At 55.2% G+C, this 54,895-nt stretch carries 50 protein-coding genes and 3 pseudogenes; 29 read left to right on the top strand and 24 right to left on the bottom strand.

The features are described 5' to 3' along the window. Nucleotides 1-160: 160 nt before the first annotated feature. From ACR0EZ_RS21785 to ACR0EZ_RS21820, 8 genes are read right to left on the bottom strand one after another with little or no spacing between them, the layout of a single operon-like run. Entirely contained in the window at nt 161-1,525 is a 1,365-nt protein-coding gene (locus ACR0EZ_RS21785) for an aminotransferase (protein WP_480616875.1), read from the bottom strand. Next, nucleotides 1,512-3,080: a trimethylamine methyltransferase family protein gene (locus tag ACR0EZ_RS21790; protein WP_480616876.1), complete on the bottom strand. Its 1,569-nt coding sequence runs from the start codon at nt 3,078-3,080 to the stop codon at nt 1,512-1,514. The genes ACR0EZ_RS21785 and ACR0EZ_RS21790 overlap by 14 nt, the downstream gene beginning before the upstream one ends. Then, nucleotides 3,073-4,305, bottom strand: a complete 1,233-nt coding sequence (locus ACR0EZ_RS21795; protein WP_480616878.1) for an aromatic ring-hydroxylating oxygenase subunit alpha — start codon at nt 4,303-4,305, stop codon at nt 3,073-3,075. Before ACR0EZ_RS21795 ends, ACR0EZ_RS21790 begins: the two co-directional genes overlap by 8 nt. Next, the gene (locus tag ACR0EZ_RS21800; protein ID WP_480616879.1) at nt 4,302-6,365 is read right to left on the bottom strand and encodes an oxidoreductase; all 2,064 of its coding nucleotides are present in this window, start codon (nt 6,363-6,365) and stop codon (nt 4,302-4,304) included. The genes ACR0EZ_RS21795 and ACR0EZ_RS21800 overlap by 4 nt, the downstream gene beginning before the upstream one ends. Nucleotides 6,366-6,425: 60 nt before the next feature. After that, nucleotides 6,426-7,508 (bottom strand): ABC transporter substrate-binding protein, encoded by a 1,083-nt coding sequence (locus ACR0EZ_RS21805; RefSeq protein ID WP_480616881.1) that lies wholly within the window; start codon nt 7,506-7,508, stop codon nt 6,426-6,428. After that, complete coding sequence (locus tag ACR0EZ_RS21810; protein WP_480616883.1) at nt 7,505-8,602, bottom strand: ABC transporter ATP-binding protein; 1,098 nt, start codon at nt 8,600-8,602, stop codon at nt 7,505-7,507. Before ACR0EZ_RS21810 ends, ACR0EZ_RS21805 begins: the two co-directional genes overlap by 4 nt. Then, nucleotides 8,599-9,387, bottom strand: coding sequence for an ABC transporter permease (locus ACR0EZ_RS21815; RefSeq protein WP_480616884.1), 789 nt, complete (start codon nt 9,385-9,387; stop codon nt 8,599-8,601). The genes ACR0EZ_RS21810 and ACR0EZ_RS21815 overlap by 4 nt, the downstream gene beginning before the upstream one ends. Next, nucleotides 9,384-10,241: an ABC transporter permease gene (locus ACR0EZ_RS21820; RefSeq protein ID WP_480616886.1), complete on the bottom strand. Its 858-nt coding sequence runs from the start codon at nt 10,239-10,241 to the stop codon at nt 9,384-9,386. The genes ACR0EZ_RS21815 and ACR0EZ_RS21820 overlap by 4 nt, the downstream gene beginning before the upstream one ends. A gap of 139 nt (nt 10,242-10,380) precedes the next feature. Between ACR0EZ_RS21820 and ACR0EZ_RS21825 the strand changes: the two genes are divergently transcribed. Further along, the gene (locus ACR0EZ_RS21825) at nt 10,381-11,016 is read left to right on the top strand and encodes a TetR family transcriptional regulator C-terminal domain-containing protein (RefSeq protein WP_480616888.1); all 636 of its coding nucleotides are present in this window, start codon (nt 10,381-10,383) and stop codon (nt 11,014-11,016) included. A 342-nt stretch (nt 11,017-11,358) separates the two neighbouring features. On the opposite strand, the gene ACR0EZ_RS21830 is transcribed toward ACR0EZ_RS21825, so the two are convergent. From ACR0EZ_RS21830 to repA, 5 genes are all read right to left on the bottom strand, one after another. Next, entirely contained in the window at nt 11,359-11,640 is a 282-nt protein-coding gene (locus tag ACR0EZ_RS21830; RefSeq protein WP_480616890.1) for a type II toxin-antitoxin system RelE/ParE family toxin, read from the bottom strand. After that, on the bottom strand, nt 11,637-11,921 hold the full coding sequence (locus ACR0EZ_RS21835; RefSeq protein WP_480472954.1) for a CopG family ribbon-helix-helix protein: 285 nt from the start codon (nt 11,919-11,921) through the stop codon (nt 11,637-11,639). Before ACR0EZ_RS21835 ends, ACR0EZ_RS21830 begins: the two co-directional genes overlap by 4 nt. A gap of 141 nt (nt 11,922-12,062) precedes the next feature. Continuing rightward, a complete protein-coding gene (locus ACR0EZ_RS21840; protein WP_480616892.1) occupies nt 12,063-13,112 on the bottom strand; it encodes a helix-turn-helix domain-containing protein in 1,050 nt (349 codons plus the stop codon). Between the two features lie 206 nt (nt 13,113-13,318). Beyond that, entirely contained in the window at nt 13,319-14,293 is a 975-nt protein-coding gene (locus ACR0EZ_RS21845; protein WP_480616894.1) for a ParB/RepB/Spo0J family partition protein, read from the bottom strand. A gap of 1 nt (nt 14,294) precedes the next feature. After that, nucleotides 14,295-15,476: a plasmid partitioning protein RepA gene (repA, locus tag ACR0EZ_RS21850; protein ID WP_480616895.1), complete on the bottom strand. Its 1,182-nt coding sequence runs from the start codon at nt 15,474-15,476 to the stop codon at nt 14,295-14,297. A 959-nt stretch (nt 15,477-16,435) separates the two neighbouring features. Between repA and ACR0EZ_RS21855 the strand changes: the two genes are divergently transcribed. Next, nucleotides 16,436-16,693 (top strand): type II toxin-antitoxin system ParD family antitoxin, encoded by a 258-nt coding sequence (locus ACR0EZ_RS21855; protein WP_480616897.1) that lies wholly within the window; start codon nt 16,436-16,438, stop codon nt 16,691-16,693. Further along, entirely contained in the window at nt 16,690-17,034 is a 345-nt protein-coding gene (locus ACR0EZ_RS21860; RefSeq protein ID WP_480616899.1) for a type II toxin-antitoxin system RelE/ParE family toxin, read from the top strand. The genes ACR0EZ_RS21855 and ACR0EZ_RS21860 overlap by 4 nt, the downstream gene beginning before the upstream one ends. 56 nt (nt 17,035-17,090) lie before the next feature. Here the strand turns inward: ACR0EZ_RS21860 and ACR0EZ_RS21865 are convergent, their stop codons facing one another. Both ACR0EZ_RS21865 and ACR0EZ_RS21870 read right to left on the bottom strand, forming a co-directional pair. Further along, a complete protein-coding gene (locus ACR0EZ_RS21865) occupies nt 17,091-18,146 on the bottom strand; it encodes a tyrosine-type recombinase/integrase (RefSeq protein ID WP_480616901.1) in 1,056 nt (351 codons plus the stop codon). 318 nt (nt 18,147-18,464) lie between these two features. Next, nucleotides 18,465-19,721 (bottom strand): hypothetical protein, encoded by a 1,257-nt coding sequence (locus tag ACR0EZ_RS21870; RefSeq protein ID WP_480616903.1) that lies wholly within the window; start codon nt 19,719-19,721, stop codon nt 18,465-18,467. A 106-nt stretch (nt 19,722-19,827) separates the two neighbouring features. Between ACR0EZ_RS21870 and ACR0EZ_RS21875 the strand changes: the two are divergent. Then, a pseudogene (locus tag ACR0EZ_RS21875) lies at nt 19,828-19,986 on the top strand (DDE-type integrase/transposase/recombinase); the annotation flags it as partial. A gap of 190 nt (nt 19,987-20,176) precedes the next feature. Here the strand turns inward: ACR0EZ_RS21875 and ACR0EZ_RS21880 are convergent. Further along, the gene (locus ACR0EZ_RS21880) at nt 20,177-20,665 is read right to left on the bottom strand and encodes a MarR family winged helix-turn-helix transcriptional regulator (protein ID WP_480616905.1); all 489 of its coding nucleotides are present in this window, start codon (nt 20,663-20,665) and stop codon (nt 20,177-20,179) included. A gap of 117 nt (nt 20,666-20,782) precedes the next feature. On the opposite strand from ACR0EZ_RS21880, the gene panB reads away from it, so the two are divergent. Genes panB through ACR0EZ_RS21900 form a run of 4 tightly spaced genes read left to right on the top strand, consistent with a single transcriptional unit; the run spans nt 20,783 to nt 24,751 of the window. Beyond that, the gene (gene panB, locus ACR0EZ_RS21885) at nt 20,783-21,643 is read left to right on the top strand and encodes a 3-methyl-2-oxobutanoate hydroxymethyltransferase (RefSeq protein WP_480616907.1); all 861 of its coding nucleotides are present in this window, start codon (nt 20,783-20,785) and stop codon (nt 21,641-21,643) included. Nucleotide 21,644: 1 nt separating this feature from the next. Further along, nucleotides 21,645-22,730, top strand: a complete 1,086-nt coding sequence (locus tag ACR0EZ_RS21890) for a Rieske 2Fe-2S domain-containing protein (protein ID WP_480616909.1) — start codon at nt 21,645-21,647, stop codon at nt 22,728-22,730. Between the two features lie 33 nt (nt 22,731-22,763). Beyond that, complete coding sequence (locus ACR0EZ_RS21895; RefSeq protein ID WP_480616911.1) at nt 22,764-23,894, top strand: dimethylsulfoniopropionate demethylase; 1,131 nt, start codon at nt 22,764-22,766, stop codon at nt 23,892-23,894. Beyond that, nucleotides 23,894-24,751: an HpcH/HpaI aldolase/citrate lyase family protein gene (locus ACR0EZ_RS21900; RefSeq protein ID WP_480616913.1), complete on the top strand. Its 858-nt coding sequence runs from the start codon at nt 23,894-23,896 to the stop codon at nt 24,749-24,751. The genes ACR0EZ_RS21895 and ACR0EZ_RS21900 overlap by 1 nt, the downstream gene beginning before the upstream one ends. Nucleotides 24,752-24,891: 140 nt before the next feature. Here ACR0EZ_RS21900 and ACR0EZ_RS21905 read toward each other — a convergent pair whose 3' ends face one another. Next, nucleotides 24,892-25,833: a LysR substrate-binding domain-containing protein gene (locus ACR0EZ_RS21905; RefSeq protein WP_480616915.1), complete on the bottom strand. Its 942-nt coding sequence runs from the start codon at nt 25,831-25,833 to the stop codon at nt 24,892-24,894. A 197-nt stretch (nt 25,834-26,030) separates the two neighbouring features. Between ACR0EZ_RS21905 and ACR0EZ_RS21910 the strand changes: the two genes are divergently transcribed. The 6 genes from ACR0EZ_RS21910 (at nt 26,031) to proC (ending at nt 31,070) form a co-directional block, all read left to right on the top strand. Beyond that, a complete protein-coding gene (locus tag ACR0EZ_RS21910) occupies nt 26,031-27,086 on the top strand; it encodes a threonine aldolase family protein (protein WP_480616917.1) in 1,056 nt (351 codons plus the stop codon). Next, nucleotides 27,076-27,846, top strand: coding sequence for an amino acid ABC transporter ATP-binding protein (locus tag ACR0EZ_RS21915; RefSeq protein ID WP_480616919.1), 771 nt, complete (start codon nt 27,076-27,078; stop codon nt 27,844-27,846). Before ACR0EZ_RS21910 ends, ACR0EZ_RS21915 begins: the two co-directional genes overlap by 11 nt. A 30-nt stretch (nt 27,847-27,876) precedes the next feature. Beyond that, on the top strand, nt 27,877-28,677 hold the full coding sequence (locus ACR0EZ_RS21920) for an ABC transporter substrate-binding protein (protein WP_480616921.1): 801 nt from the start codon (nt 27,877-27,879) through the stop codon (nt 28,675-28,677). A 71-nt stretch (nt 28,678-28,748) separates the two neighbouring features. Further along, a complete protein-coding gene (locus tag ACR0EZ_RS21925) occupies nt 28,749-29,438 on the top strand; it encodes an amino acid ABC transporter permease (RefSeq protein WP_480616923.1) in 690 nt (229 codons plus the stop codon). A 9-nt stretch (nt 29,439-29,447) separates the two neighbouring features. Continuing rightward, nucleotides 29,448-30,137 (top strand): amino acid ABC transporter permease, encoded by a 690-nt coding sequence (locus ACR0EZ_RS21930; protein ID WP_480616925.1) that lies wholly within the window; start codon nt 29,448-29,450, stop codon nt 30,135-30,137. A 123-nt stretch (nt 30,138-30,260) separates the two neighbouring features. Then, a complete protein-coding gene (gene proC, locus ACR0EZ_RS21935) occupies nt 30,261-31,070 on the top strand; it encodes a pyrroline-5-carboxylate reductase (protein WP_480616953.1) in 810 nt (269 codons plus the stop codon). Nucleotides 31,071-31,699: 629 nt separating this feature from the next. On the opposite strand, the pseudogene ACR0EZ_RS21940 reads toward proC, so the two are convergent. Further along, nucleotides 31,700-31,942 (bottom strand): annotated as a pseudogene (locus ACR0EZ_RS21940) (IS91 family transposase); the annotation flags it as partial. Between the two features lie 358 nt (nt 31,943-32,300). After that, nucleotides 32,301-32,915: an Lrp/AsnC ligand binding domain-containing protein gene (locus tag ACR0EZ_RS21945; RefSeq protein WP_480616927.1), complete on the bottom strand. Its 615-nt coding sequence runs from the start codon at nt 32,913-32,915 to the stop codon at nt 32,301-32,303. On the opposite strand from ACR0EZ_RS21945, the gene ACR0EZ_RS21950 reads away from it, so the two are divergent. Together ACR0EZ_RS21950 and ctlX are read left to right on the top strand one after the other, a co-directional pair. Further along, nucleotides 32,876-33,925, top strand: coding sequence for an ornithine cyclodeaminase (locus tag ACR0EZ_RS21950; RefSeq protein WP_480616929.1), 1,050 nt, complete (start codon nt 32,876-32,878; stop codon nt 33,923-33,925). The genes ACR0EZ_RS21945 and ACR0EZ_RS21950 overlap by 40 nt on opposite strands. A 25-nt stretch (nt 33,926-33,950) precedes the next feature. Beyond that, complete coding sequence (gene ctlX, locus ACR0EZ_RS21955) at nt 33,951-34,868, top strand: citrulline utilization hydrolase CtlX (RefSeq protein ID WP_480616931.1); 918 nt, start codon at nt 33,951-33,953, stop codon at nt 34,866-34,868. Nucleotides 34,869-35,045: 177 nt separating this feature from the next. Here the strand turns inward: ctlX and ACR0EZ_RS21960 are convergent, their stop codons facing one another. Continuing rightward, nucleotides 35,046-35,279, bottom strand: a complete 234-nt coding sequence (locus ACR0EZ_RS21960; protein WP_480616933.1) for a Cif family virulence factor — start codon at nt 35,277-35,279, stop codon at nt 35,046-35,048. A 324-nt stretch (nt 35,280-35,603) separates the two neighbouring features. On the opposite strand from ACR0EZ_RS21960, the gene ACR0EZ_RS21965 reads away from it, so the two are divergent. The 3 genes from ACR0EZ_RS21965 (at nt 35,604) to ACR0EZ_RS21975 (ending at nt 38,913) form a co-directional block, all read left to right on the top strand. Next, on the top strand, nt 35,604-36,638 hold the full coding sequence (locus ACR0EZ_RS21965; protein ID WP_480616935.1) for an amino acid ABC transporter substrate-binding protein: 1,035 nt from the start codon (nt 35,604-35,606) through the stop codon (nt 36,636-36,638). Nucleotides 36,639-36,710: 72 nt separating this feature from the next. Beyond that, a complete protein-coding gene (locus tag ACR0EZ_RS21970; protein WP_480616937.1) occupies nt 36,711-37,844 on the top strand; it encodes an ABC transporter permease subunit in 1,134 nt (377 codons plus the stop codon). 1 nt (nt 37,845) lies between these two features. Then, entirely contained in the window at nt 37,846-38,913 is a 1,068-nt protein-coding gene (locus tag ACR0EZ_RS21975; protein ID WP_480616939.1) for an amino acid ABC transporter permease, read from the top strand. A gap of 90 nt (nt 38,914-39,003) precedes the next feature. Here the strand turns inward: ACR0EZ_RS21975 and ACR0EZ_RS21980 are convergent, their stop codons facing one another. The 3 genes from ACR0EZ_RS21980 to metC are packed head-to-tail and all read right to left on the bottom strand — an operon-like array spanning nt 39,004 to nt 41,724. Then, nucleotides 39,004-39,888 (bottom strand): MBL fold metallo-hydrolase, encoded by an 885-nt coding sequence (locus ACR0EZ_RS21980; RefSeq protein WP_480616940.1) that lies wholly within the window; start codon nt 39,886-39,888, stop codon nt 39,004-39,006. A gap of 14 nt (nt 39,889-39,902) precedes the next feature. Then, nucleotides 39,903-40,538 carry a VOC family protein gene (locus tag ACR0EZ_RS21985; RefSeq protein ID WP_480616942.1) on the bottom strand — a complete coding sequence of 212 codons (636 nt, stop codon included), beginning with the start codon at nt 40,536-40,538 and terminating at the stop codon, nt 39,903-39,905. Between the two features lie 10 nt (nt 40,539-40,548). Continuing rightward, entirely contained in the window at nt 40,549-41,724 is a 1,176-nt protein-coding gene (gene metC / locus ACR0EZ_RS21990) for a cystathionine beta-lyase (protein WP_480616943.1), read from the bottom strand. A 92-nt stretch (nt 41,725-41,816) separates the two neighbouring features. On the opposite strand from metC, the gene ACR0EZ_RS21995 reads away from it, so the two are divergent. Further along, nucleotides 41,817-44,150 (top strand): molybdopterin-dependent oxidoreductase, encoded by a 2,334-nt coding sequence (locus ACR0EZ_RS21995; RefSeq protein WP_480616944.1) that lies wholly within the window; start codon nt 41,817-41,819, stop codon nt 44,148-44,150. 23 nt (nt 44,151-44,173) lie between these two features. Beyond that, nucleotides 44,174-44,914: an IclR family transcriptional regulator gene (locus ACR0EZ_RS22000; protein WP_480616954.1), complete on the top strand. Its 741-nt coding sequence runs from the start codon at nt 44,174-44,176 to the stop codon at nt 44,912-44,914. Between the two features lie 20 nt (nt 44,915-44,934). On the opposite strand, the gene ACR0EZ_RS22005 is transcribed toward ACR0EZ_RS22000, so the two are convergent. Beyond that, nucleotides 44,935-45,330 carry a rhodanese-like domain-containing protein gene (locus ACR0EZ_RS22005; protein WP_480616945.1) on the bottom strand — a complete coding sequence of 132 codons (396 nt, stop codon included), beginning with the start codon at nt 45,328-45,330 and terminating at the stop codon, nt 44,935-44,937. A 129-nt stretch (nt 45,331-45,459) separates the two neighbouring features. Between ACR0EZ_RS22005 and ACR0EZ_RS22010 the strand changes: the two genes are divergently transcribed. From ACR0EZ_RS22010 to ACR0EZ_RS22045, 8 genes and pseudogenes are all read left to right on the top strand, one after another. Then, nucleotides 45,460-46,734 (top strand): NAD(P)/FAD-dependent oxidoreductase, encoded by a 1,275-nt coding sequence (locus ACR0EZ_RS22010; protein WP_480616946.1) that lies wholly within the window; start codon nt 45,460-45,462, stop codon nt 46,732-46,734. A 6-nt stretch (nt 46,735-46,740) separates the two neighbouring features. Next, entirely contained in the window at nt 46,741-48,807 is a 2,067-nt protein-coding gene (locus ACR0EZ_RS22015; protein WP_480616947.1) for a hydantoinase/oxoprolinase family protein, read from the top strand. Between the two features lie 3 nt (nt 48,808-48,810). Continuing rightward, nucleotides 48,811-50,457, top strand: coding sequence for a hydantoinase B/oxoprolinase family protein (locus ACR0EZ_RS22020; RefSeq protein ID WP_480616948.1), 1,647 nt, complete (start codon nt 48,811-48,813; stop codon nt 50,455-50,457). 6 nt (nt 50,458-50,463) lie between these two features. Further along, nucleotides 50,464-51,210: an SDR family NAD(P)-dependent oxidoreductase gene (locus ACR0EZ_RS22025; RefSeq protein WP_480616949.1), complete on the top strand. Its 747-nt coding sequence runs from the start codon at nt 50,464-50,466 to the stop codon at nt 51,208-51,210. Next, nucleotides 51,207-53,108: a propionyl-CoA synthetase gene (locus ACR0EZ_RS22030; RefSeq protein ID WP_480616950.1), complete on the top strand. Its 1,902-nt coding sequence runs from the start codon at nt 51,207-51,209 to the stop codon at nt 53,106-53,108. Before ACR0EZ_RS22025 ends, ACR0EZ_RS22030 begins: the two co-directional genes overlap by 4 nt. Next, complete coding sequence (locus ACR0EZ_RS22035; RefSeq protein WP_480616951.1) at nt 53,105-53,449, top strand: RidA family protein; 345 nt, start codon at nt 53,105-53,107, stop codon at nt 53,447-53,449. The genes ACR0EZ_RS22030 and ACR0EZ_RS22035 overlap by 4 nt, the downstream gene beginning before the upstream one ends. Nucleotides 53,450-53,463: 14 nt before the next feature. Continuing rightward, nucleotides 53,464-54,207 carry an amino acid ABC transporter ATP-binding protein gene (locus tag ACR0EZ_RS22040; protein ID WP_480616952.1) on the top strand — a complete coding sequence of 248 codons (744 nt, stop codon included), beginning with the start codon at nt 53,464-53,466 and terminating at the stop codon, nt 54,205-54,207. A 256-nt stretch (nt 54,208-54,463) separates the two neighbouring features. Further along, nucleotides 54,464-54,895, top strand: a pseudogene (locus ACR0EZ_RS22045) (IS6 family transposase); the annotation flags it as partial.

Genomic DNA, 54,895 nt, shown 5'->3' on the forward strand with positions numbered 1-54,895 from the left:
CGTGAACAGGCCAAACACACGACAGTACTGACGGACCGCCGCTATCAACGCAGAAAACACTTGCAATGCAGGCGCCACCCACACAGGACATTTAGGACGGAATACAAATGCTGCAGTGGCATCCCGGTCTGCGGACATCCACAACAGTGGCGCAAGCTCTTCATTGTTCACTGATTCCGCCAAGCCACGTTCGTGTCGCTTCAAGCCCTTTGCGCAAGATAGAAAACATCTGCTCAATTTCACTTTCGCTGATGATAAGGGGCGGTGAAAGAACACACATGTTGATAACAGGTCGAACTAATAACCCACGTTTTTGGCATTCTATATCGATCTGGCCGCCAATCTCGTAGTCGCATCCCAGATCGCTCCGGGGATCACCATCGACTGAGCATTGTACGCATCCCATCAACCCCATCCCGCGCACATCGGCGACGATATCAATCTGTCGCAAATGCTGCAGCTGATCCTGAAAAACCGGAGCGACTATTCGAACGTGTTCAAGAAGCTCTTCCCGTTCAATGATCTCCATGCTTTTCAGTCCGGCGGCCACGCTAACCGGGTGGCCAGAATAGGTGTAGCCATTTGAGAAGGTAGCATCTTTTCCTGTAACGTCTGCGATCAATCGGTCAGAGATAATCGCGGCACCCATCGGCGCATACCCAGAGGTCATACCTTTGGCGCAAGTGATTATGTCTGGTTGAATGCCGAAAATAGCCTCTGAGGAAAACCAATGGCCCAATCGCCCAAAAGCTGTCACCACTTCGTCGGAGATATACAGAACATCATACTTCTTGCAGATGTTTAGGCAGCCTTGGTGATATCCCTTTGGCGGCACTATCACGCCACCAGATGCCAGAACCGGTTCGGCGATAAAAGCGGCAACATTTTCTGGGCCAATCGCCAAAATGGCGTTTTCAAGATCGGAAACTTTCTCTTTCAGAAAGCTCTCTTCGCTTTGACCAGGTGCACGGTAGAGCGGATTCACGTCTGGCAGGAAATGTGCAAGGTCATCGGCCTTGTCGAGCCAAAGCCGGTCACGCTCTTTTCCACTGACGCTCGCCGCCAAGTATGTGCTTCCATGATAGGCTTTTTGCCTGGAAATGATTTTCTTCTTCTCGGGTCGACCCAAAAGGTTGTTTCGAAAATGGACAAATCGGATAGCCGTATCCACCGCGGTGGAACCGCCGGTGGTAAAAAAGACATTGTTCAAATCGCCAGGCGCACGTTTGGCGATTTCGCGTGCGAACCGCGTGGCAGTCGAGTTGGTGTTGTTGAAAGGCGAGAAATAGGCAAGACTCCGAGCTTGCTCAGCCATGGCCTCGGCCATCTCCTCTCGCCCATAACCGATCTGGGTGCACCACATGCCGCCCGGTCCGTCGATCAAGCGCTCGCCTTTTTCGTTCACCACATGGATGCCGCTGGCACTTTCGACAAAAATACGGTTGTTTTTGCCCAAAGCTTCCATCCCTTCCCACGGGTGCAGGAAGTGATCGTTGTCCCATTGCTTGGCGTTAGAGTTGTCCATGGTGGGCCATGCTTTCTGTGCTCATTACAATGGGGAATTCTTCGCGCACCTGAGTGTCCGAAGCGCCGAAGTAGTTAGGGAAATGACTGTTTAGAATAGAATTTGCCTTGTCACGGGCGCGGTCCAGTAAGTCTGTTTTGCCTTCGTTTTCCCATGTATCTGTGCGCTCACGATCCATAAGCCGAGGGTAGACAAATTCGGTGTTCATATAGTTCAGCGTGTGTGGGGTGCCGAGAAAATGGCCAGGGTCGATGGCACACTGATGGATCACATCTACCGCCATGGTTTCATCTGTGACCTCTATCCCGCGTAACGATCGCAGGATCATGCCACCCGCTTCGTCATCGATGACCATGCTTTCAAAACTGCACCCCATCAGGCTGCCGATCATCCCCCCGAACTCGCATAGACGATTTGCACCAGCATGAGCAGCAAGCGCGAAGGTCAGTGCCTTTTCCAGCCCGTACTGCGCATCGGGTATTTTGGCATCGGTCATGCCTGCGCCAACGGATGTGGGAAGGCCATAGAAATTGCCCATCTGAATGGCTGCCGCCCCGATGAGAGCCTGTTCGCCGCTGCCGCCGGTGAACGACCCGCTGCGCAAGTCAGTGATGAAGGGCCACGCTGCAAAGCAGATCGGACAGCCTGGTTGGATGAGGTTCACGATAGCAACACAGGCCAGCGTTTCGGCCACGGTTTGCACCAATGTTCCCGCAAGCGTCGCGGGGGCTGTGGCCCCAGCCTGAGGAGGCACAGCCAGATCGACAGTCAGGCCAAGTTTGGCGGTATCAATCAGGATCTCCATATTTTCCTTGCCGATCCGCAGGGGCGAAACCATTGGGCAGCCGCCAAAGATGACGCTTGGCTTTTTCATGAAAGTCCCTTCACCACCCTGGGCGAGATCAAACATGCGAATGGCGTGCGGGATATGACTGCGGTCGCGAAAGGTCAGGCAGGCAGGCTTTTGGCTACCTGCGAGCATTGCATATATAGTGTTCATATCGTGGGCGAAATCATCGGTCACATCGGTGGCCAAAACCGTGTCGCCCAGCATATGGATGTTGTCCAAGCGGTCCACCAGGCGAGTGAAATCATAAACGTCGCGCAGAACCGATGGACGATAGGACTTGGTCTCGGAATCGAAGGTTGTGACGGCGGTGCCAGAGTTGGCGAAATAAACACTTGTCGCCGAGCAATGCATGTCGTCTTTGCCTTCACGCTCTCCTCGTGCATAGACGTAAAATTCCCTGGCAGCACCAGCCAGGATGTCTTCCATCAGGGCGCGGGGGAAGCACAGTCGATTGAGGTCATTCATCACCGCGCCCTTAGGCAGAACCAGATCTAGCAATTCCGGGAAATGGTCGGTAACGCCGGTGTTTTCCAGAACGGTTAACGCCGCTTGGTGGATGTTTTCCATATCTGCTTGGTTCAACGGTTTGTAGCGTCCGCCACTTAGGCCCCCACGTACGGCCTCATTGCCCGTTGTCGCCTGTTGAACTTTTATGCGCGCGGCCCGCCCGCCGCCACCGCGACGGCGTGATTTTGCCTCAACCATTACCGGCCATCCTTTGTTCTGGTTCCGGGCTGATCATGGTGAAATAGAAGTCATAAAAGTCCTGGATCGACGTTTCCATTTCGCCCAAGGGGCCTGGTTGGAAGTATTGAGAATTTACGCCGGACTGGTTGTGGCGAATGATGCGTTCGTCATCCAAAGATGTGACATGCCAAAGCCAGGTCAGGTCATCTTTGTTGTAGTCTTGGCCTTCTTCGGCGTTCGCGCGAACCAGCCAGACCACCTGAATGTCGGTTTCTTGCAGGCCGCGTGGAATGAAACGGTAGCCGACCATGTGATCCGAATAGATTAGGAACCAATTTAATGGACCAATGTCAAAGTCAGTTGCACCGCCATCGAAACCCTTCAACGTTCCAAGCAATGGCGCAAGCGACTCGCCCGATTTGCTGCCGGTTTTATAGCCCGGATAAAGCGGATAGCGCCGATAGTACCCGCTGGTGAACGGGGTGGGTGCAGCGTCGCCGACAAGTGCCAATTCATCAGGTGACAGCCCGATTTCCACAGCCCTTGCCTTTAGCGGTTCGATCAAACCAACCATGTCTTTCGGCGATTTCAGACTATGGGAACGAGAATACTCTTTGTGCGCTGGCCCGCAGTGGTAGCATTCCAGATAGTTCTCCACTGCTAGTTTCCAATTCGCTGGAACGGGAAATGACGCCGTATGCGCTACTTTCAGATCGTCAAAGCCATAGGGCTCGACAAGTGGCAAAAGTTGAGTAAGGACAGGATCAAGCGCTGGTGTATCAGCATCGGCACAGACAAAGATCAGGCCTTTGAAGACACTCACCTGAACGGAAAAGAGCCCGAATTTGGACGGGTCAAAATGTTCCCCCATATTGTGGCTTGCGCGAAGTTTTCCCGATGGCTCATATGTCCAGGCGTGATATGGGCAAACAAGAACACGGGCGTTGCCGGACTGTTCAGTGCAGACGCGAGATCCTCGATGGCGGCAGACATTCAGGTGGGCGCGAACATCACCATCGCGGTCGCGAACAATGATGATGCTCTCCGGGCCGTAGTCGAACAGGAAGTAGTCTCCGGCGTTTGGGATTTGGCTGACATGCCCTACCCAAAGCCAGTTGCGGTTCCAGACTTGAGCAATGTCATAGTTATAGATGTCTTGCGAGGTATAGAAATCACGCGGCAGGGCGTGGCCGTACTGGTGCGAAGCTATTAACGCATCCAACTCAAACGGTCGGCTGTTCATCTCATTTCCTCCAAATCGATTATCTCGCGGCGAAACCAAACTTGGTCTGCTTCGGCCTTGGGGCGTTCAAAATCGCGGGCGGCGCGGTGGCCCGCGAAGACTGCGTCCACAATCAGTCCCGGAGACGCGGCATCGCCAATAAGTTCGAGGGTCTTCAACCCAAGCCCGCGCAAGCGGTCATAAAGCGCTGTCTCACGCTGGCGTTCAGTGACCAGAATTGTCGAGGCACAAGGAATATCTGTTTCGCGACTTGTAAAAGCACAACCGATGCGTGCCATTTCACCTTCAACCGCCGTCAGCACCTGATTGCAGCGAATGTCGATGCCAAGCTCAATCAGACGGGCCTGAATACGAGGCTGCTCCAAAGTATTGACGGCGTAAGCTGAGACCAAACTCTCCGGCGTGACAAAGACCACTTGGTATCCGGCGGTCGCCAGTTTTTCGGCGATCACTCCTGCCAAATAGATGTGGTCATCATCATAGATCATCACCGGGCCATCCGGAGGCAGAAGACCGTTCATGATGTCATCAGGCGTCAGCACTTTGGTGCTTTGCTCAATCTGCGGTATATTGCGTTGCGTGCTGCGCCCCACCCCATCAGAGCGCCAATCGCTGCCAGTGGCCACAAAAACGTGTTCGACGCCAAGCTCTGCCACCTGATCGCCATCAAGCCTGCTGTCGGTGAACAATTGGACGTTGCCACGCTGCTTCAGATCATTCAGGCGATAGTCGACGACGCGGGACCAAGCTGCGAGGCCGGGAAGTTTGCTTTCCTTTGCAACACGTCCACCAAATTCAGCAGCCGCTTCGGCCAAGGTCACCTGATATCCTCGCCTTGCCAATTGCGTGGCGCATTCAAGACCGGCAGGGCCACCGCCAATAACCAAAGTATCCGCGTTGCTCTTTTTCGGCGCGATGATCTCGGGGTGCCAGCCGCGGCGCCATTCCTCGCCCATTGTCGGGTTTTGAGTGCAGCGGATCGGGACGCCCAGATTGTCGGATGAGACGCAGATGTTACAGCCGATGCATTCGCGGATTTCGTCAATGCGGCCCTCTTCAATCTTTTTCGGAATGAACGGGTCTGCGATGGAAGGTCGCGCGGCTCCGATGAGGTCTACAATTCCCTTTTTGACCATCGACAACATCATATCGGGGGACGTCAGGCGACCGACACCGACCACGGGTTTACGTGTGACCTGTTTGACATGCGATAGAAACGCGTTCTGATACCCGTCCTCAGGCTGAAAACGGGTCGTGGCACTGTCATTAGACCAGTCGGCTACATTCACATCCCACAGATCCGGGAGGTCGGACAAAAGCTCGACCACGGCTCGGCCTTCTTCGGCGACCTGCATGCCGCCGGCGCCCATCATCTCGTCAATTGCAAAGCGGAATGCCACGGCACAACTGTCGCCTACAGCTTCGTGAGTGTCTTCCAGCAATTCGCGCGTCAAACGCACACGGTTTTCAAGCGACCCACCGTATTCATCGCTACGCTGGTTCATATGGGGCAACATGAAATGCTGCGCCAATGTCATATTGTGTCCGGCATAGACGTAAATGATGTCAAATCCGGCGTCTTTCGCGCGCAAGGCGGCCTCGCGGTGCCAGCGGCGGAATTCCCGTATATCGGCCTTATCCATGGCCCGCGCCTGCTTGGGATGCGTCGTGTCGACGGACATCTCGGAAGGTGCAAGAACCGGAGCGCGGGTCAGCAAGTTTTGCGCATGATTGCCATTGTGCACCAGCTGGATGGCCGCCAGCGCCCCATGCGCATGTACCGCATCCGTCATCAGCCGCAACGCAGGCACATCGCGCCCGTCCCATAGCCGTCCTTCGGCATAAGGAGACAGGTCTGAGGTCGGGTGGATTTCGGTTTCCTGATTGGAAACCACCGCCCACCCGCCTTCTGCCTTCATCCCACGCACGGCTGCATCCGCCCGTGGGCGGAGATGCCCCAGTCCGGTGCAGTGGGGCACTTGATAGAAGCGGTTCCTAGCTGTGACTGGCCCGATCTTAACCGGTTCCAAGAGCAAAGCATATGGGTTCGCGTTCGACATGTTCACGCGTCTTCCTGTATTTGGGATCCGGAGCCCAATGGCCCCGGAAATGTGGTTGTATTAGAAGCCGGCTTTGATCCGTTCAAATTCCGCCAGCATTTTTGCCTCAAGCTCGGGGTTCACCGCATCGAAGAACAAACTACCCTCAAAGAAGCTTTTGGGATCGGAGAAACCATAAGCTTCGATGTTGGCCTGATCGGCAGCTTCGAACGCTTTTGCATTGGAATGCGGGTACCCCCAGTTGTCGATGATGTACTGACCACTGGCAGGGTCAGTAAGTGCGTTCAACAGATCATAGACCTGATCGACTGGTGTGGTGGAAGATTTCAGATGCACGTAACCGCACGCCCAGGTCGCGATACCTTTGTCGACGTCTCGCATCATTGCCGCAGGCACCTCATTCCAGATCAGGTTCAGCTCGGACTGGTTCCAGGCCCAACCCAATTCGATCTCACCACTGGTCATGGCTTGGTCAAACTGACCCGCATCGGACCAGTAAAAGCGCATGTTCGGGTGGATCGAGCGCAGGAAGTCAGACGCTTCCTTAAACTGCTCATCGCTCAGGTTGGTGTAGTCGTCTGCATTTCCAGTAGCCAGCGCCGCCAGCGCATATGCGGATGATGCGGCATCCGGGACAGCGATCTTGCCTGCATACGCCGGGTCCGCCAACAATTGCAGCGAGATATCGTCCGCGGAGATTTTGTCAGTGCGATAGATAAGACCCGTATTCCCCCACTCGAACGGCAACATATAAAGCTGGCCGTCCAAAACAATGGCGTCGACTTCCTTGATCTCGGGCAACACATCGGCCCAATTGGTCAGTTTGCTTTCATCGAGCGGCTGGATCAGATCGGCTGCGACCCATTTCCTGACCGCGTCGGAACAAGGATGCGCCAGATCAGCTGTGAAACCCGAACTTAGTTTCGTAAAGGCTTCCTCCTGACTTCCAAAATAGGAATAGCTTGGCGCCTCATTCCCGTACTTTTCCATGTAGCTGGCAAAGAACCCGGGATCTTCATATCCCGACCAGTCAAAAACCGTTAGATCAGCGCCACTTGCTGTGGCACTTCCTGTACTTATTGCCGTCGCGCATGCGAAGGCCGCAATTCCCTGAAGTCTCATTCTATCCTCCCGCTGTTTCACTTAGTGTCTGTACCAAGATCGATCACGCTTGCCCCCTGAAGCCCCAGCCAAACTGCGTCGCCGCTTTTGAAATCGACCGTGTGAAAATAGTTTGGAACTGAGACCGAGATTGGTTCATCAGCTCCTGCTACCATAATGTGGTAGTGAATGTTCTCGCCATAGAATGCGACGTTGCTGACAGTGCCCTGAACCGTTGATGGGTAGTCTTCAGGTCTTTGAGCAGCGATTTCCAATTGTTCTGGGCGAATACCGATGTTCATGTCTTGAGAACTGGTCACAACGTTGGGATTTCTCTCGATCTCAATCCGCCCGAAGGCGGCCGCATCAATCGACAACATATCTCCGGTTTCACCCAACAACCGGGCAGGCAGTATGTTCATCTCACCGATGAAACTGGCCACTTGCTGATCACAAGGACGGGCATATAGCGTGGTTGGTGTATCCACCTGCTTTAGCCGTCCGTTGAACATCACGCCAATACGATCGGACATGGTCATCGCCTCATATTGGTCGTGTGTGACCATCACAAAGGTGATGCCGAGCGATTGCTGCAAATTGCGCATTTCAAACTGCATCTGTTCGCGCAACTTCTTGTCGAGCGCTGACAACGGCTCGTCCAGCAACAAAACTTTGGGTCGCATGATCAGCGCACGGGCGAGCGCCACCCTTTGCCGCTGCCCGCCCGACAATTCGCTTGCGCCGCGACCCTGAAGACCTCCAAGCTCGACCATTTCTAGGGCTTCGGCTACGCGCTGGTCGATCTCAGCCTTGGAGGCCTTTCCCCGTAATCCATAGGCCACGTTGTTCCCGACGTTCAAGTGCGGGAAGATGGCGTAGCTTTGAAAGACCATGTTTGTTGGGCGGTTGTTGGCAGGGACACCTTCCATATCCTGGCCATCGATCAGCACGGTGCCCTCGGTCGGTTCCTGGAAGCCCGCGATCATCCGCAATACCGTGGTCTTGCCGCATCCCGATGGGCCAAGTAGCGAGAAAAACTCGCCCTCTTTGAGATCGAGATTGATCCCACTAGCCGCTAGGAATGTGCCATAGCGTTTCTCGACGCCCCTGAGTTCTATGATGTTACCGTCTGTCATTGGACCTCTGATGCGGATGAGCGGCGGCGGAAATACTCGGCCAGCACCAAAAGCAGAACCGAGGTTAGCAGCAGGATAGAGCCCAAAGCTAAAACGTTTGGAAGTTTGGCGGGGAAACGAATCTGGCTCCAAATATAGACCGGCAGGGTTGGCTGGTTGCCGGACAGGAAAAAGGCCAGGACGAATTCGTCGAAGCTGACCGTAAAAGTGACCAGCATACTCGCTACGATACCGGGGGAAACGACCGGCAACGTCACGCGGCGGAAGGTTTCGAACACGCCGACGCCCAGATCGTAAGATGCCTCTTCTAGCGACATGTCAAAGTCATCAAAGGCAGACTTCAGGATAGAAACGGAAAACGGCAAGGCGAGGAACGTATGGCCCAGAATAACGGTCAGCAAAGACGGCTTGAGACCGATAAACAAAAAAAGGACCAGCATTGATGAGGCCACGATAATGCCCGGTATAACCAAAGGCAGCATCACCAGTCCTTCAGCCGCACGCTGACCCCGAAAACGATAGCGAACAAAGGCGCGAGCAGCAAAAAGCCCCATTGCCGTGGATAAAATTGCGACGACCGTGCCGACACAAAGCGAATTCCAAAGGGCTTGGATCAACGTATCCTGCTCGCCTAGTTTCCGATACCAGTCCAGTGTCCAGCCCTTGATCGGAAAGGCAACGATTGTACCGCTGTTGAACGAGAACAAGGGTAGGAAAAGGACCGGCAGATAAAGGAAAACCAAATACAGGAAAGCGTAGGCTGTCAGGGTTGAAGGACGTTTCATCTGATACGCCTCCCAAGCCGGGTGGCGACAATGACAAACACTATGGCGACGAAGCCAACCGACAGCATCGCGATCAGTGACAGCGTGGCGCCGAGGGGCCAATTGTTGGCGGCCCCAAACTGCACTTGAATAAGGTTGGCGATCATCTTCCCGTCCGACCCGCCGACCAGTGCGGGGGTAACATAGTCACCGACCGTGGGGATGAAGATGATCAGGCAAGCGGCAATAATTCCCGGCACCGTCAGCGGCAGCGTTACCCGCATGAAACGTTGAAAGGGGCTGTTTCCAAGATCGGTTGCGGCCTCCAACAGACTTGGATCGATTTTTTGCAAGGAGACGTAGATCGGCAGGATCGCAAAGGGCGCCCAGGCATGAGCAAGTGTTAACACGACTGCGAATTCGTTGTAGAGCAAGAAGTCGAGCGGTTCGCTTATCAGACCAAGCGCCATAAGTGCGGAATTCATGACACCATTGAACCCCAGAATGAGCTTCCAGGCAAAAACGCGCAGTAGATAGCTGGACCAAAACGGAATGGTAATTAGAAGGAGCCAGATTGTCTTTTTCCGTGCCTTCATCGCGATAAAATATGCAATGGGATAAGCCAGTGCGACGGTAACCGCTGTAACAGCTCCGGCAATCCAGATCGACCTGAGCATCAGGTGTCGAACCAACGGGTCAGCAAACGCGTCGCGATAGTTTTTCAGCGTCGGGGTCTTTTCGAGCGTTACGTAGGTTTGGGTCCAGAATGAATAGGCGATCAAGATCAACAATGGCGCCGCCACCAGAAAGCCCACATAGGCCGTGGCTGGTGCGCTGAGGGTATAACCCCGGGACGCTTCGCTACGAAAGATCACCCAACCTCCTTTCTCGATTTTCGTGAGTCACTAATGGACGATCGTCCATTAAATGTTGCGCCAGAACTGCCTTTCGTGTCAATATTCCTGTGAGATAGACCTGCGGAATGCCTCCAAGTGGTTGTAAATATTGAAAAAAATGGATAACATCAAAGGAAAAAAGCGCGGATCGAAGCGTGATCCAGAGGCGAATAAACAGCTTTTGATCAAGGCGACTCTGGACACTATCGCGGATATTGGAGTTACCGATACGACGGTCAGCCGCATCTGCGAGCGTTCTGGGTTATCACGCGGAATGATCCACTTGCATTTCGGGGGGAAGGACAATTTGCTGACGGCAGCGGCCCAGCATTTCAGTGCCCAATACTATGCCGAGATGGACAGATTGACCGGTCTGGGCTCGGATGCATCGCCCGAAGACCGAGTGATGGCTGTGATTGAGGCGGATCTGTCCGAAACTCTGCTCAATCCAAGAAGTACAAAAATCTGGCATGCATTCCGAGGCATCGCGAGCTCGCATGCTGGCATCGCCCGTTACAGCAGCACTCAGGATCAAAAACTTGTCGAGACCTTGCGGCTTGCGTTTAAGGAGATAGCTCACAAAAACGAGCGTGACCCAAACTTGGTGGACGATGCCACCGCCGGAACGCTGGCTTTGCTGGAGGGTATGTGGGTCAATTACCTAACGGATATGCAGGGTTTTTCACGACGACGCTCTGTTGATCTTATCAGACGTTTCTTGTGCGGACTTTTCCCCGGAAAGTTCAAATTGTGAGATTTCGGGACGCTCAGATTTGAGACAGAAAAACAGCATCTTCTAGGAAAGCCGACTGCTGGTATTGGCGAATTCTCTAGCGTCTAAATGCAACACCCCCGTGCATTGGACGAAATCCAACGCCCGCTTCCCCCCGAAGAAAGGTTTCCATTGCACGTGCAGCGAATGACTGCTTCCCGCCCATTTTACCGAAAACAACTGGACTTTGGGCTATTCGGAAGCGGTACTGACAACAGTCAAGATTCGCCCTCTGTGCAGAAACTAGAGGTCGAATAGCAGAATAAGTTCGATTTCTTACCCCCTAGCCTGCCCGGCTGATGCCGCCAGTTTAGACTCCGGGTTTTAATAGTCTGCGCCCTGCCGGGTATCCCAAAGACGCAGAATTTCTATCTGAGTGGGCATTACACGATAGATTAGCGTAAATGGGGTTCGCGGTACTGAAAGCTCTCGTACGTCTTGGCGTGTGTCACTTGGGTGACCTGCATACGGGTTTGCTGCAAGAGTAAGCTGAATGGCTTTGAGCTGTGCTCGTGCCCTTTCGCTGCCTTCAAGAAAAACTGACGTGTAGTAGTAGCGGAACCATTGAATGTCCCGGGCCGTATCTTCGAGAAATACAATTTTCATTGGCTATTGGATTGCCCGCTTGCGACCGGAGCAGAGAGCTCATTCTCGGTATCCCAGCTGTCTATCCAGGCATTCATTTCGTCTGCCGTGATGAACTTACCTAGATCTGCTTTTTCTACAGCTGCATCAATGGCTGCTCGCTTTGCGGCCTTGGATTCCAACATCATTCTAATTGCTCGAACAGCGAGCTGCGCAGGCGGCCGATCTTCTATCGCAGCTTCTCGTTCCAGAGACTTTCTCAAGTCTTCATCAAGACGGATTGAATATGGGCTGGTTCTCATCGCAATCACCGGTTTCCGCTGTGTAGTACAATGTAATACATCCGCATTCTATTTACAATAGAACGATGGGATGTACTTCTTCTGTTGCGCTGAACTCATAAGCGAGATGTGAATTCATAAGTACGGCCTGCTCGTCCGTGGTTATTTTGAGTTTTGCACCAACAATGCGGTTGGCTGCATGTCTCCCCGATCGATCTTTGACGTCAGAGAAATAAAATAGGCCTGGTGAGATTTTATGTTCTCCGCTCGTTGGAAAATATATCCTAAAACCATGAAACGGAGAGCTGGGCCATGTGTCGATTTCATAGCATACCAAGTCTGACCAAGTCGTAGGTATTCGGCGATTTCGTCCATAAGACGGTCACAATGCGGCTGATCCCGGGCGAAGCGGAGTTCGGAGCACAAGCGTGGAAAGTTGCGCTCCATTTGATCTGGAGAAACTTGAATCTGAGAATGTTCTTCTTTCTTAACTATCGGATTCAAAGAGTACTCTTTGTGCCCCTCAATTTCATGGTCATTGGCCGTCAAATTTTCTGTATCTGCTTGTGTTATCTGGGAGATTTCCGCAGAGATTTCCGCCAGGAGGTTGCCTAGTACATTTGCATCTGGTTTGCGACGCAGAGCATTGCGTACGGTGGCCATCAAATCTGAAATCGCCGTGTCGTCTGCTACGAGTCTTCTGAGGTTAGCCAGAGCGGCCGAAACTTTGTCGCGGAGTAAAGTGAACTCGAGAGCGCGATCAGCATGCCTCTGGGCTTCCTGGATTAACTCGGCATACCTTTCAGACAAGGGCATAAGGGACAGTCCAGTTGCGGTAACCACCCTGCCCTGTCGGTCCCGGCGCGCCCAACGTTTACCATTTGCGCTCATGACGCGACGGATAAGTCCAAGCTCAACCAGCGTCGAGATATGGCGCTCAACAGTCTGTACGCTGACATGAGTTCGTTTGGCGATTGCCGCGTTGGAGGCGAAACAAATGTGATGTTCATCCTGATCCGCAGCAATCTGATCCCCGCTCATAAAGGAAATCATTGCCCTCAGAACATTGAGAGATGTGGATTTTAGCCCAAGAGTTTCTCTGGCCTCTTCAACGGCGCGAAGAAGGTTCCATTTTTTGGGCATAGTAGCCCCCTGCCCTGCCGTTCCCGACAAGGTTGCTCCGCTCGGAGCCAATGCTGTTAGTGTTTTCATAAGATTTTGTCAGCAGATAAAGAAAACCTGTTCACCCAGAGGCGTTTTTTATTGTGTCGTGATTCGCGGGCTGTTAGGGTTTAGGTGTCTAATCTATAACCACTAGTTGGTTCTCAGCCCTCGGAGCCTCAGGTTTCGGGGGTTTCTTTTTGCTTTTCTCCTTTTTTGCTCGTTGCCTCATGTAGAGTTAACAGATGTTAACTCGCTTACTCCTCGGCGCTTTCTTTGAAGCGCTCGTAGGAATCTTGAATGATTTGTCCAAGGTTGTCCGAAAGCCAACTGGTGTAGGCTTCATTGTCCCCTGCCCTTATGATCGTCATGTTCACGGCCGAATTGCTTGTCTTGATAACAACGTCGGGCGCCGGTCGGATTTCTTGTGCTTCTTTCTTGGGTTTCAAAATGCTTAGAAGCCCGTTTAACCGATCGTCTGAATTAGCAACGCTGAGCGTCTCCAAGAGCTTTTTAGCCTTGTCCGCTGTTATCACCCCTTTCCGCAAGGCGTCGGCGAGTGCTGTCCACTTGGGTCGTCCGGATTTCGGTGCCGGGCCAATCATATCCCCGAGATCGTCCGGAATATCGTTTGTGACTCGTTCCAACTGCGATAGCGTGTTCTTAGAAATCGCTAGAGCTGTGATCGCTTCCGAGCGGTCATATCCCTGGTTTAAAATTTCGCGCGCGAACCGGGCCCTCTCGTAATAGCTGAGGTCAACCCGGGAAGAGTTCTCCAAACCCTTAGCCTGAAGCGCTTCCTTATCATCAAGTGTCCTTACCAGCGCGCGAACAGGCTGGTCTAGATACTGACAAGCTAAGATGCGACGGCGGCCGTAGATGACCTCGAAGTGACCGTCGACTTCCTCAGAAGGACGCAACAGGACGGGAACTTGTTGGCCTCCTGCGTCCTTGATGCTTTCTGCAAGTTCCAGAACAGCTGAATCAACGTTCGATTCCGAATTGGAGTTAACAGGTGTTAACTCGATCCCAAGCCTATCTTTTGGACCCCACGGCAAAATGAGTGTTGTATCGATGTCTTGGATGCCTCCAGCTCCAACACGGACCGATGCGATCGTCCCGCGTGGAAGTGCCGCATTGGCGCGTTCCGTTTTCTTGGGTTGAATTGGCGGGTTTCCGGCTGCCGCTGCAATTGCTGCAGCCATGCTGGTCTTGTTTTGTTTAAGTGCCATTTCAACGGCCCCATGCGGTTTGAATCATGTTTGATACTTCGTGCCCAACGGCATCCATACTTGATCGGGCGCGGTCATAGGTCGATCTCGTCATTTCCGATCGAACGACTTCGTACATTGTCATTTTCAGCATCGCGGCATCAGCAATGGCAGTGCTTCGCAGAGCAGTTGCACCGATTACTCGATCCTGAAACAACGCCCGCATTAAGCTAACAATTTGCTGAGATGGTGTGTCTGAGGGGTCGTCCCGTGTTATGAGGAACCGGAAATTGTCATGGACGATCGGAATTCCTGAGTTTTCAAACTCTTCCAGATATGCCGAAGTCATTTCAAGAAACTGCTGCGTAGAGGCTACGTCCAACATGCTCGGTGTCAGCGGCACGATGACAGACGTTGCCGCGAATAACCCCGCCAGCGTCAGGAAGCCCAAAGAAGGCGGGCTATCGATAATGATCACATCATAGTCTGACTCCACCGTCTCGATTGCATTGGCGAGCCGATTATAGAAGGGGACACCTTTTCGGGCGTAGACAGCGGTTTCCGTTTCAAACTCAGACAGGATCAACTGAGCGGGGGAAAGATCCAGGCCGGGAAAGTATGTGGCCCGAATACACTCGGACATTGGGACCGGATCCTCATAGCGCAAAGCATCATAGATAGAATTTCCTTCAAACTCTATCTCTGGCTGAATTCCACAAAAACCGGTCAAGCTACCCTGTGGGTCAAGGTCGATAGCCAGAACGCGATAACCTTGAAGCGCAAGATAGTGACATAGGTGAATGGCCGAGGTGGACTTTGCACTGCCACCCTTGAAGTTCATGAGTTGAATGACTTGAAGCCGATCGTTGTCACGACGGCCGGGGAGATACTTGCCGGGCTTTCTCGAGCTGCCTTCAAGAATCTGACGCATCGTTTTGATTTCGGCGCCGGAATAAAAACGCCGGCCGTTTTTGTTGACTTCCGGCTCTGGAAGAGAGCCCTCAGCATGGCCTTTTCGCAAGAATTGCCCGGTTGTGCCGAACAGGTCGGCGACCTCTGTCGCACTGAAGAGGCGGAGGGTCTTTGACAGCTCAGGAGAATACGCCTGAGTCAAGTGGGTCGTCAGTGCAACTTGTAGACGATCGGAAATTTCACGTGTAACGTGAGACTGCGTCGTCGCAGCAATTGGTGTTGTCTGTAGCATAGTTGCAGTTTTCCTGCTCATTTTTGTATGGTTGCGCAACTTGAGTACATTTAGGCACTCGTAATCCGATTCATGTCAAGAGAAAAATCAATAACTTGTGGGTCGCTGCGAGACCTGCACAAGCGTCCTGAAGTTAACAGCTGTTAACTCACACCTCTGCTGAGCGCTTGAGAAGCGCTTAGAGGTTGCATGGAACCGATAAGAATTCAGTCTCCGAGTCGGTATTTTGAAGGATGCCTGACCTTAAGTGCAATGTTGCTTCTTTGAGACCAGCAAAGCCTAATTTCAAGCCCAGCAAAGTGTTCACATCTTATCGAATCTTCAGAAAAGTAACTAATCGAATGCGATGCTTCACGTCGCTCCAATATTGAATGCGCGGATTTTCCTGACAACCGTCGACTATTTTATTGACGTGATAGGGCAGGGCGGATGGCTTTCGAATAACAGATTCTCTGCGCCATCTAGATACCGATGTGGTTCTGTTTTCGCTGGAGTTGGTCTTTGAGGTATTATCCCGTGACAGTACAAAAACTGATGCTGCAGATCAATTGAACCAATGTTTCTTCTCCATTTTTAAGGCGTTCGCTCGGCCTTCGGCGACACCATTGTCGTCATGGTGTTTCTGCTCTTGTGGCATGGAGCGGTGCGGTGACAATCGCATGGCGGATTGGCTCAAGGGCCCTCAGAGGCCACTGGGTCACAAACTCTGACCGCAGTCCATGGATTGATACGTGTGATCTGATAAATCGCATCCGGGTTGAGGCGCCGTTTCAAAACACGTTCGTCCGTCCTTGGAGGCGTAGTGGAACAAAACTCATCTTCTTCCCAATCAAGAGAAACCAGCTTGCTATAGTGCTACTCAGAAATGAGACGAGCTCGACTAAACTACTTGGGCTATGTCCTCAATCGTTGAACCCACAGTCTCGTTGGCATATATTGCCATAGAGGAGGCTTAAGTCATGGTAACACGCAATGTCGTACTTACTGAATCGCAGGATCAACTGGTGCAGAATCTGGTTGCGTCCGGTCGCTATCAGAACGCCAGTGAAGCGTTGCGCGCCGGCCTTCGTCTTTTGGAGCGGGAAGAAGCGGGCCTGGTATCTCTCAAACAAGGCCTGCAGGATGGTGTGGCCCAGGCTCAGGCTGGAGATCTGGCAGAGGGCAACGGTTCGGATGCGATCCGTCGTGCCTTTGCAAGGGCACGAACCGAAGCGTGACCAGACCCTTTCGACTGACACGCCGCGCCGAAGCCAGCCTGGTAGATATTGCCCGATGGACCATCGACAAGTTTGGACCGCATCAAGCCGATCTTTATGAACAAGAACTGATAGCGCGCTGCCAGGCCATCGCCGAGGGTAGGGTGGCCAGCCGCAGCTGTTCTCTATTGGTCGAGGAGTCGGTAGATCTCAGATATGTGCGGGCAGGGGAGCACTTTCTGGTCTACCTGGACCAGCCGGATAGCGTGATCATAGTCGATATCCTGCATTCCCGTTGTGATCTGCCGCGTCATGTTTCCGCACTGGCCACGTTAACGGATGCGGCAGGGGGCAAGACATAAGTGCGAAAGCCAGCCTATCTGTCAGGCTGGGATTTCTTTGATCACTCAGTGAATGCTCACCCCAACAGAACGGTCGCCGGGTTTTCGGCGATATCGACATCGTCGTAATATTTCTGCGCCTGCGCAAGAGAGCGGTGCAGCGAGAGGCGCATGGCGGCCTGGATCGGGGCCCCGTCCAGCGCCGCTTGCGTCAGGAAGCCCGAGCGCAGCCCGTGGGGCGAGGCAAACCCCTCGGGCAGCCCCGCCAGTTTCAACCGGTGTTTGACGATCTGTGCGATCGCATCCGGGGTCAGGCCGCGTTTCAGCACCCGGTCGGCTTTGGAGACGGGGCGGAAGAGGGGGCCATCACTGATCTGACCCACCTCGATCCAATGCACCAGCGCCTGTGCGGCGCGGCCCTTGAGCACCAGGCGGGGCGTCTCGCCCTTGCTTGTGGTCTTGGTTTCCAGCAGAGACAGCCAGACCACGCCGCTTTTGTCGAACTCTTTCAGCGAGACGTCATCGCGCCTTAGCCCGGTGATCTCGGATCGCCGCCGGCCACCGCTGGCCCAGCCCAGCATCAGGATCGCCCGGTCGCGGCAATCCCGGCGCGAGCCCGGGCAGGTGGCCAGCAGTTGCTCGAGAATGTCACGGGTGATCGGGTGCTGCGACTTCGGGGCAGGGGGCCGGGCGGCGGCGCGGCGGGCCTTGGATCGGGCCTGTTTGACCTGCGGGGCGTCAAAGGGTGAGGCGAGGTTCTTCATCCGGTGAAAGGCCAGCCAGGAGGCAATGCGCCGGTCCAGCGTCGACGGGGCCGGGCAGGCCAGCGACTTGCGCAGCCCCTGCGCGATCAGCGCCTCTGCCACCTGTCGCGCTCGGTCTTCAGGCGGCGCGTCGTTGAGATCCCGGGCGTGATCGAGAATGAAGGCCAGCGCTGTCGCTTCCGCTTCCGGCCAGCGCAGCGCCAGATCGAACCGGGCGGCTTTCCAGGCGGTGATGTAGAGCAGATCCCGCTCATAGGCCCGCAGCGTATTGGCCGGCGTGCCACGCACATAAAGATCGGTCAGTGCCTCCTGATCTTCGGCAGAGAGGGCCGGGGAGGCGGTGGGGAGGTACGGCGTGGGCGGTGTCATGGGCGCTATTCTGCGCCATTTCCAGGCAAAATCAATCACTGCTGATAAGCGATACTTATCGGGATAGATAACGATTTTGAGATGCTGTGAAGGAAGTGAGCAAAAACGACTAATTTTGCGCGTAGAGAGGGTGGGGGGCAAGTTTATCACAAACTTTTCAAAATCCATGGCTAGCGTTTTACTGATCATACTGGAATTACGGGGCGTCAACATCTTCAGTGCCTCTCGCGGCAAGGCAACTCTAGCGTCCATGTCGCGCAGACTTCGCGCGGAACGCCGGTACCAGGGTTGGTACAGCGGTTGCCATCGGGCAGTGTCCTATCGGGTTGAAATAACTGTTCCGGGCAGGTTCAAGTCGTCCTCGTGCCAGTCCGCCAGAACCAGATCTTCTTCGGTGAAAGCGCGCGCGGCGAAGTCTGTTTCACCTTCTTCGCGCAGGATCTCGTGCAGGTCCGAGACGTCGCCCGCTTTTTTTGTGATAAGAACGGTGCGGTGTAGAAGGCCGTAGTGCCGGATCGACCGGAGTTCGCGGACAACCGGCGTGCTATCCCCATCCCGGCAATCCACGACGATGAGCGGGCACATACGAATGAGGTAGTAGGCGACGTTCTCCCAGTATTGCGTGCGTGAGCGTATCGACCACACCCTTGGTGCAGTGGGGTCCCTGTAAAAGGCGGACATGGTCGGACTGAACCGCTCCATGATCTGGCGCTCGCTGTGATACACGGCGCTGTGGGATTGGCCAAAACGGTCCAATAGAGCGATGCCATTGCGTGGGGCCCAGCTGAGGCGCAGAATGCGAAAGACTTCGAACTGGAAGTATTGCGAGGCCGCAAAGAACACCCAGACAGGCGGCAGAATACCAGAGACCGTAATCAAGACCCTGGCAGAGATCACGGCGGTGGCTGCAATCCCACCTGCTATTGGATGCGGGGCGTCTACCCAGAGAAATGCGCCCAGGGCGATGATGGGCAGGTCGGCGATGATGGGTACGAACCAAAAGAAATCGCGGGGTGGGCCCATCATGCGCAGATGCAGCATGCGGAGCACGGCCAGAGGAAACTTTCTGCCATAGATGCGGGCCGAGGTCCGGATGCGGGAAAAGCCGCCCAGAACGGCAGCGCTGAAGATAAATGCTGCTGAAGCGATGGCAAAAGCAGGTCCCCACCATCCCAGAACTCTCGTTTCCGGGTTGTTGCTGGGCACATCTTGAAGAAGCCAGACTAGACCACGTGTACCTGCACGCTCAAGCGGCCCGAATGCGACCAGTAACAGGCCGATGACCAGGATTTGCCGCGCGAGAACGCTAAGGACAAGTTTGCTGACACCGGGATCTATCTTCTGGCCTTTGGGCAAGTGCGAAAAATGCTCGTTCAGAAAGTGACGAGTATGGTCCAACAAGATCCAGGCGACTGCGAAAACAAGCCCGCTTAAGAACCAGCGGACGGCGCGGCGGGCGAAGTCTGTCGATTCGGCCAGAAAGGACCAGTCGCCCGATTGGAACAAGGCAATGGCCAGCGCCGCCGAGAGAGACACGATGAGCCATCGCGTAATCCAGTTGAGCATATAGCGCATGTCCAACTCCTGCACTTAATCCGTCGGCTTGCACGTGCAGCTTCGCAGGTCATGCGGGTTGGATGTCAATGGCCTTGAGCCGGCAGCTCGGCTTGTGAGGTATTCACCGATGGTTGCTGCGCGAGCGCAATCGAAGAAACGCCCAACACTGAGTTCACGGCGCATGAACGAGACATACGTTCGTGTTTACGCTAAATGAATGTACCTCTATCGGGCCGTAGACAAAGCTGGAAATATCCTTGATTTCATGCTGTCTGAACGGAGGATACGCCCAAACAGCATGACGTTTCGCGACACCAGCGCCGTTCAACCAGCGACCTGACAAGCTTTTGCATCATCTGTTCAACTTGGATGTCATCCAAAAGTTAGCGACAAAATTTTATGTCAGACCGATTTCGAGGCGCGTCTTCAAGTCAATCCGACCTTGATCAACAAGTCGGAGACCCTTCCAGCCTTTATTCTTCGTTCAGCTCCGTGACATTGATTGCCAGTTTTAGGAGTATTTTCGAAAAAGCTTTGCGCTCATCAGCACTGAGCACCGCTAAAACTCTGTCTTGTCTTGTCTTGAGGTATTGCGCGGCCTTGTCTTGAAGGGCTCGTCCGGCGGGTGTGATCCTGAGCAGAGCCTGTCGTCCATCCTCAGCATCAGGTGAGCGCTCTATATATCCTTCCGCCACCATCCGATGAACAGCTCGGGATACGGTATTGCGCGGCCTGCGCGATATGTCTGCGATGTCTTGCGCCTTCATTTCATCGAAGTGCGCCAGACAGGCGAGAAGAACGAACTCAGCGCGAATGACTCCAAAATCGCGCTTGATGGCATCATAGGCTGGTCCAGCGATTGAACCGGCCAAATAAGTGATCCGGTAAGCTTCAGGAAAGCCAATCGTTTCAAAAAGCGAGGTAAAATCCTCGGCTGCCTTGCCCTGCTTTACTTGCGTCACGCGTGCTTTCCCTTTCCCGGCATCTCCGGGCTTGCCAGAATCGTTAGCTCATTGCAAGTTGTTCCAAGTGGAACTAATCTTGCATGTGTGAAACCTGACACCGAAGGAGACGGCGATATGTCTGGAGCGCGCAGTCGGCTGACCATTCCTGACCTCGCGGCCAAGAAAGCTGCAGGTGAACGCCTGGTTATGGTGGCCGTTGGTGAGGTGCTGACTGCCACTTGGGCGGAGCGCGCCGGTGTGGACATTGTAGGAGTTGGCGACAGTCTGGGTATGACACTTCACGGGCATGAAAATACTCTCGCGATAACGGTCGACCAGATGATCATGCATACGCAAGCAGTACGACGGGGTGCGCCGAACACTATGAGTATAGTGTCGATGCCCTACGGGTCTTATGCGACGCCAGACGTTGCCGTGAAAAACGCTGTTCGGATGATGAAGGAAAGCGGGGCCGATGCACTCAAGGTGCAAGTGGGTCGTGAAGGAGCGCATATCATAAGCGCTGTCGCGGATGCGGGCGTCCCGGTGATGAGCCACGTAGGACTTTTGCCGCACAAAGTGCATTTGTTTGGCGGTTTCAAAATACAGGGGCGGACGGCAGAGGCCGCGATGGAGATCCTAGAAGACGCACGCGCCATTGAAGCGGCAGGAGCCATTGGTCTCGAGATTGAGGCAATGCCTTATGAAGTCGGGAAAGCCGTAGACGAAGCGGTGTCAATCTTCACTTTTTCGATCGGATCAGGATCGGCTGGCACCTGCCAGTTATTGAATGGCTACGATCTGATTGGTGCCTTTGACACATTCAAACCAAAATTCGCAAAACGGTATGCAAACCTGGCTGAGATCGCCACTGCGGCCTTCGCTGAATACGCCGAGGACGTTCGGTCCGGAAACTTTCCCGACGCCGATCACAGCTACCAAATGAAACCCGAAGAAATCGAGCGCTTCGCAGCGTTGTGCGCCACAGGAGGATGACATGGACGGAAACGAACCCATCACCCGGAACGGTCAGCGTATCCCAAACGGGATGCTTCAGGATAACTATCCCCGCAACATGTGGTGGGTTGCTGCACACAGTCGTGAGGTGACCAGCAAACCGCTAGCCCGGTGGATATTAGAAACGCCAGTAGTTCTCTACAGGCTTGAAGACGGTACACCCGCCGCTCTGTATGACCGTTGCCCCCACCGGTGGGCCCCTTTGTCAGAAGGTCACGTCGATGGTGACAAAATTGTCTGCCCTTACCACGGCATGGAATTCAATTCGGGGGGTCTTTGCACTAAAGCACCGACCCAGCACATGAAGCCCAAACGGGCCGAGATTCCCTCGTTTGCTGTGCGCGAAGCAGGTGCTTTCATATGGATATGGATGGGCGATCAGGACAGCATCGACTGCGATCCGCCCGAGGTGGACTATCAAGTCGATCCGAATTGGTCGTTCCTTGACGGTTACTATGAAGTCGCGGCCAACTGGGTGCTGATACGCGAGAACGTGATGGATCTGACGCACATAGCGTTCCTGCACAAGAACACGTTCAAGCAGAATGACTGGGTCACCCCACCGGATCACTACATGGAAGGCGACACTGTCTGCTACGAACAGGACTTTGACCTCGCGCCGCTCTCGCCGCTTTTCTGTGCGGGTATGGGCTTGCCCGAGGACAAGCCGATCAAGCGCACGCAAAAGGGGCGGATGCCTTCGTTGGCCATCTCTTTTTCGGACTGGGTCGTACATGATCCAACGCCAGAACCCGATGCACGCGCTGATTTTCTGATGCGGGGCTGCCATATTGTGACCCCTTCAGTCAGAGGCAAAACGCACTACTTTTGGGGCGCGGCCTTTGACGTGCCAACAATAACTGATGATGTGGCCGAAAAGACCAAGGCCAGCATTGTTGCCGCTTTCGACGAGGATAAACATCTACTGGAAGTCATGCAAAAGCAGATCAGCGTGGATCCGCGCGGACTCGATTTTCTTGAAGTCACATTAGGTGCTGACGGCGCTGGTATCTTTGTCCGCCAGATTTTGAACAAGAGACTCAAGGCCGAAGGTCGACCTCTCTGACACGTCGTATGTTGACTTTGGAGAACTGTAAACATGCTCAACACAGTGGCCACCAAAATAACATCGCAGATGCCGCTAACTGTGCGTGAGCGTCGCTCGGCTTTCTGGGCCAGCAGTGATGCACATAATCCCAATGGTTACATGGTTTACAATCACACGTTGATCCCCTCGACTTTTGGTGAGGCGGAGCAACAGTACTACCACTTGAAATCTGCAGTGCAGCTTTGGGATGTGGGTTGCGAACGGCAGATTGAGCTGGTCGGCCCGGACGCCTCAAAGCTCATTCAGATGTCGACACCACGTGACATCAGCCAGATGACACATGATAGATGTTTCTACATTCCCACTGTTGATGGGAAAGGTCATATGACCAACGATCCAGTTCTGCTTCGTCTGGACGAGGACCGGTTTTGGGTCTCAATTTCCAACAGCGATCTATTGCTCTACTACAAGGGCATAGCTGCCGCGTTGAATCTTAATGTGGAGGTTTTCGAACCGGAGGTCTCGCCATTGGCAATTCAAGGTCCTAAGGCTGACGAATTGGTCTCGCGTGTTTGGGGCAGTGAAATCCGCGATCTTAGGTTCTTCCGCCACATGCGCGTGGATGTGAACGGTACGCAGATGATCCTCGCTCGATCAGGGTTTTCCACACAAGGCGGCTTTGAACTGTATTTCGAGGGCAATGAGGGCGGTGATGTGATCTGGAACCAGCTTATGGAAGCTGGTCGCGATCTGGATGTTCGGGCAGGTGCGCCGCACCAATCCGAGCGTATCGAGTCGGGAATGCTGTCTTTCCTAGCAGATATAACCTTCGATATGACGCCATTCGAGGCTGGTCTCGGAAGCCTGTGCGAAACAGAGCGCGACATTGGTTGCCTTGGATGGGTGGCCCTGCGCGAAAAGCGCGAGCCGGATCGGCAGCTGCGCCCCATCGAGATCGCCGGTGATGCGCTGCCGCCTCAGGGCGCATTCTGGGATGTGATCGCTGATGGCCGTTCTGTCGGACGGATCTCGTCTTCATGCCGCGCATATAGTTTCGACTGCAACGCGGCAATCGGTTTGATCGATCGTAGTCATTGGAAACCGGGCACTGCTCTCGAGATACTTACATCCGATGGCCTCCGCGAAGCTAAGGTCAAAGAGAAGTTCTGGGGGAGGTTCTGATGACAGCACGTATCGCCCGCCCGCGTCGGAGTTTTATTTTTACACCGGGTTTGCGCCCAGAAATGTTCCCTAAGGCGCTGGCAAGCGGTGCGGATATCGTCTGTGTCGAGTTGGAGGACGGGATAGCGCCAAAAGACAAAGCTGAAGCGCGAAAAAACGCACTGGCTCTGTTCCAAACCCCGCAAGCCGACGACGGCGTTGAGCGTATTGTACGGATCAATTCCATGCGCGAACGGTTCGGAATCGAGGATGTAAACGCGATCCTATCTACCAATACTCCGCCACCAGCCCTGATGATGCCAAAAGTCAGGACCCCTGACGAGGTCGTTATTCTGGACCAGCTTTTGAGCGAAGCGGGCCACTCATCACGGCTGCACATCATCATTGAAACAAATGAAGGGTTAGAAGCGGCGTTCGAGATTGCCCGAAGCTCAGATCGGATCGATGCGATGTTTTTTGGGGGCGTTGATATGGCTGCCGAGCTTAGATGTAAAAACGAGTTTCAGTCCTTGATTTATGCTCGATCTCGCGTGGTTCACGCCTCTGCAGCTGCCGGGCTTGATGTAATCGACGTTCCATTTCTTGACCTAGACGATCCGGATGGAATGCGAAAGGAGGCTGAACTGGTGCGAGACCTAGGTTTCGCTGGGAAGGGTTCTGTGCATCCCAAACAAATTTCGATACTGAATGAGGTCTTCATGCCGACGGACGCACAAATCACCACTGCGCGTCACGTCATTTCCGAATTCGAGAAAGCCGGCACAGGCCTTGTTGTGATTGACGGCAAGCTGATCGAGAAACCGGTACTTCGTGAAATGCGCCGTATCGTTGCTATAGCTGATCGCGTGGAAGCTTAGTGTAGCCGAAGCCGGTTTAACGGGTAGATTTGATTGTCGGCAGTCGTGCATGAATGCCAAAGCTTGTCTGGTTTCTAAGCGACTCGCCCGACTCTGCTCGTTCTCTCGTGCATTGAAATCCTCGGGGGATCGTATTGCCTCTAACTGTGAAGAAAGCCCTCAAGTTCGTTTAGGTAGCTGTCACGAGTTTCAATCAAGCACTGCTCAAATGCCGATACCATCGTACTTTCGGGCTGAAATTTGGATCGAAGCAAGGTGCTATTGAAGGGTAAGCTAAACGAGAATTTGCGGAAAACGACATTCCGGTGTTTGAAGCTTAGTGCGGAGAACGGGTTTATTATTGTTAGACCTACTCCTTGTGCGACTGCTTCTGCGGCCATGATCGAATTGTGTACTTCCACGACTGTGTTGGGTGCCACCGATTTCTCTTCGAGCAACCGGCTCAACCGCTGACTGTAAGGATCATTTTGACCAAGTCCCACAAAGCTCTGATCGTTGATGTCCTCGGGCGTAATTTCGTCTTTTGCGCACAACTCATGATCTGCTGGAAGGATACAAATTTCAGGAGCATCGGTGAACGACTGGAATACGGTTCCGTCAGGTTCGACAGCATAGGCTGCTAGCCCGATATCGCATTGCTGAGAGGCAACCATATCTGAAATTGTCGGAGTTTGCCGGGTTGATACGACGATCTGAACGCGCGGCCGATTTTTGTGGAAGGCTCTCACGGCAGATACAAGAAACCCCTGAGAATAAGCCGGTGCACAGGCAACGTGGATCTTGCCCTGTTGCAAGTTGCGGATCTCTTCGGCAGTTCTCCCAATCCTTCTCAGACTTCGAAACGATTTGTCGACCTCTTCATAAAGCAGCATTGCTTCGCGTGTCGGCGTAACTCGGTTTCCGGAGCGAATGAAAAGCTTCATTCGAACTGCATCCTCAAGCTGCTTTAAGGACCGACTAACGGCAGGTTGGGATGTGTTCAGGATGTCTGCGGCTCCGGTAACGGTACCCACGGCGATTGTCGCATGAAAGCATTCGAGAAGACGGGAATTGAGCTGCAATTGTTGTCCTTTCGGGTGCACCAGGCCCCTTGCTCGGCCTTATTTCACCATATCAAAAGTGAATACTAAAGGTCCAACCTTGTATTATCCTTCTGTCTGCCAGCATGCTCAATCTCTACCGAGGCAACCATCACATGATGTTTTGCGTTGGTCGAAGATAGCTCCATGACGTCGTTAGTTGCTCTGTTCTTCGTCTTTCGCAGAGGAGGCAGAACACGATGTATGACTTTTACGCTGACACAAAAACCAAGCCCACAGCAGAGATGAGAAAAGCTGTATTGGACTGTGTCGTGGGTGACGAACAAAAAGATGAAGATCCCACCACAAGCGAATTGTGCGCACGTGTCGCTAATCTGCTTGGCAAGGAAGCCGCTGTTTTTCTGCCGTCGGGCACGATGTGCAATGAGATCGCCATCAAGATTCACACAAACCCGGGTGATGAGATCATTTGCGAGCAGTCCTGCCACATTATCAACTTTGAGACCGGCGGTCCCGCTGCAATCAGCAGCGTCATGATCCGCGCTATCCATGGTCAGCGCGGGATTTTCACTCCGGATCAGGTGAAAGAATGTCTGCGACCCAATTCCCGCTACATGCCCAAAAGCGCACTGCTGTGTGTTGAGCAAACCGCGAATATGGGCGGTGGTGCGATCTGGCCTGTTGAACAGTTGGACGAGGTGGCGCGCACGGCGAAGGCTGCCGGTCTTGCTACCCATATGGATGGCGCCCGGTTGATGAACGCATCGTTGAAAACCGGTATCTCTCCTGTGCGATACGCCCAGGAATACGACACGGTCTGGATCGACTTTACGAAAGGTCTGGGCGCGCCCGTAGGGGCTGTGCTTGCCGGTTCGAAAGAGTTCATTACCAAGGCGTGGCGTCTCAAGCAGCAGATCGGCGGCGCAATGCGCCAGTCAGGGATTGTCGCTTCGATGTGTCTCTATGCGCTGGACAACCATGTGAAGCGCCTCGCTGACGACCATTCCCTGGCCGAACGTCTTGGGCGCGAAATTGATGACTTGCCGTTTGTCAAAGCGGTGCTTCCGGTCGACACCAACATCGTCATCTTCGATATGACCGAAGATGCGCCAAAAGCGGCCGAACTGGTCGAGCTGTTGAAAAAACAAGATGTACTTGTCGGTGCTTTTGGCGAGCGCCGCATCCGAATTGTCACCCACATCGATGTAAACCCAACAGCTGCTGACGCGCTGATGTGCGGCCTGAAGCAGCATTTGGGTGCCGCGGAAGAGGAGGTTTCGTACGATGGCGCTTGATAGTGTTTCAAATGAGGGCCCGCTGGTCAAAATTGATGAGCTTTCAAAGGTGTTTCACACGGCTGATGGCCGGACAATAAATGCCCTGAAATCCGTCTCAACGCATGTGGATCGAGGTGAGGTCGTTGCAATTATTGGCCCAAGTGGATCGGGCAAAAGCACTTTGCTGCGGGCGCTCAACGGCCTAGACCCGCTGACATCGGGCCACATCGTCATCGACGGCACCGACCTTGCGGATCGCAAAACCGACATGAATGCGCTTCGCGCCGATGTCGGGATGGTGTTTCAGCACTTTAACCTGTTCCAGCATAAGACCTCGTTGGAAAACATCACGCTGCCACAAACTCTGGTGCGCAAGCTTTCCAAATCCCAGGCCGAAGACGTCGCAATGGATCTTCTGAGGCAGTTGGGTCTTGACCATCTGGCCAACAACTACCCGTCGCAGCTGTCGGGTGGCCAGCAGCAACGTATTGCCATTGCCCGCGCTTTGGCGATGAAGCCGAAACTGATGCTTTTCGACGAAGCAACCTCGGCTCTTGACCCCGAAATGGTCGGCGAAGTGCTCGACCTTATGAAACGTCTTGCTGCAGACGGAATGACCATGTGTCTCGTGACCCATGAAATGAATTTTGCGCGTGAGGTTTGCGACCGTGTGATCTTCATGGACGGTGGCGAATTGGTCGAAAGCGGTGAGCCCGCAGCATTTTTCGAAAACCCAAAAACCGACCGAGCACGTCAGTTTTTGGACAAGGTTCTCTAAACCATCACTCAACCCAAGGGAGTATACGTGATGAACTTCTTCAAGTCACTTTTGGCGGGGGCGGCAACATTTGTGGCTGCACACACCACCACTTTTTCGGAAGCGAATGCTGATACCGTTTCCGATATCGTAAACCGGGGCGCGCTGAACGTTGCCGTTCAGACTCAGGGCCCTCCGTTCAGCTTTGTTGACAAAAACGGTGAACGCACCGGCTTTGCAGTCGAGATCGTGAAACTGATCGCGCAGGACATGGGCGTTGAAATCGAATTCCACGACTACGAGTGGAAGGGTCTGATCCCTGCACTGCTGGCAGAAAAAGTCGATTTCATTGCGGCTGACATGACGCCGACCCCCCAGCGCGCACTGCAATTGAACTTCACCGAGCCGTTCTACTACAGCGAAGTTGTCGCTTACGTTGGTGGAGACTCGGACGCGGCAGCGTGGTCGGACCTCAACAAGGACGGCGTGAAAATCGGTGTTCCTCAGGCAAGCTCGCACGTGCGTTTTGTTCGTGAGAACATCCCGAATGCCGAAGTTGTTGAACTGTCCGGCGGTAGCCCGGCCGTCGCACAAGCCCTGTCGGTTGGTCGCGTCAATGCTGGTGTAACCTCGCGCGAGATCGCAACCCAGTTCACCCGCGAATTCGAAGGCGTGCGCATCACCGATGGCGTCATCGTTCAGTCGCCGCTGAGCTTCCCGGTTCGTCCGACCGATACTCATCTGCAGTCCTGGCTCAACAACTGGTTCCGCATCAAGCATGCTGACCGCACCATCGAGCGCATGCTGAACTACTGGGTTCTGAGCGACGCGTGGGAAGCTGACCACAAGTAATCAGCCTTCGTAGGTAGAGAGTGGCCGGTCAATCCGGCCACTCATTCGACCTGATAAAATAGGAGGCAAAAATGAGCCTTATTGAAATCTACAATTATCGGGTCGTATCTCAATACCTTCCCGTATTTGCAGAGGGGCTATGGGCGACACTTTGGATATCCTGTGTATGCCTTGTACTGTCCCTTATCCTCGGCACTCTGATCACAGTGGCCCGTCGATCAAAAAAGCGCTGGATCGCGATTCCAGTTGTCACATATGTCGAAGCGATCCGTAGTACGCCGCTTCTTGTGCAGCTCTACCTTGTATACTATGGCCTTTCGCAGATACCCGTTCTGAACATCCCCGTTCCTGCTCTTGCATGTGGCATCTTTGCTCTGACCGTGCATACCGCAGCTTACATGAGCGAGATCATTCGCGGAGGAATTGAATCCGTCGATCGTGGCCAGTTCGAAGGGGCCAAAGCCGTGGGTATGAGCGAGCGCCAGGCGATGATCAACATCATCTACCCACAGGCTTTTGCAAATGTTATTCCGGCACTTCTGGGACAAACGGCCGTTCTTATCAAAGACAGTTCGATCCTGAGCTTTATCGCGGTGTTTGAACTGCTCGGTGCAGGCCTAATCATTTTGTCTGACCGCGTCATGCCTGTCGAAGCCTTCATGACGGCTGCGTTCGGTTACCTGCTGATCTACCTCATGATGCTATATCTCTCGTCCGTCGCCAAAAAACGACTGGCTGGCAACTCTTGGCGTCAGCGATAGGAGGCAAGAATGCTTGAAATCACGCTTCAAACAATGCCGTTCCTGCTGGAAGGCTTTCTGAACACCATCTTGATCTCTTTCGTTGCGATCTTCTTTGGTAGTGTTGTGGGACTTTTTCTGGGGCTGATCCGGACTGTTGGGCCTGGATACGCAAACAACCTAGTAGGTCTTTATGTGCACCTTGTTCGTGCAACTCCGTTCCTAGTGCAGATCTACATTGTCTACTATGCGCTGCCGACGACCGGTTGGTCCATATTTGACTTCTCCAATTTCACGGCTGCGGTCATCGCCCTGACGATATATACTTCTTCCTATACCGCCGAGATCGTTCGTGGTTCGCTGGAAGCTGTTCCGAAGGGGCAGTGGGAAGGTGCCGCCGCCACGGGTATGACAATGCGTCAGAGACTGGCGTATGTCATTCTACCCCAAGCCTGGAAACTGACACTGCCTCCGCTTGCCGGCGTCTATGTTCTGGTCATCAAGGGCACATCAATCCTGTCAGTGATCGGCGTTGTGGAATTGATGCGCCAGGGCGAGGACGCGATCCACCGGCATCCAACGCACATCATGTGGATCCTGTTCCTCTGTGCCACGCTTTACTTCATCTACTGTTTCCCGATTTTGCGCGGAATCAAGTACATGGAGAAGCGCATCGTGGTCAAAGGTGCGCGCAGCCTGGCCACTGAAGAAGGCTGGTAGCACTATCACCACCTCCCGTTTGTTCGAGAGGTGGTCGACCTCAAGCCAATTGACACTCCCCATGGGGCAGGGCGCTTGAGTCCTGTCGAGCAGACCAATTCCAATCATCAGAGGGCATTCACGATGTCACAAAGTCCAAACTCAACGTTGTTCATAGGTGGCGGGAATATGGGCCTCGCTATCCTGAGAGGCTTCCGCAGTAGTGGTGGGGATATGGATCAGGTCTCAGTCGTTGACCCATTCCTGGATGCCGAAGTGGCTGTCGAACTTGGCCTCAGCGGTTTGTTCCATAGGATCGAAGAGATCCCAGAAGACAAGAAGTTCGGAACCATCCTTTTGGCCGTAAAGCCGCAGATCTTTGAGACGCTTGGTTCCGGATGGGCGGTTCCTTTGTCTGAGGGTGGTCTGGTGATTTCCATCATGGCTGGCGTTGCCAGCAGCCGAATTGCAAGGAGCGCTGGAAAACCATGTGTCGTTGCGCGCTGTATGCCGAACATGGCCGCGGCGGTTGGTCAATCGGTGAATGTGGCACATCTGTCGGAACCGTCTCACAAAGAACAGTTCGAAGCCCTGATTTCCGGTTCCGGCCCTGTTCGCTGGGTGGATAACGAAGACCACATCCACATGACAACGGCTGTATCCGGTTCGGGCCCGGCGTATTTCTTTGCATTTGTCGAAGCGCTTGCACTGGCCGGCGAACAAGCTGGGTTGGACCCGGAACTGGCCCTGGACCTGTCTATTGACACGTTGATCGGCGCTGCAGAGCTGCTCAAGACCAACAGAAGCCCGGCGAGCCTGCGCGAGAGTGTAACGTCAAAAGGTGGAACGACGGCAGCCGCATTGTCGGCCTTTGCTACTAATAACAATCTGAAAGGCGTTGTTGGAGACGGCGTCAATGCCGCTGTTTCAAGATCTCGGGAGTTGTCTCAGTAACGAACCGAGGATTGCCTTTCACAACCGCAACCCAGTGATCGGTGGTCTTTTTCAGACAAACAAGGCAATCGCTATGGCTAGCTCTACAAGTCTGTTGCACATCTTGGAAAGGCTCTGCAGCTTCCAAACGGTCAGCGATCAAAGCAACCTTGAATGGATGTGTTGCAAAATCTGGGACCCAATTGACGAACATGCGTGATCTGACGTTTGTTTTGCCCAGTAGTTTTCGAATAGGTTCCAACATGATCTCTTTGAAAGGCAGCCCTTTCCACAAGGATGCAACTTTGCCTTTTTGGCCGACGGTGGACCGCGTTTACAAACCTCGGTAGGAGGAAGCCGCGGGAACTGGGATCATGCTATGGGGAAAGAGCGCAGACGGATGAGGCTGACGTTGCCACAGACGCGTGGCCGACAGTGTTTGATGCGCCAGCTGCGACCATTTTCTGCCACTTTGGTCGCGGGCATTTCACCGATTGAGTCCATATGCTGTGAGTCACAGCATTTATTCTGAGTGATGACCGCAAGTAGGTTTGACCGATCAGCTAAAGACGACCGGAGCATATCGAAGTGTATGGTCAGGCATCGGATAATGCGGCCTGCTCCCGTAGTGGCGCACACGGCATCGGTATCTAACCACGCCGGAAGATCTCAATGATACGCATTGGACCGCCGCAGCAGGGGCATGGCTCGCGCAAAGTGAGCGGAGTGACATCGGGCTCCTGCTGTGGCTCGGTGATTTCGTCGGAGCGTTGAACATTAAGCGAAGTCTGGATCTTCTTAATGTTCGTTTTGCGCGCTGAACTGGCCAGCAGGCCGTGGTGGCGGATGCCGTGGAACCCGTCAGGCAGATCGTGGATCAGGAAATGGCGCATGGCCACATGTCGGGCATAGATTGGTTTTGTATGAAGGACCACTTTGTGCGCCTCACAACAACCGTAATAATCGGCCTGTACTTGAAGCAGAAGCTGAGACGGTTTTTTGAACCGCCATATTCGACTGAGCCACTTCCGGCCTACCCACCGAGCCCTCAACTTCTATGGAAGGAGACTTCTAGCAGTTTCGTGCCGCTGGATCACCACAATAGCCACACAAATCCTACTATCCTGAACAAAATGTGCTGGCGACAGATGTCGCCAGCGCATTCCACTTCACTGGGTGATGATTTCCGGTCCCATGAACGTGTTGGGGAGGAATGTAGACAGGAATGGAACGTAAGTTACGATGATCGGATCAAACACTCGACAACAGCAGGCTTGTCTCACTGTTGGAGATCCCATCGATCATTCGAACTTCACGCAGCACGCGATCAAAATCGTGTAATTTGGCGACGCGAACTTCGGCGATCAGGTCCCAGTTCCCATTCGTGGTGTGCAAGGCGTAGAGTTCTGACATTCCGCGCAACGCCCGAATGACCTGACTAGTGGACTTTCCCACGACCTCAATCATCATAATCGCGCGGATGTAGTCTTCCTCGTAATCCTCGCGAATCCGGGCCGTGAAACCGAGCAGCGCCCCAGTTTCTATCAACTTGTCCATCCTGCTTTGGATTGTTGCTCTGGTCACACCAAGCAGATCTGCAAGTTTGGAAACTGGCGCTCGACCGTCACGTCGAAGAAAAGAGATTAGTTGACGGTCTAGATCATCGTAAATGTGCTTACCCCGACTTTGTTTCATCAGCTGTACTTTCTGCAAAAATCGACCGAACAAATTGGTCGACTTTGACCTAGCGAACTGCGTAATTAGCTCATTTATCCTAAAATTCTTACAGGCGATATTGCAAGAAACCAAGATTCGAAGGTGTCTCCATGCCCAAACTGTCCCCATCCGAACTCGCTTTTGTTCCATTTGTCAGCGTCGAAAACATGATGCGCCTAATACACAGCATTGGCATTGAGTCGATGCTGAAAGGTCTTGCATTGTATATCGAAGACGATTTCCGACGTTGGGAGAAATTCGACAAGACCCCACGCGTTGCCAGTCATTCAGATGTCGGCGTGATCGAGTTGATGCCAACTTCGGACGGTGAGGCCTATGGGTTCAAATACGTGAACGGCCACCCAAAAAACACCAAGGAAGGCCTGCAAACTGTCACTGCCTTTGGTCTTCTTGCCGACGTCAATACAGGCTACCCCGTTTTGCTGACTGAAATGACAATGCTGACCGCACTGCGTACTGCGGCGACATCTGCGATGGTCGCCAAGTACCTGGCCCCCAAGGGTGCAAGCTGCATGGCGATGATCGGAAACGGGGCCCAATCTGAATTCCAAGCCACCGCAATGAATGTGCTTTGCGGTGTTGATACGCTCCGGCTTTATGACATCGACAGCAAGGCAACCCAAAAGCTAGTCAGAAATCTTGAGGGCCGCGGCTTCAATATCACGTCGTGCAAGACGCCCGAAGAGGCCATCGAAGGGGCAAAGATCGTCACCACCTGCACGGCAGACAAGCAAAACGCGACCATCCTGACCGACAACATGGTCGGTGCAGGCGTTCACATCAACGCTATCGGCGGCGATTGCCCGGGCAAAACCGAGCTACACAAAGACGTTCTGCTGCGATCAGATGTTTTCGTTGAGTACCCGCCGCAAACCCGCGTGGAAGGTGATATTCAACAGATGCCTGACGATTTCGCGGTAACTGAAATGTGGCAGGTCATAAAGGGCATCAAGCAGGGCCGTACCGGTGACCGCCAGATTACCCTGTTCGATGGAGTAGGATTTGCCATCGAGGACTTTTCCGCCCTGCGCTTTGTCCGTGACCGGATCAAGGGCACTGACTTCTTTCAAGACCTGGACATGCTGGCTGACCCCGACGATCCGCGCGATCTGTTCGGAATGCTGCTGCGCGCCCAATAACCGGACAACTGAGGAGATCACAATTATGGAAAAACCCAGTATTCAGGCCCCGCCTTCAGTTGTCATGATCCGTCCGCACCATTTTTCGGTGAATACGGAAACTGTTGATAACGTGTTTCAGGCCGGTCAAACCGCAAGCGGCGATATTGCTAAGCAGGCTTATGACGAAGCCACGCGATCTGCAGAAATCCTGCGCCAGTACGGCGTGCTCGTCCATGTATTTGAGGGAGACGACAACCGTACCCCCGATTGTGTCTTTCCCAACAACTGGTTTTCGACCCACGCTGGCGGACATGTCGCGATCTATCCAATGATGGCCCCAAACCGCCGACTAGAGCGTCGGACGGATGTCATCGAATTACTCAAGCAGGAATACCGTGTTCAGGATATCATCGATTATTCGGGGCTTGAGCATGACAACCTGTTCCTAGAAGGCACAGGGGCTATGGTTATCGATCATGTTGATCGCGTCGCTTATGCCGTTGAATCTGACCGGACCAGCCCGATCCTGCTGGAGCGGTTTTGCACCCATTTCAACTATGAACCGATGGCGTTCGCAGCAACTGACAGAAACGGAGTTGCTGTGTATCACACCAACGTGCTGATGTGCATCGCAACGGATTATGCATTGATCGGCGCGAACATGATCACTGACGAAAACCGCAGGAAAGAGGTCGTAGACCGACTTGGGCGACCTGGACGCAATGTGATCGAACTCAGTCATGATCAGATCGAAGCCTTCGCCGGTAACGCCATTGAACTTCAGGGCAGAGACATGCGCCTTCTGGCCCTGTCGCAAACGGCTTTCGATGCTCTGACGGAAAACCAGAAAGCCATCATCGAGAAGAGCGCGAAACTTGTTCCACTTCCCATTCCAACGATAGAAATGGCTGGCGGTTCGGTGCGCTGCACTATCGCCGGGATCCATTTGGCACGCCGCTAAGACCTGAGAACAGAGTGGAGGGTGCCGTGATCAGACTGGATGGCATCGAAGTCGTCATCATGATCTGATAGCTGCAACTGTCCTCAACCCAGCCTGAAATCAGCCACTGCACTGCACCAATTGATTTTGGTGCAGTGCGGCATCACTTCGCGCCGGGGGCGACTTATACTTCAGACCTCAGCTCCCCTCGGGAACATGCTGATGCCACATGTCGGTGACGATTTTCCAGCCATCGTCCTCTGGGCGGAGGACAAACAGATAGATGCCTGTTGCATCTATACCTACGGCTTCGATTTTGGCCTCAACAAAGCCGATCATGACCGCCAAGGTCTCATCGTCCGAGACATACAGATGATCAATCGTATGGGTAACGTCGCCTTTGTTGGCGGTGGCTAAGGCCTTTGATCCCACTCGCCTCAAGAAAAATCGTCAAAAACCCGTTCCTCCCACCCACGCGGAGAGGGTCCCCAAGAGCTTTCCAAAATTTCAACTGGCTTAGTCCTCAGAACACAAACGACTTTTTTGCCGACCCTCTCCATCCGGGAACAACCGAGAACGGGTAAGCTGGCAAATCACCTCACCCGCCAATTGCTTAAAATCTGGGCAATTCTTCTCGACCCTTTTCGACAAAAGATGAGTCTCAAGTGCGAAACTATTGACTCGTTACGTCAAGTTAGACATTCTTTATAACAATACAGACGTGCTGATATTCAGAACAACAGTGGAGTTGGAAAAATGCAAATCAAAGGTTTGGCGGTAGGTTTGGCTTTGGCGGCAGGGACGGCTTTCCCCCACCTTGCGCTGGCGGAAAGCCCCACGATCAAAGCAATCCAGGATCGCGGCACGATGCTGTGCTCGGGTCACAACGGCTCCTATTTCGGCTTTGTCGAAGTGAACGACAAAAACGAGTGGAAAGGTCTAGATATCGACCTCTGCCGCGCGATGACAACTGCGCTGCTGGGCGACCCGAGCAAGGCTCAGATCGTTCCGTTGAGCTGGGCACAGCGTTTCCCGGCCCTGCAGTCTGGTGACGTCGACGTCATCATCAAAACCACCGGCTGGACCATGGGTCGCGACACCGAACTGGGTCTGCAATTCTCGATCCCCTATTTCTTCGGCGGCGCACAGTTCATGGCGCATGGCGATCTGGGCATCACCGAGGCGAAGGATCTGGAAGGCGGCACCATCTGCGTCGAAGCGGGCACCACCATCGAGCGCATCGCGGCCAACTATCTGCAGAGTCTTGGTGTGGAACACACGATGGTTAGCTATGAAAAAGCCTCCGAACTGCGCGCGGCCTATTTGGCCAACCGTTGCGACAGCTTTGTCGCCTGGGGTCCGTTTCTGGCTGTCCTGCGCGCCACGGAAATGGAAAACCCGGATGCGCACGTGATCCTGAACGACCAGTTGTCGAACGAACCGATCTCGGCGGCGATGCGCCAGGGTGATGAGGATTTCGTCGACTTCACCAACTGGATGCTGGCAGCCCTGCTGATCGCCGAGGAAGAAGGCATCACCTCGGAAAATGTCGAGGAAATGGCAGCCAACCCACCGAACCCGAAAATCGCCCGTCTGCTGGGCGCCGAACTGGGCATGGGTGAGCGTCTGGGCCTGCGCGACACATGGGCCAAAGAGATGATCGCAGCCATGGGCAATTATGGTGAAATCTATCACCGTAATCTGGGCGACAACAGCCCGTACAAACTGGAACGCGGTTTGAACAACCTCTGGAGCCACGGCGGCGTTCTCTACGCCCCGCAGCTTGACTAAGCATTGACTTAGCCCGGGGTCGCCGTAGAAGGCGGCCCCGCAACTTCCCGTACATTAAAAAAGACTGAAGCCATGGACGCATCCGAACTGAAGGCGCGCGCCAACAGGCGCAAGCTGATTATCCAAAGCGCGCTGATTGTATTTTCCGCGCTTATTGTCATCGGCGCCATTCAGAGTGCCAAGGTCAACCTGAATGCGCTGGGTCTTGCCAGCGGCTTTGGCTTCCTCGAGCGGTCCACAGGCTGGTCTTACTCGTTTTCGCTGATTGATCGGGATATCAATGACAGCTATGCCCGAACCCTGACGATCGGGTTCCTGAACACGATCTTTCTGGGCTTTCTGACAATTGTGCTGTCCACTGTGTTCGGTTTCCTCATCGGGACGATCCGCGATGCGCGCAACCCGGCCCTGAAAACCGCGGCGACGGTTTATATCCAGACCTTCCGGAACATTCCGCTGATCCTGCAGGGTATTTTCTGGTACGCCGTTGTGATCCACCTGCCGGGGCCCAGACAGGCGATGTCACTGGGTGAGGCGATCTTTTTGTCCAATCGCGGGCTGATGATCCCGCTGCTGAACGTGTCATTGACCGTCGCCCTAATCATGGTTCTGGTCCTGGTCGCTGCGGCGTTTTTCATGGCGCGGATGAAAATCAGCTTCCTAAAGATTGTACTCGCTCTGACTGGCCTGGGCTTTTTCATGGTGTTGGTCGCAACTGGCCTGACGGTTCCAGCGGGCGAGGGCGCGATTTCGTGGCCTGCGCTGCAGGGGCTGCGGTTTGAGGGTGGTCTGACCATCTCACCAGAACTACTGGTCATGATCATTGCCATCACGCTCTACGGCTCGGCTTATATCGCTGAGGTCGTTCGTGGTGGCCTCGCCGAAGTGCCTAAAGGTCTGATCGAGGCTGGGGAGGCGCTGGGTTTGACCCAGCGTGCGATCTGGGCGCGCATCAAGATGCCCATGGCATTGAGGACAATCATTCCCCCGCTTGGCAACCAGTGGATTTTCATCATGAAAGCCACAACAATCGGTGTCGCCATCGGGTTCTCGGACCTGTTCTACATCGTCTCAACCTCGATCACGCAATCCGGTCAGACGCTGGAACTGATCGCCATCCTCATGGGCGCGTTCCTGCTGGTCAACTTCTCGATTGCTCAGTTCGTCAACTGGCTCAACGAAAGCCTCAAATTGAAGGCGCATTGATATGGCTGACGCAGTCCTCTCCAAGAAATTCGACTGGCAGCAATTCCGCCGCCGCTCCTTTGCCACGCCCACGGATTCAGTGATCACGGTTGTTGTGTTTACCTTTTTGGCGTGGCTGGTTTGGCAGGCGGTGAGCTGGGGTGTGTTCAACGCAGTCTGGAGCGCCGACAATGTCGAGCAATGCGGCCATGGCGGGGCCTGCTGGTCCGTTATCGACGCCCGGCACCGGCTGATCCTGTTTGGCCTTTATCCCTATGACGAGCATTGGCGGTCGGCACTGGCCTGCCTGTCAATTATCGGCACGGTTATCGTATCGTGCTTCCCGTGGACCTGGACGGCCAAACGCCTGTCAACCATCTGGATCGTGGGTTTTGCCATCTATTACCTGCTGATGGAAGGCAGCCTACTGGGTCTGCCTCAGGTTACCACCGACCAATGGGGAGGACTGGCCCTGACGCTGTTCCTGTTCTCCAGCGTGGTCTTGATCGGGATGCCAATGGGGCTGGGTCTGGCTCTGATGCGGCGCTCGGAAATGCCAGTCGTGCGCGGCTTTGCCTCTCTGGTAATCGACATGATCCGGTCTTTGCCACTGCTGACAACTCTGTTCACAGCCGCCGTTGTCATTCCGATCCTGCTACCAAGCTGGCTGGAAGGCGACAAGATATGGCGTGTGATTATCGCCTTTGGGCTCTTCTTCGCCTGCTATCAGGCTGAGGTTTTGCGCGGTGGATTTCAGGCTATCACCAAAGGCCAGTTCGAAGCGGGCAAAGCGCTGGGTCTGACCTATTGGCAAATCCTCGGGCGCATTGTGCTGCCGCAGGTGTTCCGTCATGCCCTACCTGCGACGGTCAACAACGTGGTTGTGACCTTCAAGGAAACCGCCATCGTCATCATCATCGGGTTCTTCGATATCCTTGCTTCGGCCAATGCGGCCTTCGGCACGGGCGAGTGGGCGCCATACTACATCGAGGTTCTGGCCTTTGTTGCGGCGATCTACTGGGTCTTCCTGTTTGGACTTGGCCAGTACGGTGAATACCTCAAACGACGCATGAAAGTTGCAGAGCGGTAATTTCCCCAACCTCCCCTAATCCGCAACTGCAAAAGCAACCGCCCATCTGAAACCAGATGGGCGGTTTGTTAATTGTAGGCGGTATAGTGGTTAGAGCTTGTTGATGGGGGTCTTGAGCATCATGTTCCCGTCGTGGTCCTCTGGCACTTCACCGGCGCGCATGTTGACCTGAAGCGAAGGAAGGATGAGCTTGGGAACGGCCAGCTGCGCGTCACGCTCCGTGCGGAACTTGATGAACTCTTCCCGAGATTTGCCGCCACCAACATGGATGTTCTTGGCTTTTTGCTCACCAAGGGTGGTCTCCCAAGCAATTGCTCGCCCTCCGGGGCCGTAGTCATGGCAGATGAAAAGTCTCATCTCATCAGGCAGCGAAAGAACCCGTTGTATCGAGTCGTAAAGCTGCCCTGCATCGCCGCCAGGAAAGTCGGCCCGAGCTGAGCCGCCGTCCGGCATGAACAACGTGTCTCCGGCAAATGCAGCATCACCAATGACATGAACCATACAGGCCGGTGTGTGGCCAGGTGAATGCAGCGCGAAGCAAGCCATGCTGCCCAGCTGATAGGTGTCACCATCCCTGAACAGGGCGTCAAATTGTGAGCCATCCCGCTGAAACTCGGTGCCTTCGTTAAAGATTTTGCCGAAGGTGTCCTGAACGGTCTGCACATGCTCGCCAATACCGATCCTACCGCCTAGCTTTTGTTGAAGGTAAGGTGCGGCCGAGAGATGGTCGGCATGGACATGTGTTTCGATGATCCATTCCAGAGTCAGATCGTTCTCGCGAATATAGGCGACGACTTGATCTGCGCCTTCAAATGTCAGACGGCCAGCTGAAAGGTCGAACTCCATCACCGGATCGACAATGGCGCAGGCCGTCGAACTGGGATCGCGCACGATATATGTGATCGTGTTGGACCCCGGATCAAAGAAACCGGTAACGTCCGGTTTTTGCGACAGATTGACCGGTGGGATCGCCATAAAGCACCTTTCTCTTAGTCGAGCGTCACAGTTCCATTTGGGCTTTCCAGAACAAAGGACAGCGCGGTGGGACCTTCGGAAATCTCCGCCAAATGCGATATCTGAAGTTTTTCAAACATGTCCTTCAGTCGCGCGGCATCCGGTGTCTGCACCAGCACCTTTGAAAGCGTAACGCCCAGGTTCTGCTGACCCGCTGACGGGTGCGGACCGGGGGACCATTCGATGAATGCCGGAAGCAGTCCGTTTTCCGGCAGATGCCCGTCTTTTGGTACGGTCAGACGCCAACTGCGGTCGCCGCGCTGGAAATGGACAACCTCGCCCAGTTCAACCGGGCTGGCGGCGATGACGGCATCCAGATCATCAGTGTTCACCACCCAGCACAACGCCCGAGGGCGCTCGTTCAGCCGGTCTTGCGTCGCGGGATCATCCAGAGTGAACCAGCGGACCCGGCCCGGATCGGGGGCATCGGGGTCGATTGCGATCAGTTCAAAGAAGCTCTCCTTGCCTGCCTGCATTACGCAGTTATGCGTGCTCATCGCATCGTGTTTCGATCCTTGAGGCACCTCGACACCCAGCGCGTCTTTCATGGCCGTAACGCCTTGGGCCAGAGTGTCTGCGCCGATGGCAAAATGGTCGATCTTGTTGAGCATTTCTAAATCCTTACTGATCAAGCAGGGGGAGGGCATTGACGATGTCTGCTTTCAGACTGTCAAGGTCCTCTAACCCGATATTGAAACGGACAAGCTGGCCGGTTTCCGACCACTTGGTCGCTGTACGCACAGGCGTGACCGGCAGGGCGAGGCTTTCATACCCGCCCCAGCTGACCCCTATTCCGAAATGGTGCAGCGCATCAACAAAGCGATGCACGGCGCTTTCGCTTGTGGTGTGGAAGACGACGCCAAACAGCCCGGCAGCGCCGGTAAAATCCCGCGCCCAGTTCTCATGTCCCGGACAGGAGGGCAACGCCGGGTGCAGAACGGTTTTGACCTGCGATTGGTCCAAAAACCAATTCGCCATCTCGCGACCAGCTCTATCGAAATACTCCATCCGCAACTTCAGAGTTCTGAGCCCGCGCAGGGCGAGCAGGATTTCCTGACCGCCGGTTTTATCGCCAATCTGCATGACCGCCTTGCGAATGATCTTTGCGTAAGCGGCATTGCTTGCGGCTATTCCCAGCATGCAGTCTGAGTGGCCTGAGATGTATTTGCTGCCCGAGTAGACAACGGTATCAACGCCCCAGGACAATGGCTGGCTAAAAACTGGCGTTCCCCATGTGTTGTCGAGGACGGTCGGCACTTTTACCGATCTCGCTGCTTCCGTGATAGCCCGGATATCAGGCATCTCGAAAGTTCCCGACCCCGGGCTTTCAAGCATGATGGCCGCCGTTTTTTCACGCATCAGGCCACTGATCGCGCCACCAATCAGTGGATTGAAATACTCGATCTCGACCCCTTGCTGGGTCAGCAGCCCGTCGCAGAAGGCGCGGGTGTTGCCATAAACGTTGTCAGCGACCAGAACGTGGCAGCCGGGGTGGGTCAGCGCCATCAGCGTCGTTGTGATGGCGGCCACCCCAGAGGATGTCAGCGTGATCGCTTCGGCGCCTTCAAGTTTTGCCAGCATCTGCTCAAGCTTAAAGGTCGCGGCATTGCCATAGCGCCCATAATAGAGTGTGCCGCTTTCATATCGGGCATCACGTGCAGCTGCGAATTCTGCAAAGCTGTCGAAAACCATTGTTGAGCCGAGTTCTATCGGCATATTAACATGTCGACCCTCAACACGATCGGGACGTCCATCCTGCACAAGGCAGTCTGCTAGATTAAGTGGGATGTCTTGCACTTTTGTGCCCTCTAATGCTGTTCAGCATGATGACAGGCCACCAGTTTTGTGTCAATATTCGGAAAGACAGTATTTTATAACGGAACAAAGACGTGACCGCAGAGACGACCCGGACCCTGACCGGAAACCATTGGGGTGCTGGTATTTCAGAAACTAAGGGCGGCAAACTGGTCGCGGTTCACCCGCATCCTGACGACCCGAATCCTTCAGAGATCAACCGCAATATTGCCTCAAGTCTGAATGGTCGCGCGCGCGTGTTGCGCCCGGCCGTCCGCCGTGGTTGGCTGGAGGGGGAGGTTGCGCGCGGGCGTGACAGCTTTGTCGAAGTTAGCTGGGATGACGCACTGGACCTGATAGCCTCCGAACTCACCCGCGTGCGCGAGTCATATGGCAATGAGGCGATTTTTGGTGGCTCCTATGGGTGGTCCAGTGCGGGGCGTTTTCATCATGCGCAAAGCCAGCTCAAGCGGTTCCTGAACACACAGGGTGGATTTGTCCGCTCGGAAGGCAATTACAGCTACAACGCCGCCTTGGTACTGATGCCTCATATTGTCGGCCCGTTTCGGACCCATGTTGCGCAGGCGACCCGATGGCCGGTGATTGCCAAACACTCTGATCTGGTGGTGATGTTTGGTGGTATGGCCACACGCAACACGCAGGTCAGCGACGGCGGCGTGGCGCGCCACAGAATGGTGGACAACCTGAAAGCCTGCGCGGTAGCCGGCGTGAGATTTGTGAACTTCAGCCCACTGAAAACGGACGCGGCGGGCGAGATTGGCGCAGAATGGCTTCCGCCAAAACCCGGAACAGACACCGCCGTGATGATGGGGATCGCGCATACCCTTCTGACCGAAAAGCTGCACAACCGCGATTTCCTGGATAGCTACACGGTCGGATTTGATAAGTTTGCAGCCTATCTGATGGGCGAAACCGACGGGATAGTGAAATCTGCTGCTTGGGCTGCGTCGATCTCAGGCGTTCCTGCAGATCGAATTTCGTCGTTGGCGCGAGAAATGGCTTCGGGCCGTACGATGATCACCTGTGCAGCTGCACTGCAAAGGGCCGATTACGGCGAACAACCTTTATGGATGACAGTCACTTTGGCCGCGATGCTTGGGCAAATTGGGTTGCCTGGTGGCGGCTATACTATTGGCTATGGGGTCAACGCCAATATTGGCAATATAGAGCGACCATTCCGTTGGGGAACTTTTCCGCAGGGCAAAAACCCGACTTCGGATTTTATCCCTGTCGCGATGATCTCGGAAATGCTTCTGAACCCAGGTGGTGAGTACCTATACAACGGCGAAAGGCGTATTTTCCCTGATATTCGAATGGTTTGGTGGGCCGGAGGAAATCCCTTCCATCACCATCAGGACCTGCGACGCCTTCACAACGCGTTTCAACGCCCTGAAACAGTGATCGTGAACGAGCTGAACTGGACTGCGACGGCTCGCCACGCGGATATTGTTCTTCCGATTTCAGCACCGCAGGAACGCACAGATTTTGGTGGGGGTAAATCGGACAACGCCTTGGTGCCAATGCCCGCCAGCGCTCAGCCGCCCGGAGAGGCACGGACCGAATTTGATATCTATGCAGACCTCACCAAGAAAATGGGCAACTCAGATCGATTTACCGATGGGCTGGATCGTGAAGGCTGGTTGCGCCGTATTTGGGCTCAGACAAGGGAAGCGGCGCAAGCAAGCGGTGAAAACTTACCGGAATGGGAAACATTTATACGCGGTGATGTTGTCGAAATGCGAGATCCATCCCCGACGCAGGTATTTTTGGCTGAGTTTCGGCAGGACCCGGATGCGAACCCACTGCCGACGCCCAGTGGCCGGATCGAAATTTTCTCTGAACGAATTTCAAGCTTTCGGCTTGACGATTGTCCTGGGCATCCCACTTGGTTTGAGCCGCGCGATACCGCTGCGGGTATGCAGCCGCTCTATTTGCTTTCTGGTCAACCGGGTACACGGCTACATTCGCAACTGGACAATGGGGACTATAGCCTCAGCCTGAAAGTGCAGGGACGGGAACCGGTTCTGATCCATCCGGAAGACGCAACCGACCGAGGAATTGCGGATGGCAATGTCGTCGAGCTCTTCAATGATCGCGGCCGGTGTCTGGCCGGAGCGCGCGTTACGCCGGACATTCTAAAAGGCTGTGTCTTTCTGTGGACGGGTGCGTGGTACGACCCGGATTACGACGCCCCGCAGCAGCGGGACCGGCACGGCAATCCGAATGCATTGACCCATGACATGCGCACATCAAGCCTGACGCAGAGTCCCGCGTCCCATTCGACGATGCTGGACGTACGCCGCTTTGAAGGGGAGGTGCCCGACTTGACGGTTCACGATCAGCCTGCATTTGAAGCTGTTTCGCGTTCTGCTATACAGAACAAGTTACGAGGAAAGGACGAGCAGTGAGCGAAACACCAAAAGCCCCGAAAGTGGATTCCACACTGTCTAAAGGACTAGCCATTCTGGAGAATCTCGCGGCGCATCAAGGCAGTAAAGGTGTGACGGAACTTTCTCGGGAACTGGAGTTGACGAAATCAAACACGTTCCGTCTTTTGCAAACGCTGAACACGCTCGGATATGTGAAACATCTGGATGACAAGACCTATGCCGCAACCCTAAAGACCTGGCAGGTTGGGCGCAGTTCTGTTGAAAACCTGAACCTACGGGCGGTCGCCGCGCCCGAGATGGCATTTCTGAGCCAAGAGACGGGTGAAGCGATTTACCTCGCGGTGCCTGAGGGGCTGAGCGTCATCTATATCGACAAGGTTGAAAGCCTGAAGCCGATCCGGTCCTGGAACCCGGTTGGCGGCAGCGCACCGATTCATTGTGTGGGTACGGGCAAGGCCATTCTGTCGAGCAATTTCGAACAGCTGCGCAACAAACTGGGCGGTCAACTGGCCCGATACACCGACAAAACCCTTACGACATTGGATGAAGTGACCGCAGATGTCGAGGAAACACGCAAGCGGGGTTATGCCTTCGACCGCGGAGAATTTCGCGATCGCATTCTAAGCTTCGGCGCGCCGATCCTTTTGCCCGACGGTGAGGCCGTCGCTGCCCTCGGTATTTCGCTACCCGATATCAATCTAAGCGAAGGCGGAGAAGAACGGCTAGGTATGTTGGTTCATCACGCTGCAGAGGGTGTGACGCAGAAGCTTCGCCAACTCTGAGGCGTAGCTTCTGCTCAGTGTCAGTCTTTTTTCTCGATTGGCCCACCGGATTTCTCCCAAGACCCGAAGCCGTCCTTCAGGTGCGCGGCTTCAAAACCCATATCTTGCAAGGTCGCTACAGTAAGGGCCGAGCGCCAGCCTGAGGCGCAATGGAAAACGTACTTCTTCCCCTCCTGCGCAAGAATGTCCTTGTGATATGGGCTATCGGGATCGACCCAAAACTCGATCATCCCGCGCGGGGCGTGGAAGCTGCCGGGGATGAAGCCGGTGCGCTGACGTTCGCGCACATCGCGGATATCGACGATGACAACATTCGGGTCATCAACCATCGCGATCAGATCCGCAGTTTCGATCTCTTCGATGCGATCTCGTGATTCCTGAACCATCTGGGCTGCTGTTTTCTTAAGCTGGGTCATATCATTTGTTCCGATATATAAAACACACTTATCATATATTGACACAAAGAAGAGTTCGTTGCAACGTAGGTAAACAGGAATCGCCTGGCTGCCGGGTGTGTTCGAAGTTCAGAAAGAGGGTACCCGCGCATGAATACAGACAGCCCGATCTCTCTTTGGGATATGTCCGCGGAGGAACCGGATCTTCGTAATCCGATGACTGGCGACGCAGAAGCAGATGTCGCAATCGTTGGCGGCGGGTTCACCGGTCTTTCAACGGCGCTTTACTGCGCGGAGCAGGGGCTGAGCGCCCATGTCCTTGAGGCAAAGCATATCGGATTTGGTGGATCGGGGCGCAATGTGGGTCTGGTTAATGCAGGGGTTTGGCACCCGCCAGCTGCGGTCCGCAAAAAGCTGGGTGACACTTACGGGCCTCGCTTTGTAAAGCGGTTCGGTAATGGGCCGGCGCAAGTCTTTGATCTGATCGAAAAGCACCAGATCCGCTGCGAGGTTACCAAAACAGGAACCATTCACGCAGCGCATGCACCGTCAGGCTTCGAAGACCTGAAGGCGCGCCATGCAGAATGGGCACGTTTGGGCGAACCAGTCGATTTGCTATCCGCTGAAGAAATGATTGAAAAAACAGGAACAAGCGCGTTCCACGGCGGCCTGTTGGACCATCGAGCGGGTACCATCAATCCGATGGGCTACTGCCGGGGCTTGGCGCGTGCCGCAAAAGGTGCGGGGGCCGAAATCAGCACCGGTGTCCGCGCAACCAATCTGCGGCGCGATGGTGAGACATGGGTTGTTGAAACCGACAAAGGCACGGTCCGGGCCAAATACGTTGTGCTGGGTACAAATGCCTACAGCGACACCCTGTGGCCGGACCTGAACCGTGTCTTCACCATGATCCACTATTTTCAGTTGGCAACGAAGCCGCTGAAAGCGGACATGTCGCATATTCTTCCCGGTCGTCAGGGCATCTGGGACACGGGTCAGATCATGTTCAGCATTCGGCGCGATGCCTACGATCGCCTTGTGATCGGGTCCATGGGGACGGTCGTCGGATCGGTCGGACGCGGGCTATCGCATCGCTGGGCCCAAAAAAACCTCGCACGCCTCTATCCCGAACTGGGTCCGGTGGAGTTCGAAGAGGCCTGGCATGGACAGATCGCCATGACTCCCGATCACCTGCCGCGCATCTATCAATTGGCCCCGAACCTGCTGACCCCCATCGGCTATAACGGTCGCGGTATCACCACCGGCACGATCTTTGGTGAGTGCATGGCCAATCTGATCTCGGGCATGGACCCGGCGGAGTTGCCGCTGCCCATGACCGAGCTTTCAACCGTTCCGTCGGCCCCGATCATGTCCCGTCTGTATCAGACGGCGTTCACGGCCAACCAAATCCTCAAGAGCCTTTAGAGTCCCATGAGCAAGATTGATATTCGCGTCGGCGTCGACATTGGTGGAACCTTTACGGATGTGGCGCTGCAGCATCCCGGCGGTCTGTCCACCTGCAAAGTCCTGACCAACTACAGCCAGCCGGAACAGGCGATCCTGGACGGGATCGTGAAAGCGGCAGATCAGGCTGATCTCGCGCTGGGAGACATTGGGCAGGTCATTCACGGCACCACGCTGGTGACCAACTCGCTGATCGAACGCCGCGGCGCCAAGACCGCCTTCATCACCACCGAAGGGTTCCGGGACGTGATCGAGATGCGCTCGGAAAACCGGTTCGAGCAATATGACCTGAACCTGAACCTGCCGAAACCGCTGGTGCCGCGTCAGGACCGATTCACCCTGAATGAACGCATGGGCCCGGACGGAGAGGTTCTGCTGGCGCTGGATCTGTCCGAGGTCAACGCCATGGTCGACACGATCAAAGCGGGTGGCTTCGAAGCGGTCGCCATCGGCCTGATGCACGCCTATGCCAATGACGCGCATGAGGTTGCCATGGGCGCGGCGTTTCGCAAGGCGCTGCCCGATCTGTCGATCTCGCTGTCCTCGGTGATCTCGCCACAGATGCGCGAATTGCCCCGGTTCAACACAGTCATCGCCAACGCCTATGTGCAGCCGCAAGTGGCCGACTATTTAGGCCGCCTGGTGGCGCGCCTGCGCGACACCGGCGTGAACGCGCCTGTGTTTATGCTGCATTCCGGTGGTGGTCTGATCTCGGTCGAAACCGCGGCAGAGCAGCCCGTGCGCCTACTGGAATCCGGCCCTGCAGGCGGCGCAATCTTTGCCGCCGACTTTGCGCGCGCGCATGGGCTGGACAAGGTGCTCAGCTTTGACATGGGCGGCACTACCGCCAAAATTTGCCTGATCGAAGACGGTGCGCCCAAGACCGCAAACACCTTCGAGGTTGCCCGGACCTATCGGTTCAAAAAAGGCTCGGGCATGACCGTGTCGACCCCCGTGGTCGAGATGGTTGAAATCGGGGCCGGGGGCGGTTCGATTGCTTCGGTTGACAGCATGGGGCGTTTGCAAGTGGGGCCGCGCTCGGCCGCATCGGAACCCGGACCGGCCTGTTATGGGCGCGGCGGGACCGAGCCGACGGTGACGGATGCGAACCTGTTGCTGGGCCGTCTGGACCCGGACAATTTTGCCGGTGGCGCGATCCCGTTGCACACGGCAGAATCCGAGAAAGCCGCCGCCAAGCTGAACCTCTCCGCCGGGGATGCCGCCTTTGGCATCACCGAACTGGTGGACGAGAACATGGCCAACGCCGCGCGGGTTCACACGGTCGAAAACGGGCGCGACATCGAACATTTTACCATGATCGCTTTTGGCGGCGGTGCCCCGCTGCACGCCTGCCGTCAGTGCGAGAAACTGGGGATCAAGGCGCTTATCATCCCGCCGGGCGCGGGGGTGGGTTCGGCCATCGGGTTCCTAAAGGCGCCGTTCAGCTTTGAGGCGACATGCGGGTTGTTCCAGCGTCTGGACGACTTCGACGCCGGTGCCGTGAATGCGGCCCTGATTGAGATGGAGGCCGAAGCGCGTGCTTTTGTGGACGAGGGAGCGAAAGGGGCCGATACTGAAACTCGTCTGACCGCGCAGATGCGCTATTCCGGGCAGGGTTGGGAAATCCCGGTCGTGCTGTCGCACAAGCAGTTCGAAGACAGCGATGTGTCACTGATCCTCAAGGCCTTCGAAGACGCCTACCGTACGCTCTTTGGCCGGATCATCGAAGGGCTTGCGGTGGAGATCACCAACTGGCTTCTAACCGTCTCGACGGTTCTGCCCGATGCCGAACCTGTCGTCGGTCATAACAGCGGCTCGGACGCGGATGTTGCGCGGACGCGGGAGTTCTTCGACGCCGCCCTGCGCAAATCGGTTGAAGCGCGCGAGATCGAGCGGTCGAGCATGACACCGGGCAAAGCCGTCGAAGGCCCCGCGATCATCGTCGAATCCGAAACATCAACCGTAGTCACTTCGGGTTATCGCGCGGTGGGGCAGGGCGATGGAAGTTTGCTCTTGCTGGCGAAGGAGGCTTAAGCGATGAGTGCGTCAGATATCGATCATCAGATCATGTGGAACCGCTTGATTGCGGTTGTAGAGGAACAGGCTACAACGCTGATCCGTACGGCCTTTTCAACCTCGGTCCGCGAGGCGGGCGACCTGTCGGCGGGACTGTTCGACCGTGAGGGGCGGATGATCGCACAGGCGGTGACTGGAACTCCGGGCCACGTCAATGCGATGGCGGAGAGCGTCACGCATTTCGCCGCGCAGATCGGGCCGCAGAACACGTTTGATGGCGATGTGTTCATCACCAATGATCCGTGGCTGGGCACCGGCCACCTGCACGACATCACCGTGGTTACTCCGGTGTTCCGAAAGGGCGCGCATATCGGGTACTTTGCCTGTACCGCGCATGTGGTGGACATCGGCGGACGCGGCTTTGGGCCGGATGGCAATGAGGTGTTTGAAGAGGGTCTGCTGATCCCGATCACCAAGTTCGCCGAACGCGGTCAGGTGCAGCCTCTGCTGATTGAGATGATCCGCGCCAATGTGCGCACGCCCGACCAGACCGTGGGCGACATGTACTCGCTGGCCGCCTGTAACGAGGCGGGCGACCGCCGTCTGCAGGCGATGATGGATGAGTTCGGCATTGACGACCTGCAGTCCCTATCGGATTTCGTCATCGAGACAAGCCGTAAGGCGACGCTGGAGGCGATCGCCAAAGTGCCCTCGGGCACCTATCACGAGACGATGCAAGTCGACGGCTATGACGCCCCGGTGCATATGGAGGTGACGCTTAGCGTCGATGGCGATCAACTGCTGGCGGATTTCGCGGGCACATCGGGGATGAGCCGGTTCGGCGTGAACTGCCCCGAGGTCTATACCCGCGCCTATGCCTGTTACGCACTAAAATGTGCAATTGCACCCGAGGTGCCGAACAACACAGGCTCGCTTGAGCCGTTTCAGATCACCGCGCCAGAGGGCTGCATCTTAGCGGCCAAACGTCCCGCGCCAGTTTCGGTGCGCCACGTCATGGGCCATCTGGTGCCGGATGTGGTTCTGGGCGCGTTGCACAAGGCGATGCCGGATACGGTTCCAGCCGAGGGCGCAAGCGCGCTCTGGAACATTCAGATTTCTGCGCGGGCCTCGGACCCCGAAAGCGGTTTGCCGAACCGCGAGGTTCTGATGTTTAATTCGGGCGGCACCGGTGCGCGCCCCGGTTTTGATGGACTGAGCGCCACAGCTTTCCCGTCCGGCGTGTCGACCATGAGCGTTGAGGCGACCGAGCATGTGGGGCCGATCACCGTTTGGCGCAAGGATTTGCGCGAAGGCTCAGGCGGGGCAGGTGCTCTGCGCGGCGGTCTGGGCCAGACCATCGAAATTGAGCCGCGTGAGGGCTATGATTTCTACTTCAACGCTATGTTCGACCGGGTGGAAAACCCCGCGCGCGGACGCAATGGCGGGCTGGCCGGTGGCGCGGGTGCCGTAGAACTGTCCGATGGGACCAAGCTGCGCTCGAAGGGGCGGCAACTGGTCAAGAACGGCCAGCGGCTGAAACTCAGCCTGCCGGGTGGCGGCGGCTATGGCGCGCCGGAGCAGAGGGATCGGGACGCGGTGGCAGGCGATCTGGCCGCCGGGTTGATCACTGCCGGCCAGGCAAAGCAAGATTACGGATTTGAAGGGTAAACGCAGATGGCTGACACTCCTATTGCAGTTGTAACCGGTGCTGCGCAGGGCATTGGACTGGCCTGCGCCGAGGCGCTGAGCGAGGATGGCTACAAGGTCGTTCTGGTCGATGTTAAGGACAGCGTGCACGAAGCCGCCGCGACCGTGGGCGGTGTCGGAATGGTTTGCGACATGGGCGACGTGGACGCCATCAGCGCGATGTTCGACACGATTGAGGGTGAACACGGCCCGGTCTCGGCGCTGGTGAACAATGCGGGTATCGCGATGCCGGGCAACTTCCTGGACTATGATCTGGCCGCCTATGACCGGGTGATGGATATCAACCTGCGTGGCGTGTTCGTGGCGATGCAACGGGTTGCGAACACGATGGTCGAAAAGGGCATCGAAGGCGCGATCGTGAATATGTCGTCGATCAACGCGCAGGTCGCGATCCCGGCGATCCCGGCCTATTGCGCCTCGAAAGGCGGGATCATGCAGCTGACCAAGGTTGCTGCACTGGCGCTGGCTCCAAAAAACATTCGTGTCAATGCGGTTGGCCCCGGCTCGATTGATACCGAGATGATGGCGGGTGTGAACGCCAATCCCGAAGCGTTCAAAATGGCGATGTCGCGCACGCCAATGGGCCGTGCAGGCACCGCGCGCGAGATCGGCGATGTGGTGGCGTTCCTGTGCTCGAAAAAGGCCAGCTATGTCACTGGCGAAACGATTTACGTCGATGGCGGTCGCCTCGGCCTGAACTACGTGATGTCATGAGCTACGCGGACGCATATGCAAGCTGGCAGGCCGACCCCGAGGCGTTTTGGGGCAAGGCCGCCGAACAGATCGACTGGTTCACGCCTGCTGAAAAAGTCTTTGACCCGGAGATGGGCGTCTACGGGCGCTGGTTCGCCGGGGCAACCTGCAACACTTGCTGGAACTGTGTCGACCGTCACGTCGAGGCTGGGCACGGTGACCGCAAGGCGCTGGTTTATGACAGCCCGGTCACCGACACGGTTCAGACCTTCAGCTTTTGTGAATTGCAGGCCGAAGTCGGCGCGTTGGCTTCGGTCATGCGCGCTCATGGCGTCGGCAAGGGTGATCGCGTTGTCATCTACATGCCGATGGTGCCGCAAGCGGTGTTTGCGATGCTGGCCTGCGCTCGCTTGGGTGCGATCCATTCGGTCGTTTTTGGCGGCTTTGCTCCGCATGAACTGGCCACCCGCATCAACGATGCCGCGCCGAAGATGATCATCTCGGCCTCCTGCGGAATCGAGCCCGGACGGATCGTGCACTACAAACCGTTGCTGGATGCAGCGATTGAAGAAGCCACAACCAAGCCCGAGCATTGCCTGATCCTGCAACGCGACATGGAACTGGCTGAGATGTTCCTGGGCCGCGATCTGGACTATGCCGAACGGGTTGGCGCAGCAAAGGCGGCGGGCGAGATCACGGAATGCGTGCCGGTCGCGGCGACCGATCCACTCTATATCCTCTACACCTCCGGAACCACCGGCCAGCCCAAGGGGGTCGTGCGCGACAATGGCGGGCATATGGTGGCGCTGAAATGGACGATGGAACACCACTATGGGATCACTCCCGGTGAGGTGTTCTGGGCCGCATCCGATGTGGGCTGGGTCGTCGGACATTCCTATATCTGCTACGGGCCGCTGCTGCATGGCTGCGCTACCGTCGTGTATGAGGGCAAGCCCGTGGGCACGCCGGACGCGGGTGCCTTCTGGCGGGTCATTCAGGATCATGCAGTCGCAGCGCTGTTCACGGCCCCGACCGCCTTCCGTGCGATCAAGAAAGAGGACCCGAAGGGCCAGTTGATCGGCCAGTATGACCTGTCCAAGTTCCGCACCCTGTTTCTGGCTGGCGAACGCTCGGACCCGGCGACGATTCAGTGGGCCGAGGAAAAGCTGAAGCGTCCTGTGATCGACCACTGGTGGCAGACCGAAACCGGCTGGGCCATGTCGGGCAACCCTGTGGGTCTGGGGCAGTTCCCGGTCAAGTATGGCTCGCCGGGCAGGCCGATGCCGGGCTATGACATACAGGTTCTGGACGATGAGGGGCATGAGGTCGAACCCGGCATGCTGGGCAACATCGTGTGCAAGCTGCCGCTGCCGCCGTCGGGTTTCCCGACGCTCTGGAATGCGCCGGAACGGTTCCTGACTTCGTATATGAACGAATTTCCCGGCTACTACGCCACATCGGATGCAGGGATCATTGATGAGGACGGCTACGTCTTCATCATGGCGCGCACCGATGACATCATCAACGTGGCAGGGCACCGCCTGTCGACCGGCGCTATGGAAGAGGTGATTGGGGCGCATCCGGACATCGCCGAATGCGCCGTGGTCGGTGCCGCCGATGCGTTGAAAGGTCAGATGCCGCTGGGCTTCTATGTGACCAATGACGGCGCGGATCGGGATTCGGGTGAGCTGGAGAAAGAACTGATCGTGCTGATGCGGGAACAGATCGGAGCCGTCGCTGCCTTCAAAACAGCCATCCCGGTCAAACGGTTGCCGAAAACACGCTCTGGCAAGGTTTTGCGCGGGACAATGCAGAAGATTGCCGACAGCGTTGAGTTCAAGATGCCGGCTGCGATCGATGATCCGGCCATTCTGGATGAGATTTCCGAAGCGCTGAAAGGCCGGGGGCTATTGAAATGATTGAACGTCTCCACACCGGTGCGCGGATGTCGAAGATCGTCAAGCACAATGGCGTGGCCTATCTGTGCGGTCAGGTCGGCTCGGGTGACAGCGTCACCGAACAGACGCAGGACTCTCTGTCCCGCGTTGATGCCCTGCTCGCCGAGGCGGGCTCGGACCGCGAACATATCCTGCAGGCCACCGTCTGGCTGCGCGATATGGCGGATTTTGCAGAAATGAACGCCGTCTGGGATGCCTGGGTACCCGAGGGTCACGCGCCGGCTCGAGCCTGTGGCGAGGCCCGTCTGGCGCGGAACGTATTGAAAGTTGAGATCATCGTAACAGCCGCTATCAAATCTTGAAGGGGAGATCGCCCATGTCCGAAAAACCGGCCGTCAGACTAAACAAGGTGGAAAAGTACTACGGAACTTTCCACGCCCTAAAAAACATCAATCTGACCGTAACCAGGGGCGAGAAAATCGTCGTCTGTGGGCCGTCGGGGTCGGGCAAGTCGACCATGATCCGGACGATAAACCAGCTTGAGGAACATCAGTCCGGCTTGATCGAGATCAACGGCCACGCGATCAGCGCCGAGGACCCCAATATCGACAAACTGCGGCAGGATGTGGGCATGGTGTTCCAGCACTTTAACCTGTTCCCCCACATGACGATCCTTGAGAATTGTACATTGGCGCCGATGCTGGCCCGCAAAATCTCTCAGGCTGAAGCGGAAGAGACTGCGATGATGTATCTGGAAAAGGTCCAGATCGCCAATCAGGCCCCGAAGTATCCCGGTCAGTTGTCCGGCGGCCAGCAACAGCGCGTGGCTATCGCGCGGGCGCTATGCATGAAGCCAGATATCCTGTTGTTTGACGAGCCCACTTCTGCCCTAGACCCTGAAATGATCGGTGAGGTTCTGGACGTCATGGTGACACTGGCTCAGGAAGGGATGACCATGATTTGCGTCACGCACGAAATGGGGTTCGCACGCAAAGTGGCAGATCGGGTGATCTTCATGGACGCGGGTGAGATTATCGAAGAAGACGATCCCGAGAGCTTTTTCAATAATCCGAAGAGCGAACGGACGAAGAACTTTTTGGAGCAGGTTCTGGTTCACTAAAATAGGCTGATCTAAGGTTTCGCTGAGCACACATGAGAATGCTAAATCCACCGATAGGAGGTCTACTGGCGGTGCGGTATCTTGCCAGCATGCGTAAGAAATTTGTCATAGCTTACTCAGTTCTGGATAAGCATGGATTTGGTGCGTTTCTTTTTACCAACTAATAGCGAAGTAGTGGTTCTGTCGCAAACTTTGTTTCACCTGTCAGGTCAAGCTTAGTTTTGGTAGCGCATGCTCCAAATTACAGGAGCAGACCGTGACAATCTCATTCAAGGGTGCACACTTTCCGAAAGAAGTGATCTTGTATGCTGTTTTCTTCTATCTCCGATACGGCGTGTCTTACCGGGATCTGGAAGAAATCATGGCGGAACGTGGCGTTGAACTGGATCACGCGACGCTGAACCGTTGGGTGAGTCGATATGCCGGTCTTGTAGCTGATGCTTCACGGTACAAAAGCGCCCTGCCGACCGTTCATGGCGCATGGATGAGACCTATGTGAAGGTGAAGGGTGAGTGGGTTTATCTCTATCGCGCTATCGACAAACACGGAAAGACCCTTGATTTCATGCTATCCAAGCGCCGGAACAAAGCGGCTGCGACCAAGTTCTTCGCTCGTGCGCTTGAGGCGAACGGTTTGCCACGGAAAATTGTCATCGACAAAAGCGGTGCAAACACAGCTGGCATCAAAG

This window comes from Ruegeria sp. AK4, assembly GCF_056541025.1.

Excerpts from the sequence above, each read along its gene's own strand:
- ACR0EZ_RS21785 (WP_480616875.1), bottom strand. The coding sequence starts at position 1,525 with ATGGACAACTCTAACGCCAAGCAATGGGACAACGATCACTTCCTGCAC.
- ACR0EZ_RS21790 (WP_480616876.1), bottom strand. The coding sequence starts at position 3,080 with ATGGTTGAGGCAAAATCACGCCGTCGCGGTGGCGGCGGGCGGGCCGCG.
- ACR0EZ_RS21795 (WP_480616878.1), bottom strand. The coding sequence starts at position 4,305 with ATGAACAGCCGACCGTTTGAGTTGGATGCGTTAATAGCTTCGCACCAG.
- ACR0EZ_RS21800 (WP_480616879.1), bottom strand. The coding sequence starts at position 6,365 with ATGTCGAACGCGAACCCATATGCTTTGCTCTTGGAACCGGTTAAGATC.
- ACR0EZ_RS21810 (WP_480616883.1), bottom strand. The coding sequence starts at position 8,602 with ATGACAGACGGTAACATCATAGAACTCAGGGGCGTCGAGAAACGCTAT.
- ACR0EZ_RS21815 (WP_480616884.1), bottom strand. The coding sequence starts at position 9,387 with ATGAAACGTCCTTCAACCCTGACAGCCTACGCTTTCCTGTATTTGGTT.
- ACR0EZ_RS21825 (WP_480616888.1), top strand. The coding sequence starts at position 10,381 with ATGGATAACATCAAAGGAAAAAAGCGCGGATCGAAGCGTGATCCAGAG.
- ACR0EZ_RS21830 (WP_480616890.1), bottom strand. The coding sequence starts at position 11,640 with ATGAAAATTGTATTTCTCGAAGATACGGCCCGGGACATTCAATGGTTC.
- ACR0EZ_RS21835 (WP_480472954.1), bottom strand. The coding sequence starts at position 11,921 with ATGAGAACCAGCCCATATTCAATCCGTCTTGATGAAGACTTGAGAAAG.
- ACR0EZ_RS21840 (WP_480616892.1), bottom strand. The coding sequence starts at position 13,112 with ATGAAAACACTAACAGCATTGGCTCCGAGCGGAGCAACCTTGTCGGGA.
- ACR0EZ_RS21845 (WP_480616894.1), bottom strand. The coding sequence starts at position 14,293 with ATGGCACTTAAACAAAACAAGACCAGCATGGCTGCAGCAATTGCAGCG.
- repA (WP_480616895.1), bottom strand. The coding sequence starts at position 15,476 with ATGCTACAGACAACACCAATTGCTGCGACGACGCAGTCTCACGTTACA.
- ACR0EZ_RS21855 (WP_480616897.1), top strand. The coding sequence starts at position 16,436 with ATGGTAACACGCAATGTCGTACTTACTGAATCGCAGGATCAACTGGTG.
- ACR0EZ_RS21865 (WP_480616901.1), bottom strand. The coding sequence starts at position 18,146 with ATGACACCGCCCACGCCGTACCTCCCCACCGCCTCCCCGGCCCTCTCT.
- ACR0EZ_RS21870 (WP_480616903.1), bottom strand. The coding sequence starts at position 19,721 with ATGCGCTATATGCTCAACTGGATTACGCGATGGCTCATCGTGTCTCTC.
- panB (WP_480616907.1), top strand. The coding sequence starts at position 20,783 with ATGTCTGGAGCGCGCAGTCGGCTGACCATTCCTGACCTCGCGGCCAAG.
- ACR0EZ_RS21890 (WP_480616909.1), top strand. The coding sequence starts at position 21,645 with ATGGACGGAAACGAACCCATCACCCGGAACGGTCAGCGTATCCCAAAC.
- ACR0EZ_RS21895 (WP_480616911.1), top strand. The coding sequence starts at position 22,764 with ATGCTCAACACAGTGGCCACCAAAATAACATCGCAGATGCCGCTAACT.
- ACR0EZ_RS21900 (WP_480616913.1), top strand. The coding sequence starts at position 23,894 with ATGACAGCACGTATCGCCCGCCCGCGTCGGAGTTTTATTTTTACACCG.
- ACR0EZ_RS21910 (WP_480616917.1), top strand. The coding sequence starts at position 26,031 with ATGTATGACTTTTACGCTGACACAAAAACCAAGCCCACAGCAGAGATG.
- ACR0EZ_RS21915 (WP_480616919.1), top strand. The coding sequence starts at position 27,076 with ATGGCGCTTGATAGTGTTTCAAATGAGGGCCCGCTGGTCAAAATTGAT.
- ACR0EZ_RS21920 (WP_480616921.1), top strand. The coding sequence starts at position 27,877 with ATGAACTTCTTCAAGTCACTTTTGGCGGGGGCGGCAACATTTGTGGCT.
- ACR0EZ_RS21925 (WP_480616923.1), top strand. The coding sequence starts at position 28,749 with ATGAGCCTTATTGAAATCTACAATTATCGGGTCGTATCTCAATACCTT.
- ACR0EZ_RS21930 (WP_480616925.1), top strand. The coding sequence starts at position 29,448 with ATGCTTGAAATCACGCTTCAAACAATGCCGTTCCTGCTGGAAGGCTTT.
- proC (WP_480616953.1), top strand. The coding sequence starts at position 30,261 with ATGTCACAAAGTCCAAACTCAACGTTGTTCATAGGTGGCGGGAATATG.
- ACR0EZ_RS21950 (WP_480616929.1), top strand. The coding sequence starts at position 32,876 with ATGCCCAAACTGTCCCCATCCGAACTCGCTTTTGTTCCATTTGTCAGC.
- ACR0EZ_RS21945 (WP_480616927.1), bottom strand. The coding sequence starts at position 32,915 with ATGGAACAAAAGCGAGTTCGGATGGGGACAGTTTGGGCATGGAGACAC.
- ctlX (WP_480616931.1), top strand. The coding sequence starts at position 33,951 with ATGGAAAAACCCAGTATTCAGGCCCCGCCTTCAGTTGTCATGATCCGT.
- ACR0EZ_RS21965 (WP_480616935.1), top strand. The coding sequence starts at position 35,604 with ATGCAAATCAAAGGTTTGGCGGTAGGTTTGGCTTTGGCGGCAGGGACG.
- ACR0EZ_RS21970 (WP_480616937.1), top strand. The coding sequence starts at position 36,711 with ATGGACGCATCCGAACTGAAGGCGCGCGCCAACAGGCGCAAGCTGATT.
- ACR0EZ_RS21975 (WP_480616939.1), top strand. The coding sequence starts at position 37,846 with ATGGCTGACGCAGTCCTCTCCAAGAAATTCGACTGGCAGCAATTCCGC.
- ACR0EZ_RS21980 (WP_480616940.1), bottom strand. The coding sequence starts at position 39,888 with ATGGCGATCCCACCGGTCAATCTGTCGCAAAAACCGGACGTTACCGGT.
- ACR0EZ_RS21985 (WP_480616942.1), bottom strand. The coding sequence starts at position 40,538 with ATGCTCAACAAGATCGACCATTTTGCCATCGGCGCAGACACTCTGGCC.
- ACR0EZ_RS22005 (WP_480616945.1), bottom strand. The coding sequence starts at position 45,330 with ATGACCCAGCTTAAGAAAACAGCAGCCCAGATGGTTCAGGAATCACGA.
- ACR0EZ_RS22010 (WP_480616946.1), top strand. The coding sequence starts at position 45,460 with ATGAATACAGACAGCCCGATCTCTCTTTGGGATATGTCCGCGGAGGAA.
- ACR0EZ_RS22015 (WP_480616947.1), top strand. The coding sequence starts at position 46,741 with ATGAGCAAGATTGATATTCGCGTCGGCGTCGACATTGGTGGAACCTTT.
- ACR0EZ_RS22020 (WP_480616948.1), top strand. The coding sequence starts at position 48,811 with ATGAGTGCGTCAGATATCGATCATCAGATCATGTGGAACCGCTTGATT.
- ACR0EZ_RS22025 (WP_480616949.1), top strand. The coding sequence starts at position 50,464 with ATGGCTGACACTCCTATTGCAGTTGTAACCGGTGCTGCGCAGGGCATT.
- ACR0EZ_RS22030 (WP_480616950.1), top strand. The coding sequence starts at position 51,207 with ATGAGCTACGCGGACGCATATGCAAGCTGGCAGGCCGACCCCGAGGCG.
- ACR0EZ_RS22035 (WP_480616951.1), top strand. The coding sequence starts at position 53,105 with ATGATTGAACGTCTCCACACCGGTGCGCGGATGTCGAAGATCGTCAAG.
- ACR0EZ_RS22040 (WP_480616952.1), top strand. The coding sequence starts at position 53,464 with ATGTCCGAAAAACCGGCCGTCAGACTAAACAAGGTGGAAAAGTACTAC.